Origin of the sequence: Acinetobacter populi, from assembly GCF_002174125.1 — a bacterium.
Lineage (GTDB): Bacteria > Pseudomonadota > Gammaproteobacteria > Pseudomonadales > Moraxellaceae > Acinetobacter > Acinetobacter populi.
Genome location: NZ_NEXX01000004.1, coordinates 288357 through 339843, shown reverse-complemented (window position 1 = coordinate 339843; position 51487 = coordinate 288357). Strand labels below are relative to the sequence as shown.

The following is a 51487-nucleotide window of genomic DNA, read 5'->3' as shown; positions in this document are numbered from 1 at the left end:
AGATCGGCATGTTTAATACAGTTAAGACCGAAAAAACACCATAACAGTTGTGCTGGCGACAATAGCAAGAGTGAACCACCTGATCCCTTCCCGAACTCAGAAGTGAAACCTCTTCGCGCTGATGGTAGTGTGGGGTTACCCATGTGAGAGTAAGTCATCGCCAGCTCATTATTCAAAACCCCCAAGCTGATGCTTGGGGGTTTTTTTAGTCTGCGCTTAAATTCGCGTTTTATTAAGATAGACCATAATTAGCGTTCGAGTTCTTCGATAATAGCTTGATTGAACTGTGGAATATCATCGGGATTACGTGAAGTAATTAGTACCCATCCGCCAGTATTACAGCGATGTACGGTTTCATCTACCCATTTCCCACCGGCATGTTCCAGATCCAGTTTGACACTTTTATATGACGTTAAGTTTTTGTCTTTGATACGTTCTGCATCAATTAATACCCAAGGTGCATGGCAAATTGCTGCAATCGGTTTGCCCTGATCAGTAAAATATTGGATGATTTTTTGTACCTCAGGATTAATCCGTAATTGGTCTGCATTGACTGTACCGCCTGGTATTACCAAAATATCATAATCTTGGTATGCCACTTTTTCCAATGTGGTTTGTGGGGTATAGCTGGTGCTTTTTTCTTTATCACCTTTAACTGTCTGAACCTGATCTTGTTCTATGGCTGCATGAATGGCTTCAATACCCTTGGATTGTAGATACTCCAGCGGTTTAATTAATTCATCCTGTTCTACGCCAAAATTTGCAGTAATAAAAAGTGCTTTCTTGCTCATCATTATGTCCCATAATTTTAAAATGTATTTTTAGCATAGAGGATCGGATGGAGAGGTTGTGTAAGGCTTTCGACATGGATTATGGACTTTTTTGTAGTTTAAGTTGATCAACGGTTATTTCTTTCTAAAAGCTCTAAGTAAACATTTCTAGTTTTATGAGGTTTCAAAGACTGTTCAATCTCAATTTTTGTCTTTCTATATACTAAGACGTTTGAGATTGGGAAAAAGCTCATATAATTATGTTAACTTTTGTAAAGATAAATTAACTCATTGAAGTTTATTAATAAATTTAAGAACATAGTAGCAAATTAAACGTTAGAAGCATTTTTACACTGATTTTTAGGATACAAAATATTATTCCACTTCCAGCATAAAGGTTACAGGGCCATCATTAATTAATGCGACCTGCATATCGGCAGCAAAAATACCTGTTACCACATGCTCATATTGGGATTTTAAGTAATCAACCAGTTGTTGATAAAGTTGCTGAGCTTGTACCGGAGCCATCGCTGGGCCAAAATCTGGACGCAACCCTTTTTGGGTATTGGCATATAACGTAAATTGGGACACCAATAAAATTGAACCTTGTACTTGTGCAATATTCCAACCCATTTTGCCCTGTTCATCTTCAAAAATTCTGTATTTTAATAGCTTATCAATCAGTTTTTTGCCTTTTTCCAGTGTGTCATTTTGACCTAATCCAAGAAATACCACTAGACCTTGTTCAATAGACGCAATAATTGCACCATCGACAGTAACACTGGCAGATTTGGATCGCTGAATTAAAGCACGCAAGAAAAATCTCCAAGATAAGGGAAGGTTGAGAGAAGCGATATTCTGTACTTGATTTTAAACGTCATCAATATGTTTTATCAGAAAGTTTTGATTATGGGAAGCAACCATATCGGCATGTATTTTAGCAAAATCATGTTGTCCGGAAGGAATGATTTTTAACTCGGCATGTGGAAGCTGTTGTTGTAAATATTCGGCAATCGTAACAGGACTAATCTCATCAGCATCTCCCCATAATAATAATACCGGTATGTTGATGCGATGAAACTCCGGGCTTAAATCAATGTTTGTCTGAATAAACCAGTCGGGAACTTCCGGTAATAATTGTTGATAGTCCTGTCGCCAGTCTTTGACCTGAAAGGGCGTTAAATCTAGACCGCCAGAAGTTGCACATAAGACCAAGGCTTTAATCAAATGTGGTTTTTGTAAGGCTGCCTGAATTGCAAATATACCGCCCATGGATTGTGCAATGACGATACTCGGTTGCTGGATTTGGTCCACCACCCAACAACATAGTTGGTCAAAATTTTGAATATTTTTCGGATTGGGATGTCCTGCAAAAGCAGGATAGGCTTGTAAGGTATAATTTGGATAATGCGATTGCAGGTGGTGAGCCACTGTTTCCCAAAAACTGGGATCACCCGAGGCACCTGCTAGAAAATGTAGATGTAGTGGTGAGGTCATTAGATTTTGCTTTCAATCTCAGTTCTTAATTTATTATATTCATGGATTAATCGTTCCTGTTTTTTTAAGTAGGGTGTTAAACGATTTTTTACTGTGTTTGGATTATCGATAATGTCTAGAATCTGGATCGTGTCATAATTGAGTTGCATGATGGTATTGCGCAACTTGGCAACTTCAGGTGTACTAAAAGCTTGGGTTTTAAATTTATCATTCTGATTCCGCAATGAATCTGCAAAATCCTGTAATTCTTTGCGTAATTCGATTGTCGATGTTTGTTTGGCTGTTGCCTTATTTAATTTGTCATTCAGATCAAAAAATACCTGATTGTTTTGTGGACGAATTTGATCAAAATTTTTGAGGTCTGTCTTTAGTTTATCTGTATAGAGCTGATCTTTCGAACTTTGTTCTTGGCCAACCGATGCAATTTGATCCATGGTTTCCTTACAACCCGTCAATACCAGGGTTGAGAAAGAAATAATCATGATCAGGAAAATTTTTTGTATCAATTGCATCGCAAGAAAAGGCTAATATGTGAACTGTATCTTATATCCAATGTTTAAAAGAGAATCAAGTTGCAAAGTTCCACATTAACAATTTATCAACGTATTGTTTTACTAGCCTGTGTCCTGAATTTGAGGTCTTATCCCCAATGCCTGTTAAATCAGGCGTTGAATGGATTTCTTTTTCCAGATGAATTGATAATACAATCCTTGTAGCAGGAATAAACTCACAAATGAGATTGCATAACCGATCCAGATGCCTTTGAGCCCCCAAAGATGGCTAAACCAGTATGCCAGCGGGATTTCAATGATCAAAATGGCGAAAATATTAATCAGCATCGGTGCAATGACTGTACCGCTGGCACGCATGATCGAGGCAAAGATAGCGCTTGCACCAAAGAACAGGATCGACCACAGCACGATAAATAAAAGCTGTTGTCCTAAGGCCACAACATGAGGATCGGTGATGAATAATGCCATCAGGTATTTGGAACCGAGATAGGCAAGTGTAATGAGACTTCCAGTCAGGATGAGGTTCATCATTAATGCAGTGCGAGTCACTTTTCTTACCAGTTCGATTTTATTGGCACCAATCGCCTGAGCTGCGAAAATTGAGGCAGCAATACCGATGGACAAGGCCGGGAACTGCACATAGTTGAGGACCTGATTCACTGCACCATAGGCCGCAGTTGCATCTGCACCAAAGCGGTTGACCATTCCGATAATCACTAGTCCGGCAAGGGAAGTGGTGACCATTTGAATGCCGGTAGGAATGCCTAGTTTAAGAATCAGTTTACTCATCTGTGGTTGATGACGTATTTTGCTTAACAGGGCAGTATCAATTTTTAGTGGATGATTTTTGCGGTTTAACTGGATAAACAGAAAGACAAGTACGCTGGCATAACCGACATAGGTGGCAACCGCAGGGGCAATAATCCCCATTTTGGGAAAACCAAACATGCCCTGAATTAGGACTGGAGTAACAATCAGCCCAATCACACTGGTTAAACCGAGTGCAATCAATGGGGTGATGCTATCGCCGACACCACGCAAAATTGAGGTATAAATAATATATAGAAATAATAGTGGGCTTCCGGCCAGCATCCATTGAACATAAGGCAAAGATAGGTGCATGACTTTTGCATCTGTACCCAATAATTCCAGAATTGGTCTGGCAAAATAGACACCAAGCGCGGCAATAATGATGCCGCCAATGAGTGTCATAAAAATCGTCGAGCCTACAATTATATGCAGTTTTTCATAATTCTTTGCGCCCCAGGCTTGTCCGATTAAAATAGTACTACCTGCCGACAAACCAATAATAAAGGCCAATAAACAGAATAAAATCGGAAAAAAGACGGCAACCGCAGCAATTGCATCCACCCCCATCATTTGGCCGACAAATATGGTATTAATGGTGCCAGTTAGGTTTTGTAAAATATTGGTGGCGATCAACGGGAGCAGAAAAATCAAAAAGACTTTCCATAATTTTCGTTCTTTGAGTAATTGTCCCTGTGTTGCCATAGTGTTCTTAATATGCTTTTAAATGCTGGATATTGTACAGAATTAATCTATTGATCATTGTATGCTTTGGTAAATAAACGCATCTACGGACATTGATCAAAGTCATTTATTGCCAAGATGGATCAAATTAACATTGCGATAGAATATCGATGGCTTGTGCCAGTGTTTGTTCTTTTTTGGCAAAACAAAACCGTACATAACGCAGTGTTTTGGGTGGTTGTTGATAGAATACGGAAATAGGGATTCCTACAATTTTATGTGTTCGGGCAAGCCATTGACACATCTCGCTATCATTCAAATCATCACGGATTTCGGAATAATCCACCAATTGAAAATAGGTGCCTGAACTTGCCACACTTTTAAAGCGAGAATTTTGTAAGCCTTGTAAAAAATAATCACGTTTGTTCTGATAAAACGGACTGAGCTGGCTTAAATGCTCGGGATGTTGCGTCATAAACTCGGTTAGGGCGATTTGGCAGGGATGTACTCCACAGAAATTGGCAAATTGATAGACCTGCCGCATTTCACGCATCAGTGGTGCTTTGGCCACACAATAACCTGTACGCCAACCTGTGACATGAAAACTCTTGCCAAATGAACCGACTGCAAAAGCGCGATCTTGAAGTTCTGGAAAATCCATGACCGAATAATGAGTTAAGCCATCAAAAATCAGATGCTCATAGACTTCATCTGACAACACTAGAATATTTTTATCCCGAATCAATTCAATCAGTGTGAGCCAGTCCTGTTTTGACCAAACCTGTCCAGTGGGATTATGTGGGGTATTCACAATTACCATACGGGTTTTATTACTTAGGGCATCTTTAAATTGTTGCCAATCGACCCGAAAGTCTGGTGCTTGAAGCGGCAGGTGAATGGATTTCCCACCGGCAAGCTGTACCGAAGGTGCATAGCTGTCATAGCTGGGATCAAAGATGATCACCTCATCACCGCTATGGATAAATGCCTGAATAATACAGTAAATGGCAATGGTTGCCCCAGCACTGATGGTCACTTCATCAATGGGATCAAAGCTAATTTGGTGCAAATCTTGATATTGTTCACTGATTTTTTGTCTGAGCGGCAAAATGCCATTTCCTGCCGCATACTGATGCAAATGGTCTGGTACATGTTTAAAGGCATCAAGTAGGGCTTGAGGTGGAGCAAAGTCGGGGAATCCCTGAGAAAGATTTAAGGCCTGCAATTGTTCGGCAAGTTCACTCATAATCGTGAAAATCGTGGTTTCCGCCTGAGGAAATTTACTGTCAATTGCAAACATATGGATTCCAGAATAAAAATTAAATGAAATTTTCGAACAGGGCGCGAATAATCCCCAGTACTAAACCAATAAATGCACCGACGACTACACCGTTGACGCGGATCATGTGCAAATCACCACCGACCTCACTTTCAATTTTATCAATCATCTCGGTAGAATCCCATTCATGGATTCGTTCGCTAATGAAAGTAATAATTTTATCACTATAATCGGCACTCAATTGTGTGGCGATACTGCTGATGCGTTCGTTAAAAATTTCACGGACCGCTGTATTTTTTTCGATATTGTGCCCCAGTTGAATAATGACTGCATGTAGGTTGGCTGCGATTCCGGACTGGGGTTGTTGTAAGTCGTGTGTGATCGCTTCACATAAAATTGCAACCGAACTGCCGATAAAATTCAGTAATTGCGGACTATCCAATAAGGCATTTTTGCCAGCATTTAGACGTAGGCTGGTTTCACTTTCATCATTGGCTAGTTCATGCATTAATTTTCGTGCAGCCTGCTCGATACTTTGCCGATAGGGATGTTCAGGGTTGGCAAGAATCTGCTCAACTTTGTTAATAAAGGAATTAATGGTGCGTTGCTGGACATCAATGCCGATAAAGGTCGCGCCTTTGGCAAGTTTACCAACACCGAGTTCATCGAATAAACGCTGGGTGATTTGATAGGTTTGTTCGGGATGGGTTTTGACCCATTGATGTGCCATATCCAGCCCACGTTGCAACACATCTTGATGGAAGTCATTGTCCAGTACTGCACGTAACATTTCACTGCTGATACGGTTAATATCCGTATTTTTAACCCATTGCACACTATTTTGCTGGATAAACTTACTGATTTGCTGCTCACCCACAAATTCAAAAATCTTGGGCACACCATACTGTACAAATTCCACGATTTTTTGACTGTTTTGTGCATCACTCAGCCAGTTTCCTACCGATAAACTGATATCGGTTTTTGCCAGACTATTTCGCACAATAGTCGGGGATAAAAAGTTTTCCTGAACAAAACGTCCCATGGATTCGGCAATACGAGCCTTATTACGGGGAATGATCTCGGTATGATCACGTAATAACTTGGGTAAGGGTAATTTTCCAAATGGATTACGAAATAACACGGTAATGGCATACCAGTCTGCCAAGCCACCGACCACCCCTGCCTCCGCCGAAAGCATAAGAATATGAATTAGCCATGCATATTCTGGTAAGACCTTGACCGCAATCATCAGGGCAATCCAGCACAGCACTGCGATAATCAGTGCCATGGTGGCCAGGCGTTTGGATTTATTTAAATTGGGTACGTCTGTTGCTGTATTCATAAGCCATTATTCTTACATTTATGGTGAATTTTTGTTTTGCGGTACAATCACTGTACCGTCTGTGGTCAAGCCATATTTTGCACCCAGTGTTTGTAGGATACGTCTGGCTTCAAAGGCATCTGCGGGAGCCTGTTCTTTTTTAAACATCTGAATGGTATATGATACTTCAATTGGATCAACATTCACGACATAAGGCATATCAAAAAAAGGATCATTCCAGTATGGGCGATAGAAACGACCATAAGGGCCATAGAATGGCGAATATCCTCGATCTGGATAAACAACAGCCTGACGCGGTGGTTGTCGTGTTAAGCGATTGCTTGGATCATCGATGACTTTAAAAAAATCAAAACCTTGTTGTACGGTAATTTGTGCAGATTTTAATAATGTAATTTCTTCGGCATTGCCATAAGACAAATTACCATCTGCTTTGAAACTGACACGATAGCTTGAAGCATTTAAAGGAATTTCCTGATACTGTCCAAGCTGATTGAATGTTTTTGGTTGTTGTGGGACAGAGGCACAGCCTGTAAACATCACAACACTGCCCAGTAGTAGCCCTTTTACGATGTTGTGCATGGAATTTTTACTCCCTATAGCAAAAGTTTTACTGCATTTATCTTCATTCTTATTGCAAAGATAAGCATGTTTCTTAAGCATAACGCTTTTTGATCTAGACTGTATGCTGTTTTATGCTGATGAATGGTTTGTTGATGAAGGAATTATGGAGATTCCATCAAGATTTATTTATAGAGCGTCGCCGTCATAAATTCACGTTCAACCAGATCACCCATTTTACTTTTTACCACATCCTGTTGTATTGAATAGGTTTTAATCTGAAAAGTGGTTTGACTCACCAGATGCTCTAACTTTTCCAGATCGTAGAGTTCAAAGTTATATTGGGTAAATGGCAATTGTTGCATAAAGTCTTTTTGTGCAAAGGTCAGGTTGAGCAAACCATGCGGTTTTAAGACCCGATATAATTCATTTAAAAGTGCGACGGGTTGTTGCCAGAAATACAGCGTATTGACGCTAAAAATACGGTCGAATTGTTGCTCAGCAAAGTTCAGGTTTAAACCATCATAAAGTAGAAATTCGGCTTGTTTTTGCGTCATAAAGGATTGGTTTAAACGGATAGCTTCTTGTTGCATTAAAGCGGAAATTTCCAGTCCGGTATAGTGCAATCCTTCTTGCTGTGCCAGTAAATGTGCCAGATGACCACAGTTACCATGTCCCAACTCCAGAATACTTTGATGAGGTTCAATATCTAGGCAGGCAATACTATGCAAGGTCATGGCAATATTGGTTTGATTCATCATTTCTGCCATTTCAATGCCTTTTTGTCCTTGCGGATTGCGAAGCTGGGCAGCGATTTCTTTGACTAGCGTTTCATCGGTCATCTTGTTATGCGCTCTGGTTTCTTTTTCTGTTGTAATAGGATCAAGTGCAACAAAATAGATTTGCATCTGATATTAGGGTCTGTTGACATTTTATAAATCATATAACAAGTGTCAACAAACGCCCAGGCTATTTATATTTTCTAAACAGTTGCCAAAGGTTGATCAATAATAATGCGCTAAAGAATAATAATGACCAGAACGGCAAGGATTGACCTAGAAATGACCAGTCAATTTCTGCACATTCACCAGAACCGGTAAGCACTTGCTGTAAGACCTGTTTAAAGGGCAAAGCTTCTACTAGGTAATCCAGTCCAGGACCACAAGAAGGTACCTGATCTTTTGGTAAATGTTGTAGCCAGACATGTCGTGCAGCCACACCAGCCGACCAGCCAATGGCAAGGGTGGAGAGCAGCGCATAACCACGTTTTAGCCATGATTTTCTGGGATTGTGCAGCAGGGCGATTAACGCAATCAAGCCCATGACAATCAGACCTACACGCTGGAAAATACAAAGCGGACAAGGATTGAGCCCTTGTACATGCTCGAGATAAAGTGCAAAAGATATACCGACAATACTACCGAGAAGGAGGATGGCATTAACCATACGATAGCTTAGCTGCATTGTTTATTCTCCGCCCCATAGTGATGAGATAAATTACGATAGGGTCTTAAATATTCACAAAAATTGGGTTGAGGTTGAGATTCTAATAACTGTTGTTGTTGGCGGGAGTCTTGTACCGCCTGTTCAAGGTGTTGCAAAGATGCTTGATCAAGATGATGGCTGGCATAAAATGATTTATATTGTTCTGCCAGATGAGCACCAAAATTCCAGGTGCCACCGAATGTCGTAGTTTGTTTCAGCATTTGTGCGGAAAGGGTTTGATCAACATCATCACAGCGTTGTTGCATCAGTTCAATGGCGGCAGTGTATAAGTTGGTATGATGTGCCTCATCCAATAATACGGCTAAATCCTGCATTCGATGTAAATGCTGTGCAATCCAGTCATGAAAATTAACCGGACCATTTGGCATCTCAATACTTAAATCACGGCTACGACCTGTATTGACGATATTTGCCTGATTCTGATCAATTAGATCCTGTTCCTGTTCAGAGATGTCCGGACTATCGCTCATCAGGCAGTACAGCGCCAATACTTCCAAAAATGCGGCACTGTCCGTACTAATACCAATCGGGCTATAAGGATTGACATCGACAGCACGTAACTCGACATAAGCAACGCCACGCGCTTCTAGTGCCTGTGATGGCGTTTCATTGCCCTGAGGTGGCTGCTTTGGACGGATCAAACTGTAATATTCATTTTCAATTTGCAAAATATGGTCATTGATTTGAATTGGATTGCCATGGGCATCGTCTAGTCCTAATGCCTGAAAGGCTGGATAAGGTGTATAAATCGCATTACGCATGCCTTGCAAATAGCCGGGTAGGTCGTTGTAATGAATGCCGAGCGCACGCTGAGCAGAGTTTTGATAACCCAACCGACCCATTCGTAAAGCCGTTGCTTCTGGCAAATATAAAGTGCCTGCGATTAATGGCTGTAGATTGTGCTCCCGACCAGTGACAAAGCAGCGACAGACAGTTGGACTGGCGCCTAACAGATACATCACCATGGGAATGCTACGGATAAAATTACGGATTAAGCCAAAATAACGATGGCTACGATAATCTTGCAAACTGAGCTGTTTTAATGCGCTATCATTTTCTTGTTGTTGTAACTGTTCAAATAATTGGTCTGGAAATGATACATTATAGTGTACCCCGGAAATAGTTTGCATCCGGCGACCATAGCGAATTCCTAGGCCATGACGATATAAGGTTTTGAATTTGCCAATATTGGAACTGCCATATTGTGCAAGCGGAATATTGTCTTCTTCGCGATCTAACATACAGGGCATGGACAAAGACCATAAACTTTCACCTTCTGGCAGTTGGCGATAAGTAAAAGCATGTAAATCTTGTAAAAAATCCAGTGCTTCTGGAATGCTACGCTTGGGTGGTGTAATAAACTCTAATAAAGCTTCCGAATAATCGGTCGTGATATAAGGGTGGGTCAGTGCTGCACCTAAGCCATCGGGATGCGGTTGCTGGGATAAAAAACCATTGGCCTGCATTCGCAAACTCTCACGCTCGATCCCACGTAACATGCCTTGCAGTAATGAAGGTTGGAGCCATGTTGGCAATTGTAATGTGGAAGCGTTTAAAGGCTCACTCATATAGTCACTCTTATCAAATTTGATACTGTACAAACATAAACAGCAAATAGATGCTTATGATAACAAGCTATTGAATCGTTATGCATAAATGCAGACAAGTTTTTAACACAAACTGATGCTATTAAACATTGGGGATTTGTGATTTTATACAAATAATGCGAAATAGGGCAGAAAAAATAATGAATGCACAAGATGTACTAGATTTCTGGTTTGATCAAGAACAACAGCCTTTATGGTTTGTAAAATCAGATGATTTTGATCAACTGATCCGCACACAATTTAGCGAAATTCATAAACGCGCGACATTGGGCGAGTTGTGGTCTTGGCGAAATGATGTTGAAGGCAGACTGGCAGAAATTATTGTGCTGGATCAGTTTTCCCGCAATCTTTTTCGTGGTCAGGCCGCATCTTTTGCCTATGATGCAATGGCACTTACGCTGGCACAGGAAACGATTTCCTTAAGGCTTGATCAACAGCTTAATCCTTTGCAACGTAAATTTTTATATATGCCATTTATGCACAGTGAATCGTTATATATCCATGAGTTTGCACTTAAATTATTCCAGCATCTGGGTGATGAATCCAGTCTGGATTTTGAAAAAAAGCATAAGGTCATTATCGAGCGCTTTGGTCGTTATCCACATCGTAACGAAATTCTAGGGCGAGTTTCTACACCGGAAGAAATCGAATTTTTAAAACAACCAAATAGTGGGTTTTAATTATTCTATTTTCTTGTAGGATGAGATCAGGAAAATTTGTGTGTGATTTCTAGCTATGATGATACTTAGGGGGATAAACAATTTTTAGTAGTGATCGATTGAGTGAATTTAGATTCATGAACTCAAATAAAAATATGAGGACGGGACATATTTTGCGATGTCCCTCCTATATAGAAAAATTAATATTTCGCCCGTAGCGTTAACATAAAGTTGCGGGGTTCACCATACCAGTTATAGCCTTCCGTATCACCAATGGTTTGCCAATAGACTTTATCAAAAAGATTATTTACTCGAAAAGCAGCATGGAGATTCGGATTAATCTGATAACTGACTTGTGTACCCCAGACTGCACGGCTTGGTGATTTAAAATGATAATCTACATAAGGCCCGCCCCATTTTCCTGTGCTTTCGTCATAAGTGGTAGGTGTTGAACCTGTTGCCTGCTGTTCGGATTGTGCGGATACATTGATACCGACGGTCCAGTCTTCCAGCTTGTAATCCAACCAAGCTTTTAAGGTATGTCGTGGTGTGGTAATTTTACGCCATGAGATGGCATTAAATTGATCTTTGTTATCAAAATAGGTATAGCCAATTGAACCTGTTAAATTTGGTAGAATTTCTCCAGTCAGTTCAAAATCTAACCCACTCATGGTGACTGCGTGACCGCCAACATAACAACAGCTACTGCCATTACCATCCTCTATGGTTTCACTATATAGTAAATTGCCTTGATTTTTTCGTTCAGTACGATAAGTCGATAGGGATAGATTACCTTGTCCATCCCAAAGTTCGCCTTTTATACCGATTTCATAATTACGTCCGGTAATCGGGTCGAGTGGCTTTTTATTGACATCCAGTAAATTTGCCTGAGATTTAAAAGTTTCAGCTGTACTCGCATATATCAACCAATCAGGCGTAATATCATAGGTCAAACCGACGAAAGGGATAAATACATTATTATCTTCATAATCATAAGTCGTAACCCCTGTTCCACTAATCTGATGGAAATCGTAATTATTGAGTCGTGCGCCAGTGATCAATTTTAACGGATTAGTTAATTGCCATTTTACTGTCGCATAATATCCAAGCTGTTTGGTATATAAAGTTCGATTAGGACTATAACCATGAACAGCTTTATATTCCATATTTGGATCAAATTCAAATATATTAAGATCGTAATATTGCAATGGATCAGACATATAATGAAAGGGATCTTTTTTATCCTGATAATCTATTCCAAAAACTGTACTATGTTGTTTACCAAATAAATTAAATTTACCCTGCACATTAATGTCTCCAACCCAAGAGTCAGGTTCTCCACCGTTTTTAATAAAAGCCAGTTGGGTTATATTGGTTTTGGGATCGACGGAACCTCCTAGTCGTGGATATTCATTCAGTTTTAGCATGCTTTCTTTAGTAATATTAAACTTTAATTTCCAGTCTTCATTAAAATCATGCTGGATGCCTGCAAAATATTGCGTACTTTCTGCTTCAATATTTGCCCAGTTGGTGACAAAAGAAGTTTTACGATCAAAGCCAATATCAGATCCATCTATATAACGTGGCAGACCAATCCAGTCCTGTTTTCCTTGTAATTTGTCATAACTAAAGCCGATAGATGCAGTTGTTGTCGTTAGAATATCGTATTCCAGTATGCCGTAAACGGAGCGACGATTTTTTTCTGCAACTGCATAGAAAAAATCCTGATCATTCCATGTACCGACTAGACGACCACGTAATGCACCATCAAATGCAATAGGTCCTGTGATATCAATTGAAGCACGATAGTTTTCCCAACTGCCTGCCGAAAGTTCAACTGCAATCTGATTTTCTTTTAAGGGCTTTTTACGCACCAAATTAATACTGGCACTGGCTTCACCATTACCACTAAATAAACTATCGGCACCACGCAATACTTCAATTTGTTCAAATTGAGATAAATCCTGTAGTTTTAAGGCACTGGATATGCCATCGACACGAATATTGGTGACTTCCAGACCACGGGATATAAAGGAATTATCAAATACAGATCCTTGCCAAACACTTATTCCTGCCACCTTCTCCAGTGCAGTGGATAAATCGGTTAAATTTTGCTTATCCAATTGTTCACGATTGACCACAGTAATGGATTGTGGAATTTCTTTAATGGATTGTTCAGCTTTTCCTAGTGTAACTTTATTATTTTGCGCTGCATTTACTGTTATCACTGGCAACTGAACTGCATTGCTATCATTTGGCACAGCCCCACGACTGCTATTAGCAGCAACATCAATCGGTTTTAACTGCCCCATATCACGGGCTTGAGTGTTCTGTTTCGGTTTTGTAATTAGAATATAACCCTGATTATTTTTTTGTACCTGATATGGCGTATTACCCAATAGATCATTGAAAGCAGCTTCAATAGAATACATTCCTTGCAATCCACCACTTTGGGTTGAACGCACTAAAGCCTGATCAAAAGCCAGCGAAATTCCCGCCTGTGCTGCAAAACGGGTGAGTACCTGATCTAGATCGCCAGCGGGAATCTGGTATTGCTGAATAGCTGCGTCATTGGCCATTGCAATGCTTGTCATTGCCAGTGGACTAAGGCCTAATATTGTGATCAGCAGTGTATGTTGTATGGCTTTGGCGATTGGTTGAGGCTGAAACATCATCTGTTCCCCATATTCAATGTGATATAAAAAAACCTGACTTGCATAGCATTGACAATTGAGAATAGAAAAAGTGCCAAAAAATTTTTAATTTTTTAATCGTTTTGTTTAATCATTATTTCCCGTGAAAAAGCGGATTGTTCAATTTTAAGGTTATAAGCCTGTGCTAGTGAATTGAATAAGCTTTGTAAATCATTGCTTGGATATGTCCCGGAAATCAACAATGGTTCAAGTCCGTGATGAATGTTAACCTTTATCCCATAATTCTTTTCAATCTGTTGGGTAAATTCGGATAGCGGCATGCGGTTGGCGACAATCAAATGATGGTGCCATGCAAGGTGTAATGTATTAAACGGTTGTGGTTGGTTGATGTATTCCGAAGTAAATTGTGTTTGTTTTCCTGCATCCAGTTGATAGATTTGTCCAGCATTATTTTCTATGCGTGTCGCATGTTCGATCACGGCAACACTGGTCTGCTGTTGTTGCTGTTCTACATTAAATTGTGTGCCCAGTGCTTGAATTGAACCATGACTACTTAATACCCAGAATGGTCGTTTGGGTGTAGTAATATCCTTACCCGTTTGAATAAATATTTCACCATAATGTAGTTTAATCGTACGTTTAGTCGCTGTGTAATCAATATCGATGGCGGTTTTACTATTGAGCATGATTCTTGTGCCATCTTCCAGTAAAATATTTTTCTGTGTACCGTATGCTGTACGATAATCAGCCAGCCATGCCTGTTGCTGTCCATAATAGGCTGTTGCTGCAAGTGTTGCGGAAACAGCAAAGATCCATAAAAATTTATTGAGAAGCTGTTGATGGGGTTTTTCATCAAAGATTTTTTCGCTCATTTCCTCAGGAAGCGCTGAGAGATATTGCTGTAATTGTTGTGCATGTTGCCATGCCTGTTGATGTTGTGGACTTTGATTTTTCCACTGTTCAAATTGTTGTTGCTGTGCTTCGCTTAAAGTATTTGCATGTATCTCTATCAGCCATTCAGCTGCCTGAGCAATTAAGGCAGGGTCTATTTTATCCTTGGAAGAATTTGACACGTCAGGAACCTGAGAAAAATACTAGCCGGATTGTAATATCATTAGGCAACAGATTAAAACCTGTTTCATGTCTCGCTTGACCGTAGTTAGGGAAATATTTAATTGTTCTGCGATTTGCTGATAGGTGAGTCCACGAATGTGAGATAATTTGAAAATATGTTGTTCACGAGGTTTAAGCTGGCTAAATGCCTGATTTAATTTGCACAAAGTTTCAATAGCGATGAGTTCTTCTTCGGCAGATGGTGAATATTCACTATGAATATGTGCCAAGGTATCATAATAAATCTGCTCAATTTGTTTACGCCGCCAGAAGTTAATGGATAGATTCTTAGCAATGGTGGTAAGCATGGCTCGGGGCTGTTGATATTGTTGTTCCTGTTGTTGTAGTAATTTAATGAAGGTATCATGTGCAATATCTGCTGCATCATGTTGATTCCCCATCTTTTTGCAGAGCCATGCATAAAGCCAGCCATGATGTGCTGTATAAATTTCACCAATATCAAGTGAGTGCTGAGATGAGTGATCTACATCCATATTTATATACTGGAATAAATAATAATTATTATCATTTTAATGTTTATTTAGATCGTTGCCAAGAGATGTTTAAACATTCAATTTAAATGTTAATAAGCAGATAAATTCACTATTTTATGGGAATAACGACTTGTCGAAGATGTCTTGATCATCAAAGGCAAGATTAAACACTCAACAAGTCTTTTACTGCCAAAATTATGGAAATTGTTGTTTTATTCGGTTGCGGATTTGCTAATCACGCCCCAACGTTGATCTAAATGTAATAGCTGGTTGGAATAACGGGGGATAATGTGAATATGCAAGTGATCAATACGTTGATTGGCAACGTGACCATCATTAAAACCGACATGAAAACCATCGGGCTGATAGATCAGATTTAATTGATTACGTGCCAGTTCAATCAGCGTAATTAGACTTTTACGTTCTTTGTCACTGACATCAAAAAAAGAAGAAATATGACGACGGGGGATCACCAGACTATGTCCTTTAGATACTGGATTATCGTCGTAAATGACCAAACCGAAATCATTTTGATGGAGAATATTTGCTTCGTCAACCTGACAAAACGGGCAGTTTACAGAATCTTCCATATGCATCTCACTGTCACTATTTTGTTGAAGTCTTTATAGATATAAAAAACTATGAATAAAAGGGCAATTATTTTCAGGATTAAATTGTAAGGTAATGCAAAGTTGCTTTTCATTCATTAGCATAGCTGAACTCCAATAACTCTTGCATTGCCATAACAATGGCGGTGTTGCCCTGAATACTGCATTGCTCACTATGAGGGTTTCATACAATATTCATGTGTGGGACAACACTTTATCAACTTATTTTAAAATACGATCCAGTAGGGCATACATACGGTCAAAAGATTCCGCTTCTGCCAATGGGTTATAGCCCAGATCAACACCGTTTTTACGGGCATTTTCATCTGATGCAGGATTGGTAAATCCGTGTTTTGCATTTGGATAGATATCGACCTGATAGGCGATCTTGGCGTTTTCCATTTCCTGTTTGAAATGATCGACATCTTCAAGGCTAACCATACTGTCATCATGTCCATGTGAAACCAGCACTTCGGCATTGAAATGTCCTGTTTGTGCAGGTGTTTGTGTACTTAAATTGGCATGGAATGTGGCAACAGCCTGAATATCGGCACCGGAACGGGCTAAATCCAATGCAACTTTACCGCCATAACAAAAGCCAATGGCAGCAATTTTTGCGGCATTAACTTCGGGCTGAGCACTTAAAGTGTTTAGGGCTGCTGTGGCACGATCGACAATGATATCAGGTGCATCGAAGGTTGCACTCATATAGGCGTTCGCCGTTTTGGCATCTTCGGCAATTTTTTTATCACCATACATATCAATGGCAAATGCGGCATAACCATGCCCAGCAAGTTCGCGGGCACGTTTTTCAATATATTCATTTCGGCCCCACCACTCCGGGCAGACCAACACGGCAGGTAAATTATTTTCGCCTTCAGGATAGGCCAGATAACCGATTAAGGTTTGCCCTTTTGTATCTGTGTAGGAGATTTCACGCGTGGTGATTTCAGGTGTTGTTGCTTGATTAACCATTTCATTTCCCTAATGCATTGCTTTTTATTGCATGATGTCATAACCGATAAAGTTATAACGAATAAAGTATAAAAAAGGCAATCTTTCGATTACCTTTTATGTTTAAAAATGTTGAGAAATGGCTAAACTTTACCGCGGGAAATAAAGCCAATGATGAATAAGACCACGGCAACTACGAGGAAAATCACTGCAAAATCTTTGGATAATCCTGCCACGCCACCAAAACCTAAAAAGCTAGCAATCAGTGCAATCACTGCGAAGATAATCGCCCAACGAAACATAATCTCTCTCCCTAATGATATATATACTTATCATTTGATAATACTGAAAATTTTTAAAATGAATGTAAAGAATCTGTGTGATTTAAGAATATTGTGTGTATTATTTGTGCAGTTTGATTTCAGCATTTTATATGGACTCATCTGGCAATAGGGCTTTGTGGTCGGGCATCATCATATGGATAAGATCAAAATCCTTACTAAAAAATGTTACAATAGCCACGATTTATAAAATGATTTGCTAGCCATGAGAAATGATCTACGCCCGCAATTTTGGCAAAATTTTAGCATTGATGAACTCAATCATGCAGAATGGGAAGCCTTGTGTGATGGTTGTGGCTTGTGTTGTCTGGTCAAACTTGAAGATGCCGAAACTGAGGAAGTTGCTTATACCAAAGTGGCATGTAAATTACTCGATTGTGAAACAGCGTCTTGCAGTGATTATCCACATCGTAAACAGCATGTCCCGGATTGTATTCAACTCACACCAGCATTACTCAAACAAATTAAATGGTTACCTTCAACGTGTGCCTATCGGCGGGTCTATGAAGGTAAAGATTTACCACGCTGGCATTATTTGATTTCCGGTGATCGGCAAAGTGTGATTAAAGCCAAAAAGTCGGCAGCCAAGCGTTGTATTTCCGAAACGCAAATCCATGAAGAAGATATTGAAGATTATATCGTGCGCTGGGTACGTTAATCAGATGACGGTTTGGATTCGGTGAGTTTAAATGCCAAATTGATTGCCGGGAACATGGCTTCAAAATGCGTCGCCTTCGCAATATCAAAGGTTTTAATGTCTAATCCCTGAACATTTTTAAGTTGATCTGCCAATTGTTCGATATCGGAAGGCTGTGTTTGTGCAGAATCCTTTTTCCGTTCCAGCTCACCGACGGACATCCATAATACTTTGTTAATGTGTTTATTTTTAGATTGTTGGTTAAACTTTTCTGCCTGTGCTTTGATGGCAAAATCATTCCACCAGATAGACGGACTGGCTGCAAAATAGTGTTGGAATGCTTCTGGATGATTGAAAAAAGTATATAGCGTAAATAGCCCACCATAAGAATGACCAAATAAAGTCTGCTGTTGCTGATTTACCTGATAATGTTTGGCAATAACAGGTTTAAGTTGTTGCTGAATAAATTGATAAAATTGCTCTGCACCGCCTTGTGGATAAGGCGATAGTGTGCGGTCAGGATGCGGCTTTAAATGGCCTGAATACGGCGGTGTATAATCATAAGTACGGGCTTTTACATTAATAGTATTTTCAATTGGATAACCAATCGCTACAACCACTGGCGGGACTTTGTGATGACGCTGATAGCCAAATTCTATGGATTGGGCAATTACTGAAGCATATGGAAAAGCAGCATTCCCATCGAGTAAATAAAGGACTGGATAGCCTGCTTTTGGTGCCGGTACTTTGGGTTTAAATACCTGAATTAAATAGTGTTGTTGATTGACCGGATTGGTCAGGTTGAATTGCTGATTTTGTTTTGCACCTGCCAATGGAATTTGCTGCTGAATTTCAACTTTCTGCGGACTGGCATGGCTAGATGTTGTATTGCTCATCAGAATTGAATAACAAGCCAAAGAGAAAATAGTTAATTTTTGAGTGCGCATCATAGAAGAAGATAAAGAGAAAATAAGCTGGACATGACTATAACATAGCAAAAATAAAATGCTGGTTTCGCTTCATTTTGCAACAAAACTGGTCTATTTCTGGGTGGGTGTTTTTAGATATGCTTAAAAATAAATCAATATTGAGGGAGAGGACATGATGCGATTAAATAAAAAATTCAACGATGTATTAAATCACAAGCCAAAGCGCGTGTTAAGCCAAAAGCATATTCCTGCGATCATCTTGAGTAGTATCTTTTTATGGGCATGTACTTCACCGACACAACCCACTGTTGCCGCAGAAACCAGTGCCTTATCATCACAAAAAATTCAGCAGGGTTTTAAAACCGAAAAAATCGCCACTTTCAATGAGCCTTGGGCATTGACCACTTTGCCCGATGGCCGATTACTGGTCACTGAACGTGCTGGAAAGTTGTTGGTATTTGATCCTGTAAGCAAGGAAAAACTTAATGTTCTGGGTGTGCCCAAAGTGGCCTATGGCGGACAAGGTGGATTGGGCGATATTATTCTTCATCCACAATTTGCCAGTAATCACTGGATTTATCTAAGTTATGCCGAACAAGGACAAGGTGGCTATGGTGCAAAAGTTATTCGTGCCAAACTGGATTTTTCCAATGCCAAACAACCACGGTTACTGGATGAAAAAGTGATTTGGCAGCAAGTGCCAAAAGTCTCCGGACAGGGACATTATGGTCATCGGATGTTGTTTGGAAATGACGGAAAACTCTGGATTGCTTCGGGTGAACGCCAGCATTTTGATCCAGCGCAAGATATGCAATCCAATCTGGGTAAGATTTTACGTCTGAATGAGGACGGAACACCCGCCGAAGGTAATCCGTTTGCTGTAAAAGGGGGCGTAACTGCACAAATCTGGTCCCTTGGACATCGTAATCCTCTGGGAATTGCCATGGATCAAGACCAGCAATTGTGGGTGGTAGAAATGGGGCCAGAAGGTGGCGATGAACTTAATTTGATTAGCAAAGGCACAAATTATGGTTACCCACTGGTTTCCGAGGGAAATCATTATGGGGGTAAACCTATTCCCAATCACGATACCCGACCAGAATTTCAGGCCCCTGATATCAGCTGGACTCCGGTTATTTCACCTTCTAGTCTGATTATTTATTCCGGCAAACAATTTCCACAATGGCAAAATAAGGCACTGATTGGTGGATTATCCTCCAAAGCGATTGTAGTGGTGGACTTAGCGACAAAACCAGTGCAGGAGGTGCAACGTATCGATATGGGCGAGCGAATTCGTGGACTTTTACAAGCTCCTGATGGCGGAATCTGGGTCATTGAAGATGGTAAAAATGGTCAGTTATTAAAATTAACTGCAAATTAAATATTTATAGGAGATAAAAAAAGGAGTTACTTGGGTAACTCCAAAGTGATCATGGGTGGGGGAGAAATACCCATGATTCTTTAAAAAACCATTTAAAAAGTCTTTTTAAAAATGATTTGGAACTTATTGCTTGAATCAGTATTTGCCAGAAAAATTGGCACTGACGCGTTGTTTTAAATAGTCTTTGGCGCTAATGGCTGGATATTTACGGTTTGGACCTTCAATCATGACATCTTCATTGGCCTGACAGAAAAATGCCAGACTATAACGTGCGCCTTGATATTCATGAGCTTCCGGATTTTTGACCCGGTGGAAATTGGATGGCAGGACATCATCACTCCAGCGGGTCAGCATATCGCCAATATTACAGGTGATCACATCATTATGTGGGGTAATACTGGTCCAGGCCTGATCTTCCATATCTTTACCGGGGCAAACTTGTAAACCGCCCTGACCTTCACGCTGGAATAATAAAGTCAGGCAATCGAAGTCGGTATGCGCACCTGCTCGCCATAACCCTAACTGATCTTTTAATGCTGGATCAATGGCATAGTAATGCAGCATACGCAAGGTACTTTGATAGCTTTCTTTTTCAGGATCATGGGCATGGCTAAAGAAATCCTCGGCAAAGCCCATTTTATAGGCAAAACAGGATAAAATTTGCATCCCTACAGTCCAGCATTTACCTTCAAAATCCAGCATATTCTGTTTGAACTTAGGCAATTCTTGTTCGGAAGGCCAAAGATTGCTCATACGTGGCCGGGTGATTTGATAAGATTCTTTTTGATCGGCAGTTTTGGTTGAAGGACGAATCTGGGCACGGCTTTCCCAACCTGAATTACGGCTGAGCGGATACTGTGCTTTTACCTCCTGTGGCAGGGCAAAGAATTTCTCTGTCATGGCAAAGGCATGATCGATGTCTGCCTGTGGAATGCCATGATTTGCCACTTGGAAAAAGCCAATTTCTATGGCTGCATTCCAGAGTTGATCGGCAATTTCATATTTTCGTTGCTCAAAATCTGACAGGTCGATGATACGGACTTCACGCTCGGTTTCCTTACCCATAGATCCCATACGGGATTCTTTGTTGAGTTCGTCCAAGCTGTAGCTTTCTGATTGATTTTGTTGAAAATCAGGAGAGAGGGTGTTTGAGCTGTTCATGGTATTTTCCTGCATTGGTACAATCAAGGTTGTGACCCAAAATGCAAAAGCACCAAGTGGTATTTTGGGTCACGTCTCATCAAGGAAAGTTTGTCCATCTCATGATGGTCAACAACTTTCCCAATGGAGCAATGACCCACATTCAAATGATCCAAGACATCATCTGAATGTTGAACGCTTATACTCGTTATCAGATTTTAAGCAAAGTTTATGCCATATTATTTCTTTAAGTCAGCTATGTTTTTGCACCATTTTAAAGCGAAAAGGCGGTTTTAGAGGAAGATATGCTGGTTATCTATTTAATAAAATAACCAAGAACCACATACATGACCAAAAAACAAAGTAAATAGATAGGATTAAGAGATAAAAACAAAGATTGGCACAGGCCTTGCATAATCCCTAGTGAGCATAAGCGGTTAGTATATGGTGCTGTGCAAGCACATATGCGGGACATTGCTCTGCAGCGTTAAGCTGTCCTCAATACGGGGATAAAGCAAATCTATTGCTTTGCAGAGAATGTGTGAACGCATCTCCCCCGATATTGAGACAAGGTCTTGGTTAAGTCAGCTCTAGGGGGCACTCAATGAATATCCGCTCAAATCTTTCTCGAACATTTTTATTTTCTTCTGCTGTCGTTTTATCTGCCTCAACTTTGGTGGGCTGTAATAAGCCTGCCGAACAACACGCTGCAACATCATCAGAAAGTGAAGCACAAAAACCATTAGATCAACTCACACTGACCACTTCATGGTATCCACAAGCAGAACATGGCGGTTTTTATCAGGCTGCGGCGACAGGGATTTATAAAAAATACGGTCTGGATGTGACCATTAAACAAGGTGGTCCACAGGTCAACGGGATGACTTTATTGCTAGCAAAAAATACCGATATTATTATTAATTACGATTTACAGGTCTTAAAAGGGGTAGAACAGGGTTTTCCGGTTAAAGCGATTGCCACCTCTTTTCAATATGATCCACAAGGCATCATTACCCACGGTGATGTCAATAGTCTGGCAGATTTAAAAGGGAAAACCATTCTGGTGGCGACCAGTGGACAAACCAGCTGGTGGCCGTGGTTAAAAGCCAAATATAATCTGAATGATGGTCAAGTACGTCCTTATACCTTTAATCTACAACCATTTTTGGCAGATAAAAATACTGCACAACAAGGCTATGCCACTTCTGAAGTTTTACCTGCCAAAAAAGCCGATCCGGACAGCAAATTCTTTTTATTCGCGCATGATGGTTATCCAGCGTATGGTGGCACATTGGTGACCCGTGATGATGTGATTGCTGCCAAACCGGATGTGATCAAACGCTTCATCAAAGCATCCGCGGAAGGCTGGAAAAGTTATCTGGAAAATCCAGCACCTGCCAATGCGATTATCAAAAAAGAAAATCCGCAGATGACAGATGAAGTGCTGAGTTTTGCCTTGGATCAAATCAAGGAATTAAAACTGGTGACCGGTGGTGATGCAGAAACCAGTGGTATCGGGGTAATGACCGAGGCACGTTGGAAAGCTACCCGGGATATGATGGTTGCTTCGGGTTTACTTAAAGATCAAACCGATTGGAAAAAAGCCTTTACCTTACAGTTCGTTCCGCCTGCTACAAAATCTGTGAAATAAACGGGCCGGTTGACAAAATGCAAGGGGGAACCGCAATGAATACAGCAATTTCCATAGAAGATATGGGCGAGCTAAATCGCTCACCGGAAAAGCCGATGCTGATGGCAGCAGGCGTAGAGAAAATTTATCCCAATGGTACACATGCTTTGCAGCGTTTGAATTTAAATATTGAACGTGGCGAGATCGTATCGTTATTAGGCCCATCGGGGTGCGGTAAAAGTACTTTACTGAAAATGTTTGCCGATATTGAACAGCCTACAGCAGGACAGATTCGCTGGAATGGCAAGCGAGATATGCAATCGCAATGTCGTATGGCAATGGTGTTTCAGGAGGCAACCCTGATGCCGTGGGCGAATGTCGAGGACAATGTACGGTTGCCGCTGGATTTGCGAGGTGTGGCGAAAAAGCAAAGCACAGACAAGGTATTGGCAGCACTAGAAGCAGTTGGGTTGGGGAAATTTGCCAAATCCTATCCGCGTGAATTATCCGGTGGAATGCAAATGCGGGTGTCATTGGCTCGTGCGCTGGTGACTGAACCGAATTTATTATTAATGGATGAGCCTTTTGGCGCACTGGATGAGTTTACCCGGCACAAACTGGACAGTGATATTCGTAAGTTGTGGTCGGAACGTGATTTAACTGTGGTGTTCGTAACGCACAGCATTTATGAAGCGGTGTATTTATCTTCCCGTGTGATTGTGATGGAAGCACGTCCGAGCCGTGTGGTGGCAGATGTCAAAATTGATGCGCCAGACTTTCGTGATGAAAATTTTAGAACATCGGAAAGTTTTATCAAACAATGTGCGCAGTTATCATCATTATTGGAACAAGCCAGTGGAGGTGCACATCATGACTAAACCTTTATTGAGTCGCCCGAAATTCCAGCGCATTGCTGCACCACTTGTGGTTGGCATTATTTTACTACTGGCATGGGAACTGGCTTTTCGTGAATTGAATGTGCCGATTTATCTGGTTCCCAAACCTAGTGATATTGCACAGGCATTTATGCAGTATGGCGGCATGTTATTCGGCAGTTTATGGGTAACACTGAAAATTACTTTACTGGCATTCGCCCTTGCCATTTTGATCGGTACACTGGTGTCATTTCTGTTTGTACAAAGTCGTGTAATTGAAGCCTGCTTTATGCCTTATGCAATTTTATTTCAGGTTACACCGATTGTTGCGATTGCACCTTTGATCATTATCTGGATTCAAAATACCACGTTGGCATTGGTGGTGTGCGCCATGCTAGTCGCAATTTTCCCGGTCCTGACTAATACCACGATGGGTTTACGCAGTGTTAATCCCGGATTACTCAATCTGTTTCAAATCAATAAAGCCAACCGCTGGCAAATTTTAATGAAATTGCGTGTCCCTAATGCCTTGCCATACTTCTTTAGTGGTTTGCGTATTTCCTGTGGTCTGGCTTTGATTGGTGCTGTGGTAGCGGAATTTGTTGCAGGGACTGGCGGTACCAGTGCAGGACTGGCGTATCAAATCTTACAGGCAGGTTTCCAGTTAAATTTACCTTTGATGTTTGCGGCATTGTTTTTAATTACCTGTACAGGTTTGGTACTGTTTATTGCCATGTCGATGATCAGCACTGCATTTTTAAGAAAATGGCATGAAAGTGAGATGAGTTAATGAGCGATAATGTATTAATCAAAAATGCCGAATGTATTTTAACTGGACTAAGCGGGGATCGAGCGCGCGCTGATGCAAAAGATATTCGTATCAAGCACGGCGTGATTAGCGAAATTGGTCAGGAGCTGCTTGCTCAGGCAGATGAAAAAATCATTGATGCCAGAGATTGTGTGGTTTATCCGGCATGGATCAACACCCATCATCACTTATTCCAATCCTTATTAAAAGGCGAACCCTGGGGGCTAAATCAAACTCTGACCCCGTGGCTGGCGGCAACGCCTTATCGTTTTCGGGGTGCGTTTGATGCCGAGAACTTTCGTCTGGCTGCCCGTATTGGTTTGATTGAATTATTACGTTCCGGTTGTGCCACGGTTGCCGATCATCATTATCTGTACTGGCCGGAAATGCAGTTCGATGGTGCGGAAATTTTGTTTGATGAAGCCGATAAACTGGGGATGCGTTTTGTCTTGTGTCGGGGCGGGGCAACCCATACCCGTGGGCTGGAAGCTGAAATTCCGCAAGCATTAAAAGCGGAAAAATTTGATGCCTATATGCAGGATGTCGAGCGTTTGGTAAAAATATATCATGATCCCGCTGGCAATGCTTTTCAGCGTGTCGTGATGGCACCAACAACTGCATTACATTCCACTACGCCTGCGGAGTTAAAAGAAAGTGCAAAAATCGCTAGAGAATTAGGCATTCGTTTACATACGCATTTATCCGAAACAGTCGACTATCTGGATTGTGCCAAGACCAAATTTGCCATGAGTCCTGTACAATTTTGTGCCGAACATGATTGGGTCGGTGCAGATGTCTGGATGGCACATTTGGTAAAACTGCTTCCAGAAGAAATCCAGATTTTGGGACAAACCCATACAGGAATCGCGCATTGCCCACAAAGTAATGGTCGGTTGGGCAGTGGCATTGCTGATATTGTGGCACTGGAACAGGCGGGCGTGAAAATCTCTATCGGAGTTGATGGTGCTGCTTCTAATGAAGCTGCTGATATGCAATCGGAAACCCATGCTGCTTGGTTGATGCAACGGGCACGTAAGGGCATGTTGGCTCAGCCGCATTATGCCGGTGGAACATTTGAGGGCGGTGCAGATGCAGCCTCTATTGAAGATGTCATTCGCTGGGGGACTTTAGGCGGTGCACAAGTGCTGGGTCTTGATGATCTGGGCGCAATTGAAGTGGGTAAGGCTGCCGATATTGCGATCTATGCGCTGGATGATCCGCGTTATTTTGGTTTGCATGATATAGCCATTGGTCCGGTGGCATGCGCTGGTCGGGCATATTTGAAAGCCTTGCTGATCGCAGGTAAAACTGTGGTAGAAGATGACCAAATTCCCAATGTGGATTTAAAGGAATTGGCACGAGAAGCACAACAGGCTGTTAGGGTTCTACAACAGCGGGTACAGGCAGCATAAATAAAATGGACTGCAAATCTCGAGGGAGATTGCAGTCAGAAAATTAACCTGGGATGACATGCACTTCCCAGTTCTCATTCTTTAAAACATAATCGTGACGTTGACTTGGACCATTTGCTTGTCCACGCCAGAATGTAATGCGGTTGGGTTTAAGACGATAGCCTGTCCACCATGAGGGTGCCTGAAGCGTGCCATCGGGATGTTGTTCAGAAAAATCTTGCCACAGTTGTTGCCGTTGTTGTTTAGGTTGTAAGGCAACAGGTTTTTTATTGACCCATGCCAGAAGTTGTAAATAACGACTGCGCTGCAAAAATACTGTTTGGGCATCCTGTACAGACGTTTTTTCAACATCGCCCTGAATGATGAGCTGTTTACCCAAATGGGGCCAAGCAATGGTTGCTGCTGCTTTTGGACATTGTTCCAGTTGTTTGACTTTGCGACTGTCGGCATCGACATGAAAGGTAATGCCGCGCTGATCATAACTGCTCAATAATACATGGCGTAAATCGGGATAACCATTTTCATCAATGGTTGCCAAACTCATTAAAGGACGAAATTCATCAATATGTGGGGGTAACCACAGCATTAATAATTCAATTGGATCTGGAAATGGTTGGTCATAATCTTCAATATCTTGACCAAAATCATTGCGTGCGGTAATCATTTCTATGCTCTATATTAAAACTTTACGATAAGATATCTATTTATTCAGGTTGAAAAATAAATAGATATCATGCTGATTATAAAATGTGCCAGTATAAGTCAATATACTGGCAGAATATGATCTAAATGGACGAGCTGAGTTTTCCTATATTCAATAAATGATGCGGATCATTTTGTTGCTTATAGATAATAATATTGGGATTAAGCTGTTTTGAATGGTGTCCATCAGCGACATAAATGGTATGTGGATCATTAATTCTGACACCAGCTTCTTCGTGATATTTCATGATTTGTTGTAATTGTTGCGGATTTTGATAAGCAAGAATAGGTAATCCGGAACAGGCAACCTGACCATGAGCATTGCGGATCATTTCAACATGCTGAATAATTTGATCTGAACCGCATTTTTCCGTAATTCTTTCCAGCTGGCTAAGTTCCGAGCCAATGCTATAGGCGGTTTGCAGATAGGTAAAATTCTTATCATGTTTTAACACTGCAAGTGTGGCATGATTCCAGCAATAATCCAGAATGGAAAATTTGCTTTGTTCCGCCTGTTGGCTAGTTTGCTGGAAGCATATTTTTCCCTGAAATTTTTCTACAATACATTGAAGTGTATTCAGATATTTATGTTCAATAATGCTTAAAATGGTGGCGTCACCCGGCTGAATATAGGCTTTAAGGTGGTCATAATAACGTTCAATCCCAGAGGAAAAAACAGCGATTTCTTTTTTCCCGAGTGCAGGATCATTGGCGATCATCTCGGCACATTGAAAAGCCTGTGCAAATTTCGGGAAGGTCAGTACACATTCATGCCAGTTAAGATGGGGAGCAAGAGAAAGATGGAAATCCAGTACAATGCCTGTGGTGCCATAGCTATGTGCATATTCGGCAGCCTGTAATGCATTGAGTTCTATAATTTTTGGCTGTTCTTCAATGGTGAGTAATCGTAAACTTAAAATATTGCCAATCGCATTTAATGGCCCATAGTTGATCGACCCGATACCACCAAAACCACCAGCAAAGAATCCGCCCAGCGTCGCAATCTTGAATGTTGACGGTTTACAGCGCAGTTCATAGCCCTGTTCGATACAATAATCTTCCAGCACCTTAAGCCGGATACCGGCTTGGGTATGCACCACAGCATTGCTTTGATCAAACGATAAAATTTGATTAAATGCTGTAAAATCAATGACAATTCCACCATGTAAAGGTAAGGACTGTCCATAATTTCCGGTACCACCACCGCGCACAGTTAAGGGAATTTGATCATGTACTGCGTGGCGAATCAGGGTTTTTAATTCTTCAATATTTTTGGGGCAAACCACGGCATCGACTTGAACATGTGCAAGCTGCTGTTTGAGAATCGGGCTAAACCAGTGAAAATCAGATGAAGTTTGTTTTTTTCTGATCTCGCTGATGTCCCATTTTAATTCTGGCAACGTAGTGATTAAATGATTAATTTTTTCAGATAAGTTCATATTTAAGCTCTCATTAAGCATAATTAAAAACAAATATTTCGATTTGTTTCGCTCTTTGAGCAATGACCTGCATTTTCGATTGGATAATTATAAAAATGCTGAACGCTTCTACTCAATTTTATTATGCAAAAATAAGACCAGATAATAAATTTTATTTAATTTTTTAATCGATTTTTAATCTCAATAAAGGCATAAATATTGCTTTAATGATTTAATAAAAATATGCTTTAAATATTGGTCTAAATATACAAAGTATATAAATTTTGTATATTTACTTTGGAGTCAATACATGTCAGATACATTTTTAAGTAATGCCCAGCCTTTGGCACGTTATATCAGTCATAAACGGGTTGGTGATTTTATTTTTTTCTCAGGGGTCATTGCCGTTGATCCAGTACGTAAGAAAATCATCACAGGATTTGATGATATTCTCGAAGAAATTGCCTTAAAAATTGGCAAAACCAATGAGTTTTCGGTTGATATCAAACAGCAGAAAATTTTGAGCCAGAGCTGGTATGTTCTCGATTATATTGAACAAACGATTAAAAAAATGGGCGGGGAGATGAAGGACGTTTTCAAATTGGTGCAGTATTTTACCAATCTGGATCATTTTCCTTTATATAGCACGGTGCGTAATCAGTTTTATCCAGATAATCCGCCGATCTCAACCATTGTCGAGGTCAAGGCCATGTTGCCCAGTGTAGAGATTGTTATTGAAGTTGAAGCAACCGCTTATTTGCCTTTGTGATGGTCAGTTCGGGCAGAACCGTTGAAATGTACAGCAATACTATTTTTACTCGCCAAGGTTCATAGTACACTGTCATTAAATTCATTCCTTGCTTGAGTGCCATGTCTGATACGAACATTCCTTTACCAGAGCGTATTCGTCCACGTAGTTTGTCCGAAATTATTGGACAGGATCATCTCTTAGGAGAACAGGCACCATTGCGCCAGATGATTGATCAGGGGCATTTGCCGTCCATTATCTTCTGGGGACCGCCGGGCGTAGGAAAAACCACCATTGCCTTATTATTGGCACAGGCTGTAGATCGTCCGTTTATCAGTTTATCGGCACTCAATACTGGTGTAAAAGAATTGCGCGAAGTGATCGCCGAAAGTGGTGATTTGTTGCCACCTGTAGTTTTTATTGATGAAATTCATCGTTTTAACAAGTCACAACAAGATGCTTTATTGGGTGCAGTGGAAAAAGGCAAAATTACCCTGATTGGTGCCACTACGGAAAATCCTTCCTTTGAGGTGAATAGTGCCTTATTGTCGCGCTGTCAGGTTTATACGCTGCATTCACTGGATGAAACAGCAATTCAACAACTCATTCAGCGTGCGTTGGGTACAGATAAATTTTTAAAAGAACGCCAGATTAAAATTGAAGAATATGATGCCTTATTTCAATTTTCTGCTGGTGATGCACGTAAAGCATTAAACTTACTTGATCTGGTTGCCAGCACTTTTGAGACAGGACAAGAAAATATTATCAACAATGCATTGGTAGTAAAAACTGCCCAGCAAAATATAGCCCGTTATGACAAATCCGGTGAGCAGCATTACGATTTGGTATCGGCATTTATTAAATCGATTCGGGGCAGTGATCCCGATGCCACCTTGTACTGGATGGCACGTATGCTCAAGGGTGGGGAAGATCCTGTATTTATTGCCCGTCGCATGTTGATTGCAGCATCGGAAGATATTGGCAATTCCAATCCAAATGCCTTGTTATTGGCTGGCGAATGTTTTCGCTCGGTACAGGCCGTCGGTATGCCTGAGGCACGTATTATTCTTGGTCAATGTGCGGTTTATCTGGCGACCAGTCCGAAAAGCAATAGTACTTATCTGGCTATTAATCAGGCTTTGCAATTGGCAGAAAAGACAGCACATTTACCTGTACCCTTACATTTGCGTAATGCTCCGACCAAATTGATGAAACAACAGGGCTATGGCGCAGATTATCTCTATCCTCATGATTTCCCCGAGCATTTCGTATTGCAGGAATATTTACCGCCTGAGTTAAAGGGCACACAATTATACCAGCGTGCCCTCAACAAACGTGAAGTAGAAGCCGAGCGTTTACAACAACGTCGCTGGCAGCAACAAAATCAACAACAATAGACGGTATCATTTTTGCTTTAATTTAATCAGGTTAAACTGCGCCTTATTCACCTTCCATGTCTGCATGGGAGGTGTTAAGCGTTGATTAAAATAGGATGAAATGATGAAAAAAGCGTTCTTCACTGGCATCATGGTGTTCAATGCCCTGATGATAAGCAACCTAAGTATGGCAGCAGATTTAGGTGAAGATATGAGTATTCTGGCAAAAAATTATCAGGCTTTTAATACGGCTGCCACAACGACAGATGCATTACAGGCTTTGGCTCAAATGCATACGGCTTCACTGGATGCCAAACAATCTACACCGATGAAGTTGATGGATTTGCCGGAAGATGATCCACAAATCAAGGCGTATCAAAATGCAATGGATCGTCTGACCACGGAAATTGATGAGATTACGGATTTGGTCAAGGCCGGGAAATTGGAAGATGCCAAACAGCAGGGCAAAGTGATTGAGCAAATGAAAAGTGAAAATCATAAGCTTTTCAAATAAGTGGCTTGATACGCTATATTTATCAAGGCTGAAGACATTCTTTCGCCTTGATCATGTTTTATTGGGCAGCAATCCAGTGCTGGCAAGCCATGCCTAGAAATGTAAATAACAATGCACCGACAACATGAATGGCAATGGCTGTCATGGCCAGCGCCAACTTACCACTTTGTAATAAAGCCAGAATTTCCGCAGAGAAGGTGGAAAAGGTGGTTAAGCCGCCACAGAAACCAGTGACAATAAAGAGTTTATAGTTGGGGCTAAGTTGACTTTGAGAAAAATAAGCAATTGCAAAACCGATAATAAAGCCGCCAACCCAGTTGACGCATACTGTTCCCATAGGAATATTGGGATAAATACTATTGAGTTTTAAGCCTACATACCAGCGAAGCCAGCCACCGAGGACTGAACCGAGTGCAATGGCAAATAAAGGATAAAACATCGTTATTCCCCTAAGAATGTATTTCGTCATACGGTATAAAGATTAGAATTCTATACCTTATTGATCAGAGAATGAATAAATCGAGCGATCATATTGCACGGTTTCGGTTTTAAAATTGTCAAGCGATCACCTTATAGCGTTGATATACAAACGAAGAAACAAATTATACCAAAGCAGTATTGAACTTTATTTAAATTTTATTAATGACATATTGTACTTTGAATCTTAGCTAAATATAATAATAAAAATCATTACCAATTGTGGTTATCTTCCATGTACCTAGTTCAAAAGTCTATATTGGCATCCTCTGTTACACTGGCAATGTTATTTGCTGTTCAGGTACATGCAGATGAAACAAGCGACGAGATAGTTCCAGTTTTACCCACCATCACTGTGAATGCAGATAAAGCAACAGATCAATATGCGGCAACTCAAGCAACATCAGTGTTGAAAACGGATGCACCATTATTTGAAACAGCGCAGTCTATTACGGTGATTACTGAGCAGCAATTACAACAAAAACAGGCTGGAACATTAGCTGAGGCAATTGAAGGGGTTGCTGGTGTAACATCGGGTCAATATGGTCGTCGAGGTTGGGATGATTTTATCATTCGTGGACAGATTTCCAGTTCCCAAACTTATATGGATGGTTTACGGCTACAAACTTCCGATAATCTTTTAAGATCGGTAGATATTTCTGGCTTGGAATCTATTGAAGTCGTGAAAGGTCCAACATCAGTTGGTTTCGGTTTGGCTTTGCCTGGTGGTTTAGTGAATTTAACCACAAAACGTCCTCAAGCAGAGACTTTTTATCGGGGTACTTTAAGCTATGGTAGCTATGCATTAACTCAAGGTACTTTCGATATTAACTACGCACCAAATAATAGTGAAAAAGGTGCTTTTCGTGTCGTGGGCCGGATTTCTGATCAGGATGATCCAACTGATTATGTTTATTTTAAGAACTATTATATTGCACCATCTTATAATTTTGATTTAGGCGAAAAGTCGGATTTGTCGGTGATTGCCAGTTATCAGCATAGTGATTATATTCGTCAGCAAGGGATTCCGCATAATAATACGACTACTTACAAAAATTATAGCCATAGCCTGTTTTTTGGTGAGCCAGATAAAGGCTATGAAACAGATGTCTATCGTTTAGGCGCTAATTTTTCCCATCAGTTTGATAATGATTGGTTATTTAAGCAGAATTTTGCTGTAACCCAAACGCATACGCTTGGTAATCCTGTATTGGCCAGTAGTAATGCTTCATTGCCAAGCATCAATCGCCAGATTAACAATCAGGATAAACAAGATGTAAATTATGCTTTGGATAATAATTTACAGCGCACCTTTAATTTTGGCCGTAGCAGCTATAATGTATTGGTTGGTATTGATATGATGAGAGAGCGTAGTGATTATTATCGCCGCACTGATACCATCAATGCATTTAATGCAGACAATCCGGTGTATGGTGTGACCAGTATTAGGGAAGGTTCACCAACGCAGGAATTAACCTATAATCAATATACGGGATTATATTTAAGAAATACAATTAAAGTCGATGATAAATGGATTATTGGTCTATCGGGGCGTCATGACTGGACACAGGTTGAAATTCGTAATTTATTAAGAAATACCACAACAAAAAATTCGGATAATGCATTTACTGGCAGTGCCTCTGTCATGTACCAATGGAATAATGCACTTGCACCTTATATCAGCTATTCCACATCATTTATGCCTGTGACAGATTCTGGTGAGAATGGTGTACTTTTAAAACCTGAAGAAGGCAAACAGGCAGAAGTAGGTGTAAAATGGCAAGCATTAAATCAAAAGTTGCAAGGCTATGTTGCCTATTATGATTTAATTCGTAAGAATGTGACCGAAGCAGATGCCAGTCTAGGATACTCTGTTCAAACAGGTGAACAGACGACCAAGGGTTTTGAAACAGAAATTGTTGCTGCCCTCTCAGATCAATGGAATATCCTTGGAAGCTATAGTTATATTCCAACAGCTGAGACGACAGAGAGTTTGACAGCAACAGAAATTGGTAAACGTACCAATCATGTGCCAGAACATGCCGGAACGATTTCAACACAGTATTTCTTTAGCCCAGATAAATTAGGTTGGAATATTGGCGGTGGTATTCGTTATCAAGGTTCACGAACAGCACAACGTGCCAGCGCTTATATTGATTTACCTGATTATACCTTATTTGATGTCAGTGCAGGTTATGAAGCAAAACACTGGGGTGCAGGCTTAACGATTAAAAATTTATTTGACAAGGACTATTTGGTGGGAACAACCCCGAATGCGCAGCTTGTCAACTGGGGTGATCCAAGAATGTTTCGCTTTAATGTGAAATTCAAATATTAATCTGTATCTCTAAAAAAACACCTTATTCCCTTGATGGAATAAAGTGCATTGCTAACTCTATAAACTTGCATCATATCAATTGAAATTATATTCCATACAAACTTACCAGCGATAGCTTGCTTTGGCATAATAAAATGCGCCATTAAAGCCAAAAGGTGAGAACTGACTATATTGCAAACTGCCACCTGTCGGTTGATTAATGTCATAGACATCTTTATCCGGATATTCATCGGTAATGTTGTCACTACCGACGACAAAATTCCAGTTTTGATATTGATAGGATAACGCCAGATCCAGTACCCATTTAGCTGAGAATTTCTGATCTTTTTCTGCACCACTGTTACTAAAGGTTTTGAAGTCGCCATAGCGTGTCAGATTACTATAAATACCAAAATTACCAATTTTATAATCATTGGTCAGGCTGAATTTATGTTCTGGTGTACTGCCGGCGAGTAAACCATATTGCTCACGGCGATCTAGACGAGTGAGGTCAATGCCTAGTGCATTCAGCACTTCTGGATTACCATCTATTTTGGTGACTTTGTTTTTATTATAGTTATAGGCGAGTGCAGTATTCAGTGTGCCATGAGGTAAATGATTCCAGTCGTAACTTGCTACCAAGTCGATACCACGTGTGCGGGTATCAGCGGCATTGTTAAAGTAGCGAACAGTATTAAAACTGGTATCGGTAATGCCTTGAGAAATTAAATAGGCGCGGACAGTATCACTGCTGGCATTGATATTAGAGGACAAACTAATTCGATCCTTGATATCAATCTGGTAGGCATCTAGTGTGACATAGGTATTATCAGTCGGGGTGAGGACAATACCGACACTATAGTTGGTGGATTTTTCCGGTTTTAATTCCTCTGCACCCAATAAATGCGCAATTTGTGAGGAGGCAGGAAAGGTGCCCGCCTCAACGAACTGTCCATTGACCAGTTGTGATGAGGTCTGGGTATAATATTGCTGGGCAAGGCTCGGTGCCCGAAATCCGGTTGATATATTGGATCTAACTGCAATAGCCGGGTTAAAAGCATAACGTGCCGAGAAAGCGGCATTATTACTATCGCCAAAATCATCATAATGTTCATAGCGATACGCAACAGATGAGCTCAGCTTATCGGTAATATCGGCTTCCAGATCAATATAGCCGGCATAACTGTCTCTCGACCATTTGCCTGCATCGGCATCACGGAAGCCAGCCAAACCTGATGCTCCGCTCTTGTAATAAGATGCAGGATCACCCGCTTTAATCTGATATTGCTGATGTAAATATTGTGCGCCAAAGGCCAGATTTAAAGGAGAGTATAAACTGGCAATGTCTATCTCTCGGGATAAATCTAGATTGGCAACTGTTTGCGCATTTTCCAGTTTGCCATTATGGAAATAAAATGGCGTAGAACCTGTATCATTATAGAGACTCTGATTAATGGTTTGCGTATCTACTTTATAGGTGTTTTGACCATAGTTCAGAGATGCATCATATTGCCAGCTGCCAATATCGCCTTTTAGTCCTGCAACCGCAGCGACATCATCCAATGTGCCTTCAATTAGGGGTAAAAAACCATTGGGAAACAGGGCAGGTACATTATTTGAGGAATTACTTAAGCGGTAAAATGCTGCGGTTTCTGCATCACGATGGCTGTAGGTGGCAAATCCGTAAAGCTGCACTGCATCATTAAAATCAAAACCTGCATTTAATGCGATTTTTACCTCTCGGGATTCCGGATCACCAAAACGGAAAGTCTGTTGTCCATATGTTGTGGCACCTGCATCACGACGATCCAGCCCGGCACGATTGGTTGCTTCACTGTCTTGCCATTCTCCGGCAAAGGTTAAAAAGCCTTGTCCATCATTTAGATCAAAGCCGCCAGAACCAAAAGATTGTTTTTGCTCGCCATCACCTTCTTTATATTGACCGTATTTGATGCCGACTTCACCATGAGATGGGTCGGATTTTAAAATGATATTAATCACACCAGCAATGGCATCTGAACCATAGCGTGCCGAAGCACCATCTCTTAACACTTCAATGCGGCTTACAGCAGAAATTGGGATGGCATTTAGATCGGTGGGCGCAGAACCTCGGCCAATGGTTCCACCCAGATTGATAAAGGCACCCGTATGGCGACGTTTACCATTTACCAAAACCAGAACTTGATCGGGTGATAAACCTTTTAATTGTGCCGGACGAACCAGCTCTGTACCATCGACGACAGTTGGACGCGCGAAATTGATGGAAGGTACCAGTTTTGCCAATGCTGTCCCAAGTTCATTGCTACCCGTGCGTTGTACCAGGCTTTCTGCACTGATCACATCAATCGGTTGTAATGATTCGGTTGCTGACCGATTTTTACTGCGTGTCCCTGTAACCACAATGGTATCGAGTGTTTTGACCTGATCAGAAGAAGGTATGCTGTCCACTGTATCTGTTGTTGCTGCAAAACTATGCTGATAAAGCGCAGATAAAATAATGGCTGTGCCAAGTTGTAATGGAAAATTTAAAGAACGCATTTTTTCTCTCAAAATTATGAATGGAATGTGTTGTTATTGTGATGGTAAGTAAATTTACATTTTATAAAAAATAACTAAAACACCTATCGCTAGCAGAAAAAATGCTTAACTTTAAATATGAAAATCTAGTGAAAATGAAAGATTTGAGGGATTAATCATCAATATAAAAATTTGACCATAAAAAAACCGGACATGATGTCCGGTTTTGCACTTGATATGCGTGGTTTAGATATCAGATAAATCGATACCAATACGTGCCGCAACTTCTTCATAAGCTTCAACCACACCACCCAAACCTTGGCGGAAACGGTCTTTATCCAATTTTTTCTTGGTGTCTTTATCCCATAAACGGCAACCATCTGGAGAGAATTCATCACCCAGAACGATACGGTCATGGAATAAGCCGAATTCGAGTTTAAAGTCCACCAGAAGCATGTTGCCTTCTGCAAAAAGCTGGCTTAATACATCGTTGACTTTATAAGTAATCACTTTCATTTGTTCAAGCTGTTCGGCAGTCGCCCAGCCTAAAGCAATGGCTTGTGATTCATTGACCATCGGATCGCCAAGCGCATCGTCCTTAAAGAACAATTCAAATGTAGGTGGTGTTAATTCTTTGCCTTCTTCTACCCCAAGACGACGGCATAATGAACCTGCGGCATAGTTACGTACAACACATTCCACCGGAATCATTTTAAGTTTTTTAACTAAAACTTCTGTTGGAGTTAGAAGTTTTTCAAAGTGCGTTTCGATGCCTGCATCTGCAAGTTTTTGCATGATGAATGCATTGAAACGGTTGTTGACTTTGCCTTTACGGTCAAGCTGAGCAATCTTCTCGCCGTTGAATGCCGACGCATCATCACGGAAAACGAGGATAAGATGATCGGGATCATCTGTTTCATAGACAGATTTTGCTTTTCCAGTATAGAGCAAGGCTTGTTTTAACATGAGATAACCTTCGAAGAAGAAATATGCCTAAATCAGTTAGGCTGGCCAATTCTGGTAAATGAGAGATAAAAGTTCGGTTGCTATTTTAGCATCAATAAAGTTGCCATTGGCATCATAAATGCCGACAGTATTACTGCTACCCGTTGGGGTTAGACGCAAACGATATGCTTGTTCCTGATATTGTACATCTAATTGATAAGGCACTTTTGAATTTTGCTCTGCCTTAATATTCGATGTACTGGTTGCAGCAATCACATATTTCCATACTTCGGCTGTGGCACCATCCACTTTAATCAATGGTACACCATTGCCATCAGTCACCAGTTGCGGACGTGAGGGTGCCGCACCGGTAATATTGACATTACTGACATCTGCTGTTGGACGTGGCATTTCAAAGCGATTGCCATGTTTATTACTAAAATTTGGTGCTTGTTCCAGTGCTTTAGGATCAATCTTGGGCGCAGGATAGAGCGATTGCTGCGGACGCATCTGCAAATCCGCAGGAATTTGTAACGGTTCTAAAGTCTGCGTATGTTTATAGTCTAAGGAACCATTGCCAATACCAAAACGTGCACAACCAACTAAGCTTATCGCGATCAGACCAAGGGTTAGACTAAGACGTAATTGCATACTTTACATTGCTCTTGAAAAAATTTAGATAACACCCGTTGCTTTTAGTGCTTCACGTAATGGCGCACGGAATTGTTCGGCAAGCGGAGTAAGTGGCAAGCGGATACCGGTACCAATTTTACCCATTTCATGCAATGCCCATTTTACAGGGATTGGATTGGATTCACAGAACAAAATATCATGTAATTGTGACACTTGTGTATTTAAACGATTTGCTTCTGCTTTGTTGTCTGCCAACGCTGCAAGGCAAACTTGACTCATCACATGGGGTGCAACGTTTGCCGTTACGGAAATATTACCACGGGCACCTGCCAGAATGAGTTCCCATGCTGTTGCATCGTCACCTGAATAGACCACCATGTTTGTGCTATCCAAACCATGTAAAAGCTGAATACCACGTGGCACATCACCAGTTGCATCCTTGATTCCGACAATATTTTCCACTGCGGATAAGCGGATTACGGTTTCATTCAGCATATCAACGCCGGTACGACCCGGAACATTATATAAAATTTGCGGAATATCGACCGATTCTGCGATTTTTTTATAATGTTGATACAAACCTTCCTGAGTCGGTTTGTTGTAATACGGTGTCACCAGTAAAGCGGCATCTGCACCCAGTTGTTTTGCTTCTCTGGTGAGTTCAATGGCTTCTACGGTTGAGTTTGCACCTGTACCCGCAATAATAGGAATACGTTTATTGGCGACTCGAATGATTTCGGCGATAACTTTGGTATGTTCTTCCATACTCAATGTGGAAGCTTCACCTGTCGTGCCTACAGCAACAATACTATGAGTACCTTGTTCAATATGCCATTCTACAAGCTGCTTTAAGCCATCCCAATCTACGCTGCCATCTTCAAACATGGGGGTGACAAGTGCGACGATTGAACCATGAATGGTCGTTGCATGCTGAGTCATTTTTTAAAACAATCCTATTTTGCCATCCAGCAAGTACTTAGACGAAATAAAAATACAGGATGGGATTAATCTTGATAATATTTTATGTCAAAAGAAACCAAAAAGTCATCTAAAAGACATTGGTGAATTATGACCTATGCCGAGTTTAAGAACAATAGAGATTTAAATAAGCTTATAGATTAATCATGTATGGATAATGTATATCATTGCAATTATGCAACGAATTTGGTTTTTTGGTTAAATTTATGGATGAAATTAAAACAATAATGGATTTTTACCTTGCCAAGGCAGCTGCATTATTTCTTATTGACCTAGCAAGACCGAGAGGACGAGAAACAGTTTACTCTTTTATGTCTTTGCATCTATTTTTTGAAGCAGTATTTTAAAATCTCTTGATATAAATATTGTCTATTTTTGCAATATGATGAAATTTATTCTAGTTGAAACTCTCCTTGTGCTGAATAAAGAGGGGGGTTAGGGATTGAAAATAAGGTACAAAGACATCATAAAACAGGATATCTAGCCAATTTGACATTATTGTGAATCCAAACGCCAAAGACCACATCGAAAATTTATTAAGCCATATGACCCAACTTCCCGGCGTATATAAAATGCTGGGTAAAGACGGCGAGCTATTGTATGTGGGAAAGGCAAAAAATCTTAAAAATCGGGTATCGAGTTATTTTGTCAAAACCATTGAGCATCCAAAAACACAGGCTTTGGTTGCCCGAATCTATAATATTGAAACGCTGGTGGTCCGTTCGGAAACAGAAGCATTATTACTCGAACAAAATCTGATTAAACTGCACCGTCCGCCATATAACATTATGCTGCGTGACGACAAATCTTATGTCTATATCTTTGTTTCCGCAGATAAGCCTTATCCGCGTATTGCTAGTGGTCGTGGTAAAGGCAAACATCAGGTCGGTAAGTTTTTCGGCCCTTATCCGAGTGCATATGCAGCAAGGGATACCTTGGTAACACTGGAAAAATTATTTAATGTACGACAATGTGAAAATTCTTACTTTGCCCAGCGTAAACGTCCTTGTCTGCAATATCAGATCAAACGTTGTTCGGCACCCTGTGTCGGCTTTATTTCACCGGAAGATTATGCACAGGATGTGCAAAACTCAATCCGGTTTTTAAATGGTGATACCAAAGAACTAAATCATGAATTGATTGGGAAAATGGAACAGGCCGCAGAAAATCTCGAATTTGAAAAAGCCGTATTTTATCGGGATCGTCTGGGTTTGTTACGTGAAGTTCAGGCACAACAAGCAGTATATAGAATTAAGGGTGAGGCCGATATTCTGGCAATTGCCTATCAGGCTGGGGTGACTTGTGTACAGATTATGCATGTACGCAATGGTCGTATGCTGGGTGGAAAAAGTTACTTTCCGGATATGTTGGGTGATGATCTGGGGCAGATGCTGAGTGATTTTATTGCTAATTTCTATTTTCAGGTGGCAGATGAGATTCCGGCAGAGCTGATTGTGAATGTGGATTTGCCTAATCGAAAAGAACTGGAACAGGCGTTGTATCAACATTTTCAGAAGAAAATACAGATTAAACCGAATGTACGTGAAACACGGGCCGAATGGCTTGAATTGGCGACCATGAATGTGCAGCATGCCATTAAAGGTCAACTTGCCAGCCAGATTGAAGTACATGAACGGTTTTATCAATTGGAACAGGCGCTCGGACGTCCAATTGACCGGATTGAGTGTTTTGACATTAGTCATACTATGGGTGAATCCCCGATCGCATCTTGTGTCGTGTTTGATCAGGGCGGCGCACGAAAACGGGATTATCGTCAGTTTGCCATTGATGATATTACTCCGGGCGATGATTATGCTGCCATGCGTCAGGCTTTAACACGCCGCTATAAAAAACAGATGTTACCTGACTTGCTCTTGATTGATGGGGGTAAAGGGCAACTCCACATGGCGATGGAAGTGATGCAGGATTTAAATCTTGATGCATTTATGGTCGGTGTATCCAAAGGTGAAGGGCGCAAGCCGGGACTGGAAACCCTGCATTTTACCGATGGCAGTAAAATTCAATTACCCGAGGACAATAAGGCATTACATTTGATCCAGCAGGTGCGGGATGAAGCGCATCGTTTTGCTATTACACGTCATCGTGCCAAACGCGATAAAAAACGTGCAGGATCAATTTTGGAGGTCATTCCGGGATTGGGGGCCAAACGACGACGTGATTTATTGACGCATTTTGGTGGCATGCAGGGTGTATTGAAAGCATCAGAAAAAGAGCTATTGTTGGTAAATGGCATTGGTGCGGCAATGGCAAGAACCATTTATAAAGTTTTGCATGAATAGCTTGTTGATAAATGGTATTGGCTAAAATGATGATTTCATATGGGCAACATCACCATTCACAAAATACTGAAATTTTGACAAGATCAATGCAAGACAGAGGCGCAGAGTGCTTCACTTTAACAGCGGATGTATAAAATGAATTTTGATGATGCATTGGCCTTGGTTGCTCAGCAGGCAGAATTTGAAATGCCGACAGGTTGGGGGCAAGGACGTACTGTATATGGCGGCTTTGTTGCTGCACTTTTGATGGAACGGGCGCTCATCATGCTTGATGATCCAGAGCGCGAGCCTTTGAGTGCCAGTATTACTTTTGTGGGGCCAGTGCAGCATCAACGGGCCAAGATTACCGTAGAGATTTTACGTGAAGGCAGTGCCGTGACCACACTAGAAGCACGGCTTTGGCAGAATGATCAAGTCCAGACCATTATGCTGGCCAGCTTTGGTAAATGCCGCAATTCACAAATCGAAATCCATCAGGAAGCCAGTGTACCTGCATATCCTAGCTATCACCAGCTTGAAGCAATGCCATTTGTGGAAGGCCTGATTCCCGAGTGCTTTAAGCAATATGAGCTATATTGGGCAGAAGGAAAGTTACCGTTTCATGCAAGCCAGCATGCGGATTTTGGTGGATGGTTTAGATTCAAACAGGACGTGGCCATTGGCAAGATGCGCGCCTCGCATATGGTGGCATTGGCAGATATCTGGCCGCCGGGTATTACGCCGGTATTTCCACAGCCTGCGCCGGCAAGTTCTTTAACTTGGCATTTAACCTTTATACAGCCTTTGTCGCTTACTTGCAGCGACTGGTTAATTTATCAGGTCCAGACCAGTTGTGCCAAAGATGGCTATGCCACCGAGTCGGCATATATTTGGGATGCGCATGGTCATTTATTAGCAAGCAGTCAGCAGACCGTAACAATCTTCGCATAACTCGACAGTATGGGTATTTTCGTATAAAGTTCGTAGTCATTGTTGAGAGATACATAGATCATTTTTTCTGGGGATAGCGTAACTGGCGGTGTGTATGACAGGACGAATCCTGAATATTCCAAACATTTTAACGATTGCTCGAATTATATTAATTCCTGTATTTCTAATCATTGCATATTGGCCACCTGCATTAGGGGTAAATGGTCATGAAGGCGGATTATTGCGTCATGCCATTTTGACAGGGGTATTTGTATTTGCTGCTGTAACGGACTGGTTCGATGGCTATCTGGCCCGAAAACTCAATCAGACCTCGGCTTTTGGGCGTTTTCTCGATCCAGTTGCCGATAAGTTAATGGTCGCAGCAGCACTGGTGGTTCTGGTGCAATGGAAACCGACCATTGCCATGGCATTTGCAGCGATTGTGATTATTTCACGGGAAATTACTGTCTCTGCTTTAAGAGAATGGATGGCAGAACTGGGGGCGCGGACCAGTGTGGCAGTATCGACTGTGGGTAAATATAAAACTGCATTTCAAATGATTGCCATTACAGTATTTTTACTCAACTGGCAGCCGCTGGAATGGATTGCTTATATATTGTTGTATACCGCAGTCATTTTAACCTTGTGGTCGATGTTTATTTATTTAAAAGCGGCTTGGCCGTATTTAAAACAGCCTTGATCAACAGATCAGTAGCCAATATCGCAAGAATGCAACAGATGAGGCCTTTCCAGTGTGAAAGGCTTTTTTTATGATATGGCGATGACTTTAGATTTATTTGCACCTGAACCGCAGCGAAATATCTTGCCTTTTGATGGAGATGTGGAAGATTTTGGTTTAATTCTTTCTGCACAACAGGCTGAACAGGATTTACATTATATGTTGCAGCATTTAGCTTGGCAGCATGATCAGGCACATTTGCATGGCAAACACTATATTACTGCCCGTCAAGTGGCATGGTATGGTGATGCCAGTTTTCAGTATGTTTATTCTGGCGTGGCACGACAGGCGATGCCGTGGGATCCTGTGATTCTAAAACTCAAGCAACAGGTTGAAGATTTACTGGGTTTGTCTTTTAACTCCTGTCTGGCCAATCTTTATGAAGATGGAACGCAAGCCATGGGCTGGCATAGTGATCAGGATCGTTCATTGGGACAGCATTGCACCATTGCTTCGCTAAGTTTTGGAGCAACCCGCAAGTTTGCCTTTCGGCATATCCATCGGCATGATAAGGTGGAAATACTATTACAAAGTGGGCAATTAATCGTGATGCGTGGACAGACCCAGCAGTTTTGGCAACACCGTATTACGCCCACAACAAAAGTGATTACACCACGGATTAATCTGACTTTTCGGCAATTTCTGGCTTAAGTCACTTCATTACGAATGGTGCAATTCCTCTTCTTCAAAGGTTTTGGCAATTTTGTCGATATTCAGGCTTTTTGCCATCGCATCAAAAATATTTTTATACACGCCTTGTTGCTGATAGAGCGTATAGTGCTCGCCATGTTCGACAATTTCCCCGTCTTGCATCACATAGGTATAATCTGCATCGATAATTTGTGACAGGCTGTGAGAAATAATAATCACGGTACGACCCTGTTTGATCTCATCCAGACTATGTTTGATTTGTTCTGTGGCAATTGCGTCCAGACTAGCGGTTGGTTCATCCAGAAAGATAATCGGTGGATTTTTCAGGAACATACGGGCAATGGCGATACGTTGTTGCTGACCGCCTGATAACATTAAGGCATTGGTTTCATAACCATGCGCCAGCTTGATAATTTGATCGTGAATTGAAGCTTTTTGTGCTGCCTGAATAATTTCATCCATACTGGCATCGGTTTTACCATAACGGATATTTTCTGCAATAGTACCTTGGAAAATATGATTTTTTTGCAGCACCAGACCAATATGGTCACGTAAATAGGCGGTATCGATATCCTGTAAATCGACACCATCAATACTGATTACACCGGATTGCGGTTGATAGAATTTATCCAGCAAACTAATCAATGTTGATTTTCCCGCACCGGACAATCCGACCAGTGCAGTGATTTTATTGGGATGAATGGTCATGTTGATATTTTTAAGCGCATGATGGCCATTGGGATAAAAAAACTCAACATTTTTCAGTTGAAACTCGCCCTGTAAATGCGCTGGTTTAAGACTGCCGGTGGATTCGATTTCATCATCAGCTTCCAGAATTTTAAAGAAACTTTCCGAATAGATCATGGCATCATTAATTTCATCATAAATCCGGTGTAATGAGCGAATTGGTGCAGACACATTGTTAAATAGCAAGACATGGTACATGATCATACCGATGCTCATTTGCCCGGCAAGCACGAAATATGCGGTCAGGATAATAATTAGAACCACGCCAATCTGTTCGATAAAGGTTTTTAAACCATCAAATAAAAAACTGACCTGACGGGTCTGCATCTGATTCTGGATCAAATCTCTTTGTAGACTGAGTTGTTTATCCGCTTCAATTTTTTCCCGGTTAAAGGATTTGATCACGGTAATAGAATTGATGATGCTTAAAATGCCCTGACTTTTCTTTTCGCGGCCATCACGTAAGTTACGACGCCAATTGCCCAGTTTTTGTGCCTGACGAAACGTCAGGAGAAAATAGATCGGCACGATACACAGTGCAACCAGACCCACCCAGAAATTGGCATAGAACATTAGGCCCAAAGCAATAATTGCACTGGTAAAAAGCGGCAAAATTTCGATAAAAAAGATTTGTACCAGCCGCGTCAAAGAGCCAATGCCTCGATCGATACGGGTTTGTAGTTTACCGGCCTGATTATCATCCTGAGTAAAAAATGCCAATCGATACGTCAGAAACTTTTCGATAATACTTTGCGCCAGATCCTGTGACACCAGAATTCGTAGCTTTTCGCCAAACAGTTTTTGTCCAAACTGGATCAGGGTATTGAGAATTTCTTTACCGAGTAAAATGGCAGTGATGGTAATTAAAATATGCCAGCCATGTTGTAAACCCTGACCTTCCGATAAGAGCTGATTGATACTGTCGACGGCATATTGCAATGTCAACGCATTGACCTGTGCGGCCAGTGCGCCAATCAAGGTAAGAATTAATGTAATAAATACCAGCCAGCGATAAGGTGCAACGAAAGGTCGTATTTTTTTAAATAGTTGCCAGAGGTTTACAGTATTTTTCATAAGATATTTTTATTGGCTTCAGGCTATTTTCGGATAAGAACACAGCTACGATGGATTGATTTAAGGTTTAATTCCTTGAGCATCATGATACCAGCTTTCAATAAATAGTGATGCAGCAAAACTATCGGCGGACAGTTTTTTCGCTTGTCCGTTGGCTTGAAAATTTTGCAGCGTATCTCGAGCCTCACGAGTGCTCAGTCGTTCATCGACCATCCATGTTTCAATATTGGTCTGATGACGTAGTCGTCGAGCAAATTTTCGTGCTCGGGCAGAAAGGTCTGATTCGCTATCATCCATATTCAATGGCAAACCGACTAGAAATAAATCCGGTTGCCATTGCTGAATGATTTTATGCAGGTTTTCCCAATGCGGAATGCCATCTTTCATTGGAAACAATGGCAACGGGTTAATACTTTCGATCAGGCGTTGTCCGACTGCAATCCCCATTTTTTGTGTGCCAAAATCAAAGGCCATGATGGTGGTTGCAGTAGGAACAGATTGTAAATCAGGCATGTCCGATCTCGTGTGACAACCAGCCACGGTTAATGCCGATTTTTTCATAGGCGGCATTCCAGCGAGCGTCATAGGGCAGATTAAAAATTAGATCCATATCTGCATCACAGACTAGCCAATCGCCACGGGATATTTCCTGTTCAAGTTGATTTTTCGTCCAACTGGCATAGCCTAAGGCAACCTGATAATTATCTACCCCTTCATTGTGAGCAATGGCATCCAGAATATCCTTGCTGGTGGTAATACAAACATTTTCACCTACGGCAATGGAAGAATACCAGGTAGGTTGTCCGGTATGCAGCACGAAGCCTGCTTCCGGACGAATGGGTCCGCCATGTAATACAGCATGTGGGAGAACGTGGTCTGCATCAATATCTAGATCATTGAGTAATTCTTTAATTTGTACATCTGAGGGACGATTTAAAATAATACCCTGAGCGCCATCTTTATCATGGCGTGCCAGATAAATCACCGTATTGGTAAACGATGCATCATCCATATGGGGCGGGGCAATTAAACAGCGATGTGCTAGATATTGTTTTGGCACGTCATCCATTCTCCTTTAATGTAAAAATAATAAAAGATTTACTGACCTCTCAATGATAATGCAATCCATTGATGAATTGTCAATAAGCCTTATATATTCAACATACTAAACAATGCGCAAAGTTCCAAATCATTTTTATAGAATTATTGATATAGGGGATTGATAAAATTTCAATCAATCCCGTTTTTTTGCAAGATTTACAGCAGTTAAGTTTAGTTAAACTTAAGTTTTCTTAACTGTTTGGCATGATTGAGCGTGGTTTCGTTGATTTCGACACCACCAGACATCCTTGCTAATTCTTGAATTCGTTGATCTTCATTAAGTGTAATGATGGTACTGCTTGCCGGATCGGTCTGTTGTTTTTTAACCAGTAGATGCTGATCTGATTGAGCTGCCACCTGTGCTTGATGTGTGATACAGAGGATTTGTACATGCTTTGCCAGATCTGCCAGTAAGCGTCCGACAATTTCTGCTGTACCACCACTGATCCCAACATCGATTTCGTCAAAAACCAGCACTTCTGCATCTGTTTTAGTGGCATTCATCACTTGCATTACCAACGCAATACGCGATAGCTCACCGCCTGATGCAACGCGTGCCAGCGGTTGCGCCGGAATACCTTTATTGGCAGTGAATAATAGTTGAATGGTGCTTAAACCATCGGCATTGGGTTCATCTAGCGGTTCAAACTTAAATTCAAAATGCGCTTCTGGTAACGCCAGTGGTTTAACCTGTTCAGTAAGTTTTGCTGCAATATCAATCGCTACTGCTTTTCGTGCTTGATCAAGTTGTTGGGCCAGATCAAGAAAGTGCTGATGGGTTTGCTCAACTTGCTGCGCCAGATATTCTGGATTTTCCAGTTCATTCAGTTGTTCAAGTTGTTGTTGCCATTGTCCATATTGCTGTAACAGTTCATCTGGCTGGGTACGATATTTACGTGCCAAACGATGAAATTGTTCCAGTAACTGATTGAGTTGCTCCATGCGTTCGGGATCAAAACTTTGCCGATCAATAAACTGACGTAGGGTACTGGCTGCATCTTCCAGCTCGCTTTGTGCATTGATCAGGCTATTATAAACCTGTTCTAGTTGTGGACTACGCGATTGCTGTGCTTCGGCACGACGTAGCAATGTGCCTAATTCCTGAATTAGATTTTGTTCACCTTCATCCAGACCATAAATTAATGCACTACAGTCCTGCATCATGGTTTCGTGGTGGCTTAAGCGATCATATTCCTGTTCGATGTCTTGATAGGGAATGTCAAGCAGGGGCTCAAGATCTTCAATTTGTAAAGTGAGTTGTTCAATTTTGGCTGCACGGGAATGTTGTGCTTCCAAAGCTTCTTGATAAAGCCGTTGACTTTTTTGCCATGCTTGATAAGCCTGTCGAAGCTGCTGGGTTTGTTCCGATAATCCACTATAACGATCCAGCCATTGTTTTGGATAAGGTGGATCTAATAATTGTTGCTGGCTGTGTTGACTGTACAGAAGCACCAATAAACGTCCCAATGTTTTAAGTTCAGACATGCTGGTCGGGCGACCATTGATCCATGCCTTACTGCGACCATTGGCAAAAATCACCCGACGAATAATAATCTCACCGGATTCATCTAATAATTCATGCTCTTTTAACCATTCTGCTTCCGGACTATGTTCCTGATAGTTAAAGGTTGCAATGGCTTCGGCTTTTTCCTGTCCAAAACGCACTTGTGCGGCATCACTGCGCTCTCCCAGACATGCAGATAAGGCATCGAGAAGTAACGATTTTCCTGCACCAGTTTCTCCTGTCAGAACATTAAAGCCATCTTCAATGTCAATGGAAAGTTGGTCGGCAAGGGCGAAATTATGCAGTGAGATATTATTGAGCATAGGCGATGAAATGCACAAGTTGGAATAATTGTTGATGGTTTTATTATGTGATTGAGTTTGTCCATAAAGCAAGTGCTATTCAAAATTTGCTTGATAAATTTATGATAAAGTTTGAATATTGTCACAGCTATAAATGCACGTAGTGTAAAATCAGCCGATTAGTTTTAAGAAAATGATGCATTGGTCATGATACTGTCATGATTGTTGTTGTGAAATGTGCGGTCAGTTTATTCCGTTTATTTGTTAAACAAAATAACTTGATCAAATCGAAAGTTATCACGTAAATAGATTGATTCATCAATCATGCTCGGGATAAACTACAGCAGTTCTATTATTTAAGTCGTGATTATTGTACTGGAGTGACTACATGAGTTCGGCACAGTTTGACCATGTTTCTGTGATCAAAAAATCTAATGTTTATTTTGACGGTAAATGTATTAGCCATACGGTTCAATTTGAAGATGGAACGAAAAAAACACTTGGTGTGATCATGCCAACTGAACAACCATTAACATTTGAAACCCATGTTCCTGAGCGTATGGAAATTATTTCCGGGGAATGTCGGGTATTGATTGCCGACAGTGAAGAAAGCGAGTTATTTCGTGCAGGACAATCATTTTATGTTCCTGGCAATAGCCAGTTTAAAATAGAAACAACTGATGTTGTGGATTATGTTTGTCATTTAGAAGGCTAAAGATGTTAGATTAACATCGTCACGACAGTATCAATTTAATCCTGTAAGCGTGCATTACAGGATTTTTGTTTTTTATTCGACATTCTTTAACAGAGGTGAAGTTCATGGCAAAGCCAGAATATTATTATGGTGTACATGCAGTGGAGTCACTTCTTGAATTAGAACCAGAACGTGTCCTGACCTTATTTGTATTAAAAGGGCGTGATGATCAACGCCTGCACAAAATACTGGATTTGGCAGCACCATTTGGTATCAGTATTCAAAAAGCCAGTCGTGATAGTCTGGAAAAATTGGCAGGTTTGCCTTTTCATCAAGGTGTTGTTGCTTCAGTCAGACCGCATCCGACATTAAATGAAAATGACCTTGAACAATTGGTGGACTCTACACCCAATGTCTTTTTATTGGCACTGGATCAGGTGACCGATCCCCATAATCTGGGTGCATGTATTCGCACCGCGGCGGCAATGGGGGTACATGCAGTGATTGTACCGCGTGATCGTTCTGCAAGTTTGACACCAACAGCTAGAAAAGTCGCGGCAGGCGGTGCAGAAAAAGTAAAATTCATTCAGGTCACCAATCTTGGCAAAACACTGGCAGCATTAAAAAACCAGCAGGTTAAGGTGGTTGGAACTTTGCTGGATGAACAGGCATTACCGATTCAACAAAGTGATTTGACAGGACCTCTCGTTATTGTAATGGGTGCCGAAGACACCGGAATTCGTCCGATCAATCAGGCGCAATGCGATGAAAAAGTGTATATCCCGATGGCAGGGGATTTACAGAGTTTGAATGTCAGCGTGGCAGCGGGCATGGCACTGTATGAAGCTTGTCGACAACGCCTTTGTTAAATATTCAGTTGAGTCTCCATGTCTTCTAAAATGCAGGGTTACCTGTTTGTATTGATTTCCATGTGCATCTGGGGTGGATTTACCATTTTTTCCAGATTGAGTGCAAAGTGGCATATTGCAGCCTGGGATCTTACCGCTTTACGATTTGCCCTTGCTTTTTGTATTTTGATGCCGATTTTAATTTATAAAAAAGACATGGCATTTTTATGGAAAAAAGAGTCTGTCATTTTAGCCTTGATCGGTGGTGTTGCCTATTGTGTCACCTCATATACTGCGTTCACTTATGCACCTGCGGCACATGCCGCAATTTTTTTAAATGGTTGTATTCCGCTATGTACTGCATTGGCCGCCTATTTTTTATTTCGGCAACCCTTTGATCGACACACTTGGCTCAGCCTGATCATTATGATGGTATCCATTGCGATCATGAGTTATCTCCTCTCACAACAAAGTGCACATCCGTTTGGTTTGGGTGATGGATTGTTCTTTTTAAGTGCGATTTGGTGGGGCGTTTTCACAGTTTTATTGCGACAGTCTAGTTTAACAGCATGGCAGGCGATGTGTAGTGTGGCAATCTGGTCGGCACTAATTTATATCCCGATTTATCTATTATTTCTGCCAAAGCATCTGGATCAGGCGGCATGGAGTCATATTGTCATTCAAAGTTTGTTTCATGGCGTACTCGTGGTGATTGTTGCGACCTTAACTTATGTTGAAGCAATTAAAAGGCTGGGTGCATTCAAAACTGGCAGTATTGTGACATTAGCACCTTTTATTGCAGCGATTATTGCTGTGCCCTTGTTGCATGAACCCTTAAGTCTGGCAATTGTCTGTGGATTGATTGGTATTGGAATCGGTGCATTACAGCCGTGGCGATGGTTCCTATACAATAAAAAAACATATTCATAAACTTTTTTATTCAATGACGGAAGAAGGCAGGATTGCTGAGTACATCTGCTGTTAAAACGTTTATATTCCTAAACAGCATTGGCTGAGGAACTCATTTACAATGGCATATTTATATTTGTCGCTTGCAATTCTTGCAGAAGTCATCGCGACGTCTTCACTCAAAGCTTCTAATGGTTTTACGGTACTGATTCCGTCCATTATTACTGTTGTGGGTTATACCATTGCATTTTTTCTATTATCAATTACCTTAAAAACCATTCCGGTTGGAATTGCTTATGCCATTTGGTCTGGTGCAGGTATTATCATCATTTCTATAGTTGGCTGGATTGTATTTAAACAGCATTTGGATCTGCCTGCTTTTATCGGATTGGGGTTGATGATCGCAGGCATTATTGTGATGAATGTCTTTTCTAAAAGTACACACATCTAATGGTTTCTAGCTTAACAAATATTTCTCTCAATAGCTTTGGTAGATGATGAGAAGCTAAAAATAATATGCCAGCGAAACAAATAATCGTTTGTTCCAGTCCGTATTGTTCCCACCTGCCGCTAGACCATCGCTGTCCCCAAGGAATGGATCATGTTTTCCAATCAGTAACTCGGAATTAATCGTCCATTTTTGATAATTAAAGGATAAGCCTGCAATAATCCTTTCTGAATCTTTAAAGGTATTTTGCTTTTTTTGATAAGCACTATAGTTGAGGTAAGGTCGAATGGTATTTAAAGCACCAAAAGTGTGTGGGAAGAGATAACTCACTTCAGCCGAATAAATTTGCCCTTCAGTTGCACTATTAAATGATGAATCAAATCCACCCAATGTCAGATGATCTGGATAGGTATCATCTGCATTATCGATGTCTTGAAAT

The 51487-nt window shown here is 41.0% G+C and carries 52 protein-coding genes and 1 rRNA gene (1 of these 53 running past the window's edge); 22 read left to right on the top strand and 31 right to left on the bottom strand.

Going from position 1 to position 51487, the window contains the following annotated elements; all coding sequences use genetic code 11:
- Positions 1 to 51: 51 nt before the first annotated feature.
- Positions 52 to 166, top strand: a 5S ribosomal RNA gene (gene rrf, locus CAP51_RS12770).
- Between the two features lie 82 nt (positions 167 to 248).
- Here the strand turns inward: rrf and CAP51_RS12765 are convergent.
- The 11 genes from CAP51_RS12765 to gshA form a co-directional block, all read right to left on the bottom strand.
- Positions 249 to 791 (bottom strand): type 1 glutamine amidotransferase domain-containing protein, encoded by a 543-nt coding sequence (locus tag CAP51_RS12765; RefSeq protein ID WP_087621139.1) that lies wholly within the window; start codon positions 789 to 791, stop codon positions 249 to 251.
- A 354-nt stretch (positions 792 to 1145) separates the two neighbouring features.
- The gene (gene dtd, locus CAP51_RS12760; protein ID WP_087621138.1) at positions 1146 to 1586 is read right to left on the bottom strand and encodes a D-aminoacyl-tRNA deacylase; all 441 of its coding nucleotides are present in this window, start codon (positions 1584 to 1586) and stop codon (positions 1146 to 1148) included.
- A gap of 54 nt (positions 1587 to 1640) precedes the next feature.
- The gene (locus CAP51_RS12755) at positions 1641 to 2267 is read right to left on the bottom strand and encodes an alpha/beta fold hydrolase (protein WP_087621137.1); all 627 of its coding nucleotides are present in this window, start codon (positions 2265 to 2267) and stop codon (positions 1641 to 1643) included.
- On the bottom strand, positions 2267 to 2701 hold the full coding sequence (locus CAP51_RS12750; protein WP_171294783.1) for a CCDC90 family protein: 435 nt from the start codon (positions 2699 to 2701) through the stop codon (positions 2267 to 2269). The genes CAP51_RS12755 and CAP51_RS12750 overlap by 1 nt, the downstream gene beginning before the upstream one ends.
- Positions 2702 to 2923: 222 nt before the next feature.
- Positions 2924 to 4291, bottom strand: coding sequence for an MATE family efflux transporter (locus CAP51_RS12745; RefSeq protein ID WP_087621135.1), 1368 nt, complete (start codon positions 4289 to 4291; stop codon positions 2924 to 2926).
- 127 nt (positions 4292 to 4418) lie between these two features.
- Entirely contained in the window at positions 4419 to 5570 is a 1152-nt protein-coding gene (locus CAP51_RS12740) for a methionine aminotransferase (RefSeq protein WP_087621134.1), read from the bottom strand.
- A gap of 19 nt (positions 5571 to 5589) precedes the next feature.
- Complete coding sequence (locus tag CAP51_RS12735) at positions 5590 to 6891, bottom strand: DUF445 domain-containing protein (protein ID WP_087621133.1); 1302 nt, start codon at positions 6889 to 6891, stop codon at positions 5590 to 5592.
- 18 nt (positions 6892 to 6909) lie between these two features.
- Positions 6910 to 7470: a CC0125/CC1285 family lipoprotein gene (locus tag CAP51_RS12730; protein ID WP_087621132.1), complete on the bottom strand. Its 561-nt coding sequence runs from the start codon at positions 7468 to 7470 to the stop codon at positions 6910 to 6912.
- Positions 7471 to 7634: 164 nt separating this feature from the next.
- Positions 7635 to 8357: a class I SAM-dependent methyltransferase gene (locus tag CAP51_RS12725; protein ID WP_213062693.1), complete on the bottom strand. Its 723-nt coding sequence runs from the start codon at positions 8355 to 8357 to the stop codon at positions 7635 to 7637.
- 61 nt (positions 8358 to 8418) lie between these two features.
- Positions 8419 to 8913 carry a disulfide bond formation protein B gene (locus tag CAP51_RS12720; RefSeq protein WP_087621131.1) on the bottom strand — a complete coding sequence of 165 codons (495 nt, stop codon included), beginning with the start codon at positions 8911 to 8913 and terminating at the stop codon, positions 8419 to 8421.
- Complete coding sequence (gshA, locus tag CAP51_RS12715) at positions 8904 to 10523, bottom strand: glutamate--cysteine ligase (RefSeq protein ID WP_087621130.1); 1620 nt, start codon at positions 10521 to 10523, stop codon at positions 8904 to 8906. The genes CAP51_RS12720 and gshA overlap by 10 nt, the downstream gene beginning before the upstream one ends.
- 179 nt (positions 10524 to 10702) lie before the next feature.
- Here gshA and CAP51_RS12710 point away from each other — a divergent pair, with 179 nt between their 5' ends.
- Complete coding sequence (locus tag CAP51_RS12710; RefSeq protein WP_087621129.1) at positions 10703 to 11242, top strand: DUF924 family protein; 540 nt, start codon at positions 10703 to 10705, stop codon at positions 11240 to 11242.
- Between the two features lie 179 nt (positions 11243 to 11421).
- On the opposite strand, the gene CAP51_RS12705 is transcribed toward CAP51_RS12710, so the two are convergent.
- The 6 genes from CAP51_RS12705 to CAP51_RS12680 form a co-directional block, all read right to left on the bottom strand.
- A complete protein-coding gene (locus CAP51_RS12705; protein WP_087621128.1) occupies positions 11422 to 13896 on the bottom strand; it encodes a TonB-dependent siderophore receptor in 2475 nt (824 codons plus the stop codon).
- A gap of 92 nt (positions 13897 to 13988) precedes the next feature.
- On the bottom strand, positions 13989 to 14948 hold the full coding sequence (locus CAP51_RS12700) for a FecR family protein (protein ID WP_087621127.1): 960 nt from the start codon (positions 14946 to 14948) through the stop codon (positions 13989 to 13991).
- Positions 14949 to 14969: 21 nt separating this feature from the next.
- Positions 14970 to 15482 (bottom strand): sigma-70 family RNA polymerase sigma factor, encoded by a 513-nt coding sequence (locus CAP51_RS12695; RefSeq protein WP_087621126.1) that lies wholly within the window; start codon positions 15480 to 15482, stop codon positions 14970 to 14972.
- Positions 15483 to 15694: 212 nt separating this feature from the next.
- Positions 15695 to 16072: an HIT family protein gene (locus CAP51_RS12690; protein ID WP_087621125.1), complete on the bottom strand. Its 378-nt coding sequence runs from the start codon at positions 16070 to 16072 to the stop codon at positions 15695 to 15697.
- A 240-nt stretch (positions 16073 to 16312) separates the two neighbouring features.
- Entirely contained in the window at positions 16313 to 17065 is a 753-nt protein-coding gene (locus tag CAP51_RS12685; protein WP_087621124.1) for a dienelactone hydrolase family protein, read from the bottom strand.
- Between the two features lie 122 nt (positions 17066 to 17187).
- Positions 17188 to 17346 carry a DUF1328 domain-containing protein gene (locus CAP51_RS12680; protein ID WP_087621123.1) on the bottom strand — a complete coding sequence of 53 codons (159 nt, stop codon included), beginning with the start codon at positions 17344 to 17346 and terminating at the stop codon, positions 17188 to 17190.
- 244 nt (positions 17347 to 17590) lie between these two features.
- Here CAP51_RS12680 and CAP51_RS12675 point away from each other — a divergent pair, with 244 nt between their 5' ends.
- Positions 17591 to 18043 (top strand): YcgN family cysteine cluster protein, encoded by a 453-nt coding sequence (locus CAP51_RS12675; RefSeq protein WP_087621122.1) that lies wholly within the window; start codon positions 17591 to 17593, stop codon positions 18041 to 18043.
- Here the strand turns inward: CAP51_RS12675 and CAP51_RS12670 are convergent.
- Complete coding sequence (locus CAP51_RS12670) at positions 18040 to 18918, bottom strand: alpha/beta hydrolase (RefSeq protein WP_171294782.1); 879 nt, start codon at positions 18916 to 18918, stop codon at positions 18040 to 18042. The two genes, CAP51_RS12675 and CAP51_RS12670, sit on opposite strands and share 4 nt — an antisense overlap.
- 205 nt (positions 18919 to 19123) lie before the next feature.
- On the opposite strand from CAP51_RS12670, the gene CAP51_RS12665 reads away from it, so the two are divergent.
- Positions 19124 to 20332, top strand: coding sequence for a PQQ-dependent sugar dehydrogenase (locus tag CAP51_RS12665; RefSeq protein WP_245809155.1), 1209 nt, complete (start codon positions 19124 to 19126; stop codon positions 20330 to 20332).
- Positions 20333 to 20467: 135 nt separating this feature from the next.
- Here CAP51_RS12665 and CAP51_RS12660 read toward each other — a convergent pair whose 3' ends face one another.
- Complete coding sequence (locus tag CAP51_RS12660; RefSeq protein ID WP_087621120.1) at positions 20468 to 21493, bottom strand: isopenicillin N synthase family dioxygenase; 1026 nt, start codon at positions 21491 to 21493, stop codon at positions 20468 to 20470.
- On the opposite strand from CAP51_RS12660, the gene CAP51_RS17225 reads away from it, so the two are divergent.
- The 5 genes from CAP51_RS17225 to CAP51_RS12640 all read left to right on the top strand — a co-directional run bounded on the left by CAP51_RS17225 (position 21492) and on the right by CAP51_RS12640 (position 26197).
- A complete protein-coding gene (locus tag CAP51_RS17225; RefSeq protein WP_171294781.1) occupies positions 21492 to 21839 on the top strand; it encodes a hypothetical protein in 348 nt (115 codons plus the stop codon). The two genes, CAP51_RS12660 and CAP51_RS17225, sit on opposite strands and share 2 nt — an antisense overlap.
- Before the next feature lie 237 nt (positions 21840 to 22076).
- The gene (locus tag CAP51_RS12655; RefSeq protein WP_087621119.1) at positions 22077 to 23123 is read left to right on the top strand and encodes an ABC transporter substrate-binding protein; all 1047 of its coding nucleotides are present in this window, start codon (positions 22077 to 22079) and stop codon (positions 23121 to 23123) included.
- Positions 23124 to 23158: 35 nt separating this feature from the next.
- The gene (locus CAP51_RS12650) at positions 23159 to 23980 is read left to right on the top strand and encodes an ABC transporter ATP-binding protein (RefSeq protein WP_087621118.1); all 822 of its coding nucleotides are present in this window, start codon (positions 23159 to 23161) and stop codon (positions 23978 to 23980) included.
- Positions 23973 to 24767, top strand: coding sequence for an ABC transporter permease (locus CAP51_RS12645; RefSeq protein ID WP_087621117.1), 795 nt, complete (start codon positions 23973 to 23975; stop codon positions 24765 to 24767). Before CAP51_RS12650 ends, CAP51_RS12645 begins: the two co-directional genes overlap by 8 nt.
- Positions 24767 to 26197 (top strand): amidohydrolase family protein, encoded by a 1431-nt coding sequence (locus tag CAP51_RS12640; RefSeq protein WP_087621116.1) that lies wholly within the window; start codon positions 24767 to 24769, stop codon positions 26195 to 26197. Before CAP51_RS12645 ends, CAP51_RS12640 begins: the two co-directional genes overlap by 1 nt.
- Positions 26198 to 26240: 43 nt before the next feature.
- Here the strand turns inward: CAP51_RS12640 and CAP51_RS12635 are convergent, their stop codons facing one another.
- Positions 26241 to 26861 (bottom strand): pyridoxine/pyridoxamine 5'-phosphate oxidase, encoded by a 621-nt coding sequence (locus tag CAP51_RS12635; protein ID WP_087621115.1) that lies wholly within the window; start codon positions 26859 to 26861, stop codon positions 26241 to 26243.
- Positions 26862 to 26982: 121 nt separating this feature from the next.
- Positions 26983 to 28338: an FAD-binding oxidoreductase gene (locus tag CAP51_RS12630; RefSeq protein ID WP_171294780.1), complete on the bottom strand. Its 1356-nt coding sequence runs from the start codon at positions 28336 to 28338 to the stop codon at positions 26983 to 26985.
- Between the two features lie 289 nt (positions 28339 to 28627).
- On the opposite strand from CAP51_RS12630, the gene CAP51_RS12625 reads away from it, so the two are divergent.
- From CAP51_RS12625 to CAP51_RS12615, 3 genes are all read left to right on the top strand, one after another.
- Complete coding sequence (locus CAP51_RS12625; protein WP_087621113.1) at positions 28628 to 29086, top strand: RidA family protein; 459 nt, start codon at positions 28628 to 28630, stop codon at positions 29084 to 29086.
- A gap of 101 nt (positions 29087 to 29187) precedes the next feature.
- Positions 29188 to 30462 carry a replication-associated recombination protein A gene (locus CAP51_RS12620; RefSeq protein WP_087621112.1) on the top strand — a complete coding sequence of 425 codons (1275 nt, stop codon included), beginning with the start codon at positions 29188 to 29190 and terminating at the stop codon, positions 30460 to 30462.
- Between the two features lie 103 nt (positions 30463 to 30565).
- The gene (locus CAP51_RS12615) at positions 30566 to 30955 is read left to right on the top strand and encodes a cytochrome b562 (RefSeq protein ID WP_171294779.1); all 390 of its coding nucleotides are present in this window, start codon (positions 30566 to 30568) and stop codon (positions 30953 to 30955) included.
- Positions 30956 to 31013: 58 nt separating this feature from the next.
- Here CAP51_RS12615 and crcB read toward each other — a convergent pair whose 3' ends face one another.
- Positions 31014 to 31394: a fluoride efflux transporter CrcB gene (gene crcB, locus CAP51_RS12610; RefSeq protein WP_087621110.1), complete on the bottom strand. Its 381-nt coding sequence runs from the start codon at positions 31392 to 31394 to the stop codon at positions 31014 to 31016.
- A gap of 273 nt (positions 31395 to 31667) precedes the next feature.
- Here crcB and CAP51_RS12605 point away from each other — a divergent pair, with 273 nt between their 5' ends.
- Positions 31668 to 33770, top strand: coding sequence for a TonB-dependent siderophore receptor (locus CAP51_RS12605; RefSeq protein WP_087621109.1), 2103 nt, complete (start codon positions 31668 to 31670; stop codon positions 33768 to 33770).
- A gap of 102 nt (positions 33771 to 33872) precedes the next feature.
- On the opposite strand, the gene CAP51_RS12600 is transcribed toward CAP51_RS12605, so the two are convergent.
- The 4 genes from CAP51_RS12600 to dapA form a co-directional block, all read right to left on the bottom strand.
- Positions 33873 to 36287: a TonB-dependent receptor plug domain-containing protein gene (locus CAP51_RS12600; protein WP_087621108.1), complete on the bottom strand. Its 2415-nt coding sequence runs from the start codon at positions 36285 to 36287 to the stop codon at positions 33873 to 33875.
- A 225-nt stretch (positions 36288 to 36512) separates the two neighbouring features.
- Positions 36513 to 37232 carry a phosphoribosylaminoimidazolesuccinocarboxamide synthase gene (gene purC / locus CAP51_RS12595; protein WP_087621107.1) on the bottom strand — a complete coding sequence of 240 codons (720 nt, stop codon included), beginning with the start codon at positions 37230 to 37232 and terminating at the stop codon, positions 36513 to 36515.
- Positions 37233 to 37268: 36 nt separating this feature from the next.
- Positions 37269 to 37862, bottom strand: a complete 594-nt coding sequence (locus tag CAP51_RS12590) for a lipoprotein-34 precursor (NlpB) (protein WP_087621106.1) — start codon at positions 37860 to 37862, stop codon at positions 37269 to 37271.
- A gap of 24 nt (positions 37863 to 37886) precedes the next feature.
- Positions 37887 to 38783 (bottom strand): 4-hydroxy-tetrahydrodipicolinate synthase, encoded by an 897-nt coding sequence (gene dapA / locus CAP51_RS12585; RefSeq protein WP_087621105.1) that lies wholly within the window; start codon positions 38781 to 38783, stop codon positions 37887 to 37889.
- A 245-nt stretch (positions 38784 to 39028) separates the two neighbouring features.
- Between dapA and CAP51_RS17350 the strand changes: the two genes are divergently transcribed.
- The 5 genes from CAP51_RS17350 to CAP51_RS12565 all read left to right on the top strand — a co-directional run bounded on the left by CAP51_RS17350 (position 39029) and on the right by CAP51_RS12565 (position 43421).
- Positions 39029 to 39169, top strand: coding sequence for a hypothetical protein (locus CAP51_RS17350; RefSeq protein WP_171294778.1), 141 nt, complete (start codon positions 39029 to 39031; stop codon positions 39167 to 39169).
- A 153-nt stretch (positions 39170 to 39322) separates the two neighbouring features.
- Entirely contained in the window at positions 39323 to 41122 is a 1800-nt protein-coding gene (gene uvrC, locus CAP51_RS12580; RefSeq protein ID WP_087621104.1) for an excinuclease ABC subunit UvrC, read from the top strand.
- 135 nt (positions 41123 to 41257) lie between these two features.
- Positions 41258 to 42052 carry an acyl-CoA thioesterase gene (locus CAP51_RS12575; protein ID WP_087621161.1) on the top strand — a complete coding sequence of 265 codons (795 nt, stop codon included), beginning with the start codon at positions 41258 to 41260 and terminating at the stop codon, positions 42050 to 42052.
- Positions 42053 to 42146: 94 nt separating this feature from the next.
- Positions 42147 to 42731, top strand: coding sequence for a CDP-diacylglycerol--glycerol-3-phosphate 3-phosphatidyltransferase (gene pgsA, locus CAP51_RS12570; protein ID WP_087621103.1), 585 nt, complete (start codon positions 42147 to 42149; stop codon positions 42729 to 42731).
- A gap of 81 nt (positions 42732 to 42812) precedes the next feature.
- On the top strand, positions 42813 to 43421 hold the full coding sequence (locus CAP51_RS12565) for an alpha-ketoglutarate-dependent dioxygenase AlkB family protein (protein ID WP_087621160.1): 609 nt from the start codon (positions 42813 to 42815) through the stop codon (positions 43419 to 43421).
- Between the two features lie 9 nt (positions 43422 to 43430).
- Here the strand turns inward: CAP51_RS12565 and CAP51_RS12560 are convergent, their stop codons facing one another.
- The 4 genes from CAP51_RS12560 to recN form a co-directional block, all read right to left on the bottom strand.
- On the bottom strand, positions 43431 to 45242 hold the full coding sequence (locus CAP51_RS12560) for an ABC transporter ATP-binding protein (protein ID WP_087621102.1): 1812 nt from the start codon (positions 45240 to 45242) through the stop codon (positions 43431 to 43433).
- A 60-nt stretch (positions 45243 to 45302) separates the two neighbouring features.
- Complete coding sequence (gene ruvX, locus CAP51_RS12555) at positions 45303 to 45755, bottom strand: Holliday junction resolvase RuvX (RefSeq protein ID WP_087621101.1); 453 nt, start codon at positions 45753 to 45755, stop codon at positions 45303 to 45305.
- Positions 45748 to 46302 (bottom strand): YqgE/AlgH family protein, encoded by a 555-nt coding sequence (locus CAP51_RS12550; RefSeq protein WP_087621159.1) that lies wholly within the window; start codon positions 46300 to 46302, stop codon positions 45748 to 45750. Before CAP51_RS12550 ends, ruvX begins: the two co-directional genes overlap by 8 nt.
- 212 nt (positions 46303 to 46514) lie before the next feature.
- Entirely contained in the window at positions 46515 to 48170 is a 1656-nt protein-coding gene (gene recN / locus CAP51_RS12545) for a DNA repair protein RecN (RefSeq protein WP_087621100.1), read from the bottom strand.
- A gap of 367 nt (positions 48171 to 48537) precedes the next feature.
- Here recN and ppnP point away from each other — a divergent pair, with 367 nt between their 5' ends.
- The 4 genes from ppnP to CAP51_RS12525 all read left to right on the top strand — a co-directional run bounded on the left by ppnP (position 48538) and on the right by CAP51_RS12525 (position 51051).
- Positions 48538 to 48864 carry a pyrimidine/purine nucleoside phosphorylase gene (ppnP, locus tag CAP51_RS12540; protein WP_087621099.1) on the top strand — a complete coding sequence of 109 codons (327 nt, stop codon included), beginning with the start codon at positions 48538 to 48540 and terminating at the stop codon, positions 48862 to 48864.
- Positions 48865 to 48968: 104 nt separating this feature from the next.
- Complete coding sequence (gene rlmB / locus CAP51_RS12535; RefSeq protein WP_087621098.1) at positions 48969 to 49712, top strand: 23S rRNA (guanosine(2251)-2'-O)-methyltransferase RlmB; 744 nt, start codon at positions 48969 to 48971, stop codon at positions 49710 to 49712.
- Positions 49713 to 49730: 18 nt separating this feature from the next.
- The gene (locus tag CAP51_RS12530) at positions 49731 to 50621 is read left to right on the top strand and encodes a DMT family transporter (RefSeq protein WP_087621097.1); all 891 of its coding nucleotides are present in this window, start codon (positions 49731 to 49733) and stop codon (positions 50619 to 50621) included.
- A 100-nt stretch (positions 50622 to 50721) separates the two neighbouring features.
- Positions 50722 to 51051, top strand: coding sequence for a DMT family transporter (locus CAP51_RS12525; RefSeq protein ID WP_087621096.1), 330 nt, complete (start codon positions 50722 to 50724; stop codon positions 51049 to 51051).
- A 54-nt stretch (positions 51052 to 51105) separates the two neighbouring features.
- Here the strand turns inward: CAP51_RS12525 and CAP51_RS12520 are convergent, their stop codons facing one another.
- Positions 51106 to 51487: the 3' portion of a hypothetical protein gene (locus CAP51_RS12520; protein WP_087621095.1), read on the bottom strand. It continues 797 nt past the right edge of the window; 382 of the gene's 1179 nt are visible here — the last part of the coding sequence; its start codon lies off the right edge, out of view — the gene reads right to left on this strand; its stop codon occupies positions 51106 to 51108.

What these genes read in the sequence shown, in the direction of transcription:
- CAP51_RS12765 (WP_087621139.1), bottom strand. Translation starts at nt 791, where the DNA reads ATGAGCAAGAAAGCACTTTTTATTACTGCAAATTTTGGCGTAGAACAG.
- CAP51_RS12755 (WP_087621137.1), bottom strand. Translation starts at nt 2,267, where the DNA reads ATGACCTCACCACTACATCTACATTTTCTAGCAGGTGCCTCGGGTGAT.
- CAP51_RS12750 (WP_171294783.1), bottom strand. Translation starts at nt 2,701, where the DNA reads ATGGATCAAATTGCATCGGTTGGCCAAGAACAAAGTTCGAAAGATCAG.
- CAP51_RS12745 (WP_087621135.1), bottom strand. Translation starts at nt 4,291, where the DNA reads ATGGCAACACAGGGACAATTACTCAAAGAACGAAAATTATGGAAAGTC.
- CAP51_RS12740 (WP_087621134.1), bottom strand. Translation starts at nt 5,570, where the DNA reads ATGTTTGCAATTGACAGTAAATTTCCTCAGGCGGAAACCACGATTTTC.
- CAP51_RS12735 (WP_087621133.1), bottom strand. Translation starts at nt 6,891, where the DNA reads ATGAATACAGCAACAGACGTACCCAATTTAAATAAATCCAAACGCCTG.
- CAP51_RS12730 (WP_087621132.1), bottom strand. Translation starts at nt 7,470, where the DNA reads ATGCACAACATCGTAAAAGGGCTACTACTGGGCAGTGTTGTGATGTTT.
- CAP51_RS12725 (WP_213062693.1), bottom strand. Translation starts at nt 8,357, where the DNA reads ATGCAAATCTATTTTGTTGCACTTGATCCTATTACAACAGAAAAAGAA.
- CAP51_RS12720 (WP_087621131.1), bottom strand. Translation starts at nt 8,913, where the DNA reads ATGCAGCTAAGCTATCGTATGGTTAATGCCATCCTCCTTCTCGGTAGT.
- gshA (WP_087621130.1), bottom strand. Translation starts at nt 10,523, where the DNA reads ATGAGTGAGCCTTTAAACGCTTCCACATTACAATTGCCAACATGGCTC.
- CAP51_RS12710 (WP_087621129.1), top strand. Translation starts at nt 10,703, where the DNA reads ATGAATGCACAAGATGTACTAGATTTCTGGTTTGATCAAGAACAACAG.
- CAP51_RS12705 (WP_087621128.1), bottom strand. Translation starts at nt 13,896, where the DNA reads ATGATGTTTCAGCCTCAACCAATCGCCAAAGCCATACAACATACACTG.
- CAP51_RS12695 (WP_087621126.1), bottom strand. Translation starts at nt 15,482, where the DNA reads ATGGATGTAGATCACTCATCTCAGCACTCACTTGATATTGGTGAAATT.
- CAP51_RS12690 (WP_087621125.1), bottom strand. Translation starts at nt 16,072, where the DNA reads ATGGAAGATTCTGTAAACTGCCCGTTTTGTCAGGTTGACGAAGCAAAT.
- CAP51_RS12685 (WP_087621124.1), bottom strand. Translation starts at nt 17,065, where the DNA reads ATGGTTAATCAAGCAACAACACCTGAAATCACCACGCGTGAAATCTCC.
- CAP51_RS12680 (WP_087621123.1), bottom strand. Translation starts at nt 17,346, where the DNA reads ATGTTTCGTTGGGCGATTATCTTCGCAGTGATTGCACTGATTGCTAGC.
- CAP51_RS12675 (WP_087621122.1), top strand. Translation starts at nt 17,591, where the DNA reads ATGAGAAATGATCTACGCCCGCAATTTTGGCAAAATTTTAGCATTGAT.
- CAP51_RS12670 (WP_171294782.1), bottom strand. Translation starts at nt 18,918, where the DNA reads ATGAGCAATACAACATCTAGCCATGCCAGTCCGCAGAAAGTTGAAATT.
- CAP51_RS12665 (WP_245809155.1), top strand. Translation starts at nt 19,124, where the DNA reads ATGATGCGATTAAATAAAAAATTCAACGATGTATTAAATCACAAGCCA.
- CAP51_RS17225 (WP_171294781.1), top strand. Translation starts at nt 21,492, where the DNA reads ATGGTATTTTCCTGCATTGGTACAATCAAGGTTGTGACCCAAAATGCA.
- CAP51_RS12660 (WP_087621120.1), bottom strand. Translation starts at nt 21,493, where the DNA reads ATGAACAGCTCAAACACCCTCTCTCCTGATTTTCAACAAAATCAATCA.
- CAP51_RS12655 (WP_087621119.1), top strand. Translation starts at nt 22,077, where the DNA reads ATGAATATCCGCTCAAATCTTTCTCGAACATTTTTATTTTCTTCTGCT.
- CAP51_RS12650 (WP_087621118.1), top strand. Translation starts at nt 23,159, where the DNA reads ATGAATACAGCAATTTCCATAGAAGATATGGGCGAGCTAAATCGCTCA.
- CAP51_RS12645 (WP_087621117.1), top strand. Translation starts at nt 23,973, where the DNA reads ATGACTAAACCTTTATTGAGTCGCCCGAAATTCCAGCGCATTGCTGCA.
- CAP51_RS12640 (WP_087621116.1), top strand. Translation starts at nt 24,767, where the DNA reads ATGAGCGATAATGTATTAATCAAAAATGCCGAATGTATTTTAACTGGA.
- CAP51_RS12635 (WP_087621115.1), bottom strand. Translation starts at nt 26,861, where the DNA reads ATGATTACCGCACGCAATGATTTTGGTCAAGATATTGAAGATTATGAC.
- CAP51_RS12630 (WP_171294780.1), bottom strand. Translation starts at nt 28,338, where the DNA reads ATGAACTTATCTGAAAAAATTAATCATTTAATCACTACGTTGCCAGAA.
- CAP51_RS12625 (WP_087621113.1), top strand. Translation starts at nt 28,628, where the DNA reads ATGTCAGATACATTTTTAAGTAATGCCCAGCCTTTGGCACGTTATATC.
- CAP51_RS12620 (WP_087621112.1), top strand. Translation starts at nt 29,188, where the DNA reads ATGTCTGATACGAACATTCCTTTACCAGAGCGTATTCGTCCACGTAGT.
- CAP51_RS12615 (WP_171294779.1), top strand. Translation starts at nt 30,566, where the DNA reads ATGAAAAAAGCGTTCTTCACTGGCATCATGGTGTTCAATGCCCTGATG.
- crcB (WP_087621110.1), bottom strand. Translation starts at nt 31,394, where the DNA reads ATGTTTTATCCTTTATTTGCCATTGCACTCGGTTCAGTCCTCGGTGGC.
- CAP51_RS12605 (WP_087621109.1), top strand. Translation starts at nt 31,668, where the DNA reads ATGTACCTAGTTCAAAAGTCTATATTGGCATCCTCTGTTACACTGGCA.
- CAP51_RS12600 (WP_087621108.1), bottom strand. Translation starts at nt 36,287, where the DNA reads ATGCGTTCTTTAAATTTTCCATTACAACTTGGCACAGCCATTATTTTA.
- purC (WP_087621107.1), bottom strand. Translation starts at nt 37,232, where the DNA reads ATGTTAAAACAAGCCTTGCTCTATACTGGAAAAGCAAAATCTGTCTAT.
- CAP51_RS12590 (WP_087621106.1), bottom strand. Translation starts at nt 37,862, where the DNA reads ATGCAATTACGTCTTAGTCTAACCCTTGGTCTGATCGCGATAAGCTTA.
- dapA (WP_087621105.1), bottom strand. Translation starts at nt 38,783, where the DNA reads ATGACTCAGCATGCAACGACCATTCATGGTTCAATCGTCGCACTTGTC.
- CAP51_RS17350 (WP_171294778.1), top strand. Translation starts at nt 39,029, where the DNA reads ATGGATGAAATTAAAACAATAATGGATTTTTACCTTGCCAAGGCAGCT.
- CAP51_RS12575 (WP_087621161.1), top strand. Translation starts at nt 41,258, where the DNA reads ATGAATTTTGATGATGCATTGGCCTTGGTTGCTCAGCAGGCAGAATTT.
- pgsA (WP_087621103.1), top strand. Translation starts at nt 42,147, where the DNA reads ATGACAGGACGAATCCTGAATATTCCAAACATTTTAACGATTGCTCGA.
- CAP51_RS12565 (WP_087621160.1), top strand. Translation starts at nt 42,813, where the DNA reads ATGACTTTAGATTTATTTGCACCTGAACCGCAGCGAAATATCTTGCCT.
- CAP51_RS12560 (WP_087621102.1), bottom strand. Translation starts at nt 45,242, where the DNA reads ATGAAAAATACTGTAAACCTCTGGCAACTATTTAAAAAAATACGACCT.
- ruvX (WP_087621101.1), bottom strand. Translation starts at nt 45,755, where the DNA reads ATGCCTGATTTACAATCTGTTCCTACTGCAACCACCATCATGGCCTTT.
- recN (WP_087621100.1), bottom strand. Translation starts at nt 48,170, where the DNA reads ATGCTCAATAATATCTCACTGCATAATTTCGCCCTTGCCGACCAACTT.
- ppnP (WP_087621099.1), top strand. Translation starts at nt 48,538, where the DNA reads ATGAGTTCGGCACAGTTTGACCATGTTTCTGTGATCAAAAAATCTAAT.
- rlmB (WP_087621098.1), top strand. Translation starts at nt 48,969, where the DNA reads ATGGCAAAGCCAGAATATTATTATGGTGTACATGCAGTGGAGTCACTT.
- CAP51_RS12530 (WP_087621097.1), top strand. Translation starts at nt 49,731, where the DNA reads ATGTCTTCTAAAATGCAGGGTTACCTGTTTGTATTGATTTCCATGTGC.
- CAP51_RS12525 (WP_087621096.1), top strand. Translation starts at nt 50,722, where the DNA reads ATGGCATATTTATATTTGTCGCTTGCAATTCTTGCAGAAGTCATCGCG.